The 57,671-nt window shown below is 68.4% G+C and carries 49 protein-coding genes and 3 pseudogenes (1 of these 52 running past the window's edge); 36 read left to right on the top strand and 16 right to left on the bottom strand.

The window, feature by feature from the left end:
• The 3 genes from ACZ49J_RS17385 to eccE all read right to left on the bottom strand — a co-directional run.
• On the bottom strand, positions 1–342 hold the beginning of the coding sequence (locus ACZ49J_RS17385) for an SCO5717 family growth-regulating ATPase (protein ID WP_467448936.1). It extends 2,529 nt beyond the left edge of the window; the window shows 342 of its 2,871 coding nt (coding positions 1–342); it begins with the start codon at positions 340–342; the stop codon falls past the left edge of the window.
• Positions 343–703: 361 nt separating this feature from the next.
• A complete protein-coding gene (locus ACZ49J_RS17380; RefSeq protein ID WP_467448935.1) occupies positions 704–1,561 on the bottom strand; it encodes a hypothetical protein in 858 nt (285 codons plus the stop codon).
• Positions 1,561–2,895 carry a type VII secretion protein EccE gene (eccE, locus tag ACZ49J_RS17375; protein WP_467448934.1) on the bottom strand — a complete coding sequence of 445 codons (1,335 nt, stop codon included), beginning with the start codon at positions 2,893–2,895 and terminating at the stop codon, positions 1,561–1,563. The genes ACZ49J_RS17380 and eccE overlap by 1 nt, the downstream gene beginning before the upstream one ends.
• 719 nt (positions 2,896–3,614) lie before the next feature.
• Between eccE and eccB the strand changes: the two genes are divergently transcribed.
• From eccB to ACZ49J_RS17310, 13 genes are all read left to right on the top strand, one after another.
• Complete coding sequence (gene eccB, locus ACZ49J_RS17370) at positions 3,615–5,243, top strand: type VII secretion protein EccB (RefSeq protein ID WP_467448933.1); 1,629 nt, start codon at positions 3,615–3,617, stop codon at positions 5,241–5,243.
• Positions 5,244–5,555: 312 nt separating this feature from the next.
• Positions 5,556–5,867 (top strand): WXG100 family type VII secretion target, encoded by a 312-nt coding sequence (locus ACZ49J_RS17365; protein WP_467448932.1) that lies wholly within the window; start codon positions 5,556–5,558, stop codon positions 5,865–5,867.
• A gap of 212 nt (positions 5,868–6,079) precedes the next feature.
• The gene (locus ACZ49J_RS17360; protein WP_467448931.1) at positions 6,080–6,364 is read left to right on the top strand and encodes a WXG100 family type VII secretion target; all 285 of its coding nucleotides are present in this window, start codon (positions 6,080–6,082) and stop codon (positions 6,362–6,364) included.
• A 227-nt stretch (positions 6,365–6,591) separates the two neighbouring features.
• Complete coding sequence (mycP, locus tag ACZ49J_RS17355) at positions 6,592–7,902, top strand: type VII secretion-associated serine protease mycosin (protein WP_467448929.1); 1,311 nt, start codon at positions 6,592–6,594, stop codon at positions 7,900–7,902.
• A 98-nt stretch (positions 7,903–8,000) separates the two neighbouring features.
• Complete coding sequence (locus ACZ49J_RS17350) at positions 8,001–8,348, top strand: hypothetical protein (protein ID WP_467448927.1); 348 nt, start codon at positions 8,001–8,003, stop codon at positions 8,346–8,348.
• Between the two features lie 40 nt (positions 8,349–8,388).
• Complete coding sequence (locus tag ACZ49J_RS17345) at positions 8,389–9,924, top strand: WXG100 family type VII secretion target (protein WP_467448926.1); 1,536 nt, start codon at positions 8,389–8,391, stop codon at positions 9,922–9,924.
• 87 nt (positions 9,925–10,011) lie between these two features.
• The gene (locus ACZ49J_RS17340) at positions 10,012–11,355 is read left to right on the top strand and encodes a S8 family serine peptidase (protein WP_467448923.1); all 1,344 of its coding nucleotides are present in this window, start codon (positions 10,012–10,014) and stop codon (positions 11,353–11,355) included.
• 218 nt (positions 11,356–11,573) lie between these two features.
• On the top strand, positions 11,574–12,926 hold the full coding sequence (mycP, locus tag ACZ49J_RS17335) for a type VII secretion-associated serine protease mycosin (RefSeq protein WP_467448922.1): 1,353 nt from the start codon (positions 11,574–11,576) through the stop codon (positions 12,924–12,926).
• Between the two features lie 376 nt (positions 12,927–13,302).
• The gene (locus tag ACZ49J_RS17330; protein WP_467448920.1) at positions 13,303–13,632 is read left to right on the top strand and encodes a hypothetical protein; all 330 of its coding nucleotides are present in this window, start codon (positions 13,303–13,305) and stop codon (positions 13,630–13,632) included.
• Positions 13,632–14,894: a zinc ribbon domain-containing protein gene (locus ACZ49J_RS17325; protein WP_467448919.1), complete on the top strand. Its 1,263-nt coding sequence runs from the start codon at positions 13,632–13,634 to the stop codon at positions 14,892–14,894. Before ACZ49J_RS17330 ends, ACZ49J_RS17325 begins: the two co-directional genes overlap by 1 nt.
• Before the next feature lie 23 nt (positions 14,895–14,917).
• On the top strand, positions 14,918–15,628 hold the full coding sequence (locus ACZ49J_RS17320) for a hypothetical protein (protein WP_467448917.1): 711 nt from the start codon (positions 14,918–14,920) through the stop codon (positions 15,626–15,628).
• Positions 15,629–15,659: 31 nt separating this feature from the next.
• Positions 15,660–16,271, top strand: coding sequence for a hypothetical protein (locus ACZ49J_RS17315; protein WP_467448916.1), 612 nt, complete (start codon positions 15,660–15,662; stop codon positions 16,269–16,271).
• Positions 16,268–16,804 (top strand): hypothetical protein, encoded by a 537-nt coding sequence (locus ACZ49J_RS17310; RefSeq protein ID WP_467448914.1) that lies wholly within the window; start codon positions 16,268–16,270, stop codon positions 16,802–16,804. Before ACZ49J_RS17315 ends, ACZ49J_RS17310 begins: the two co-directional genes overlap by 4 nt.
• 191 nt (positions 16,805–16,995) lie before the next feature.
• Here the strand turns inward: ACZ49J_RS17310 and ACZ49J_RS17305 are convergent, their stop codons facing one another.
• Complete coding sequence (locus tag ACZ49J_RS17305; protein ID WP_467448913.1) at positions 16,996–17,619, bottom strand: ATP-binding protein; 624 nt, start codon at positions 17,617–17,619, stop codon at positions 16,996–16,998.
• A gap of 201 nt (positions 17,620–17,820) precedes the next feature.
• Between ACZ49J_RS17305 and ACZ49J_RS17300 the strand changes: the two genes are divergently transcribed.
• The 10 genes from ACZ49J_RS17300 to ACZ49J_RS17255 all read left to right on the top strand — a co-directional run bounded on the left by ACZ49J_RS17300 (position 17,821) and on the right by ACZ49J_RS17255 (position 26,164).
• Positions 17,821–18,705, top strand: coding sequence for a helix-turn-helix domain-containing protein (locus ACZ49J_RS17300; RefSeq protein ID WP_467448911.1), 885 nt, complete (start codon positions 17,821–17,823; stop codon positions 18,703–18,705).
• On the top strand, positions 18,702–18,914 hold the full coding sequence (locus ACZ49J_RS17295; protein WP_467448910.1) for a DUF397 domain-containing protein: 213 nt from the start codon (positions 18,702–18,704) through the stop codon (positions 18,912–18,914). The genes ACZ49J_RS17300 and ACZ49J_RS17295 overlap by 4 nt, the downstream gene beginning before the upstream one ends.
• A gap of 52 nt (positions 18,915–18,966) precedes the next feature.
• Entirely contained in the window at positions 18,967–19,266 is a 300-nt protein-coding gene (locus tag ACZ49J_RS17290) for a hypothetical protein (RefSeq protein ID WP_467448909.1), read from the top strand.
• A gap of 632 nt (positions 19,267–19,898) precedes the next feature.
• Positions 19,899–21,227 carry a hypothetical protein gene (locus ACZ49J_RS17285; RefSeq protein ID WP_467448908.1) on the top strand — a complete coding sequence of 443 codons (1,329 nt, stop codon included), beginning with the start codon at positions 19,899–19,901 and terminating at the stop codon, positions 21,225–21,227.
• 44 nt (positions 21,228–21,271) lie between these two features.
• The gene (locus ACZ49J_RS17280) at positions 21,272–21,769 is read left to right on the top strand and encodes a hypothetical protein (protein WP_467448907.1); all 498 of its coding nucleotides are present in this window, start codon (positions 21,272–21,274) and stop codon (positions 21,767–21,769) included.
• A gap of 60 nt (positions 21,770–21,829) precedes the next feature.
• Entirely contained in the window at positions 21,830–22,342 is a 513-nt protein-coding gene (locus ACZ49J_RS17275; RefSeq protein ID WP_467448905.1) for a hypothetical protein, read from the top strand.
• Between the two features lie 843 nt (positions 22,343–23,185).
• On the top strand, positions 23,186–23,491 hold the full coding sequence (locus ACZ49J_RS17270) for a hypothetical protein (protein ID WP_467448904.1): 306 nt from the start codon (positions 23,186–23,188) through the stop codon (positions 23,489–23,491).
• Positions 23,492–23,514: 23 nt separating this feature from the next.
• Positions 23,515–24,798, top strand: coding sequence for a hypothetical protein (locus ACZ49J_RS17265; RefSeq protein WP_467448902.1), 1,284 nt, complete (start codon positions 23,515–23,517; stop codon positions 24,796–24,798).
• Positions 24,795–25,535, top strand: a complete 741-nt coding sequence (locus tag ACZ49J_RS17260; RefSeq protein ID WP_467448901.1) for a hypothetical protein — start codon at positions 24,795–24,797, stop codon at positions 25,533–25,535. The genes ACZ49J_RS17265 and ACZ49J_RS17260 overlap by 4 nt, the downstream gene beginning before the upstream one ends.
• A gap of 20 nt (positions 25,536–25,555) precedes the next feature.
• Positions 25,556–26,164 (top strand): hypothetical protein, encoded by a 609-nt coding sequence (locus tag ACZ49J_RS17255; protein WP_467448899.1) that lies wholly within the window; start codon positions 25,556–25,558, stop codon positions 26,162–26,164.
• Between the two features lie 40 nt (positions 26,165–26,204).
• Here the strand turns inward: ACZ49J_RS17255 and ACZ49J_RS17250 are convergent, their stop codons facing one another.
• Positions 26,205–26,396: a hypothetical protein gene (locus ACZ49J_RS17250; protein WP_467448898.1), complete on the bottom strand. Its 192-nt coding sequence runs from the start codon at positions 26,394–26,396 to the stop codon at positions 26,205–26,207.
• Positions 26,397–26,603: 207 nt separating this feature from the next.
• Positions 26,604–27,248, bottom strand: coding sequence for a hypothetical protein (locus ACZ49J_RS17245; protein WP_467448897.1), 645 nt, complete (start codon positions 27,246–27,248; stop codon positions 26,604–26,606).
• A 204-nt stretch (positions 27,249–27,452) separates the two neighbouring features.
• Between ACZ49J_RS17245 and ACZ49J_RS17240 the strand changes: the two genes are divergently transcribed.
• On the top strand, positions 27,453–27,896 hold the full coding sequence (locus ACZ49J_RS17240; protein ID WP_467448896.1) for a hypothetical protein: 444 nt from the start codon (positions 27,453–27,455) through the stop codon (positions 27,894–27,896).
• A gap of 33 nt (positions 27,897–27,929) precedes the next feature.
• Here the strand turns inward: ACZ49J_RS17240 and ACZ49J_RS17235 are convergent, their stop codons facing one another.
• The 5 genes from ACZ49J_RS17235 to ACZ49J_RS17215 all read right to left on the bottom strand — a co-directional run bounded on the left by ACZ49J_RS17235 (position 27,930) and on the right by ACZ49J_RS17215 (position 33,767).
• Positions 27,930–28,457 carry a hypothetical protein gene (locus tag ACZ49J_RS17235; protein ID WP_467448895.1) on the bottom strand — a complete coding sequence of 176 codons (528 nt, stop codon included), beginning with the start codon at positions 28,455–28,457 and terminating at the stop codon, positions 27,930–27,932.
• A gap of 392 nt (positions 28,458–28,849) precedes the next feature.
• On the bottom strand, positions 28,850–30,193 hold the full coding sequence (locus tag ACZ49J_RS17230; protein ID WP_467448893.1) for an SUKH-4 family immunity protein: 1,344 nt from the start codon (positions 30,191–30,193) through the stop codon (positions 28,850–28,852).
• A gap of 139 nt (positions 30,194–30,332) precedes the next feature.
• Positions 30,333–32,375, bottom strand: coding sequence for an ATP-binding protein (locus tag ACZ49J_RS17225; protein ID WP_467448892.1), 2,043 nt, complete (start codon positions 32,373–32,375; stop codon positions 30,333–30,335).
• A 181-nt stretch (positions 32,376–32,556) separates the two neighbouring features.
• Complete coding sequence (locus tag ACZ49J_RS17220) at positions 32,557–32,895, bottom strand: hypothetical protein (RefSeq protein ID WP_467448891.1); 339 nt, start codon at positions 32,893–32,895, stop codon at positions 32,557–32,559.
• 131 nt (positions 32,896–33,026) lie between these two features.
• Positions 33,027–33,767: a hypothetical protein gene (locus ACZ49J_RS17215; RefSeq protein ID WP_467448890.1), complete on the bottom strand. Its 741-nt coding sequence runs from the start codon at positions 33,765–33,767 to the stop codon at positions 33,027–33,029.
• A 21-nt stretch (positions 33,768–33,788) separates the two neighbouring features.
• Here ACZ49J_RS17215 and ACZ49J_RS17210 point away from each other — a divergent pair, with 21 nt between their 5' ends.
• Complete coding sequence (locus ACZ49J_RS17210) at positions 33,789–34,076, top strand: hypothetical protein (RefSeq protein ID WP_467448888.1); 288 nt, start codon at positions 33,789–33,791, stop codon at positions 34,074–34,076.
• Positions 34,077–34,087: 11 nt separating this feature from the next.
• Here ACZ49J_RS17210 and ACZ49J_RS17205 read toward each other — a convergent pair whose 3' ends face one another.
• From ACZ49J_RS17205 to eccCa, 3 genes are all read right to left on the bottom strand, one after another.
• Positions 34,088–39,394: a toxin glutamine deamidase domain-containing protein gene (locus ACZ49J_RS17205; protein WP_467448887.1), complete on the bottom strand. Its 5,307-nt coding sequence runs from the start codon at positions 39,392–39,394 to the stop codon at positions 34,088–34,090.
• 200 nt (positions 39,395–39,594) lie between these two features.
• A complete protein-coding gene (locus ACZ49J_RS17200; RefSeq protein ID WP_467448886.1) occupies positions 39,595–40,005 on the bottom strand; it encodes a hypothetical protein in 411 nt (136 codons plus the stop codon).
• A 129-nt stretch (positions 40,006–40,134) separates the two neighbouring features.
• Positions 40,135–44,079: a type VII secretion protein EccCa gene (gene eccCa / locus ACZ49J_RS17195; protein ID WP_467448884.1), complete on the bottom strand. Its 3,945-nt coding sequence runs from the start codon at positions 44,077–44,079 to the stop codon at positions 40,135–40,137.
• 259 nt (positions 44,080–44,338) lie between these two features.
• On the opposite strand from eccCa, the gene eccD reads away from it, so the two are divergent.
• The 6 genes from eccD to ACZ49J_RS17165 all read left to right on the top strand — a co-directional run bounded on the left by eccD (position 44,339) and on the right by ACZ49J_RS17165 (position 51,534).
• Positions 44,339–45,805: a type VII secretion integral membrane protein EccD gene (gene eccD, locus ACZ49J_RS17190; RefSeq protein ID WP_467448883.1), complete on the top strand. Its 1,467-nt coding sequence runs from the start codon at positions 44,339–44,341 to the stop codon at positions 45,803–45,805.
• 191 nt (positions 45,806–45,996) lie between these two features.
• Positions 45,997–46,284, top strand: a complete 288-nt coding sequence (gene rpsO, locus ACZ49J_RS17185; RefSeq protein WP_131566354.1) for a 30S ribosomal protein S15 — start codon at positions 45,997–45,999, stop codon at positions 46,282–46,284.
• A gap of 354 nt (positions 46,285–46,638) precedes the next feature.
• Positions 46,639–48,858 carry a polyribonucleotide nucleotidyltransferase gene (locus ACZ49J_RS17180; RefSeq protein WP_467448882.1) on the top strand — a complete coding sequence of 740 codons (2,220 nt, stop codon included), beginning with the start codon at positions 46,639–46,641 and terminating at the stop codon, positions 48,856–48,858.
• Entirely contained in the window at positions 48,855–50,234 is a 1,380-nt protein-coding gene (locus ACZ49J_RS17175; protein ID WP_467448881.1) for a M16 family metallopeptidase, read from the top strand. Before ACZ49J_RS17180 ends, ACZ49J_RS17175 begins: the two co-directional genes overlap by 4 nt.
• Before the next feature lie 74 nt (positions 50,235–50,308).
• The gene (dapB, locus tag ACZ49J_RS17170) at positions 50,309–51,061 is read left to right on the top strand and encodes a 4-hydroxy-tetrahydrodipicolinate reductase (RefSeq protein ID WP_467448880.1); all 753 of its coding nucleotides are present in this window, start codon (positions 50,309–50,311) and stop codon (positions 51,059–51,061) included.
• 17 nt (positions 51,062–51,078) lie between these two features.
• Entirely contained in the window at positions 51,079–51,534 is a 456-nt protein-coding gene (locus ACZ49J_RS17165) for a hypothetical protein (RefSeq protein WP_467448878.1), read from the top strand.
• Between the two features lie 61 nt (positions 51,535–51,595).
• Here ACZ49J_RS17165 and ACZ49J_RS17160 read toward each other — a convergent pair whose 3' ends face one another.
• On the bottom strand, positions 51,596–52,156 hold the full coding sequence (locus ACZ49J_RS17160) for a hypothetical protein (protein ID WP_467448877.1): 561 nt from the start codon (positions 52,154–52,156) through the stop codon (positions 51,596–51,598).
• Between the two features lie 152 nt (positions 52,157–52,308).
• The gene (locus ACZ49J_RS17155; protein WP_467448876.1) at positions 52,309–52,542 is read right to left on the bottom strand and encodes a hypothetical protein; all 234 of its coding nucleotides are present in this window, start codon (positions 52,540–52,542) and stop codon (positions 52,309–52,311) included.
• Between the two features lie 237 nt (positions 52,543–52,779).
• Between ACZ49J_RS17155 and ACZ49J_RS17150 the strand changes: the two are divergent.
• From ACZ49J_RS17150 to ACZ49J_RS17130, 5 genes and pseudogenes are all read left to right on the top strand, one after another.
• Positions 52,780–53,070: pseudogene (locus ACZ49J_RS17150) on the top strand (FAD-dependent thymidylate synthase); the annotation flags it as partial.
• Positions 53,050–53,976 (top strand): annotated as a pseudogene (locus tag ACZ49J_RS17145) (HNH endonuclease); the annotation flags it as partial. The pseudogenes ACZ49J_RS17150 and ACZ49J_RS17145, both read left to right, overlap by 21 nt.
• Positions 53,977–53,979: 3 nt before the next feature.
• Positions 53,980–54,429, top strand: a pseudogene (gene thyX / locus ACZ49J_RS17140) (FAD-dependent thymidylate synthase); the annotation flags it as partial.
• Between the two features lie 227 nt (positions 54,430–54,656).
• Positions 54,657–55,556: a 4-hydroxy-tetrahydrodipicolinate synthase gene (gene dapA, locus ACZ49J_RS17135; protein WP_467448875.1), complete on the top strand. Its 900-nt coding sequence runs from the start codon at positions 54,657–54,659 to the stop codon at positions 55,554–55,556.
• Positions 55,557–55,685: 129 nt separating this feature from the next.
• Positions 55,686–57,371, top strand: a complete 1,686-nt coding sequence (locus ACZ49J_RS17130; protein WP_467448874.1) for a ribonuclease J — start codon at positions 55,686–55,688, stop codon at positions 57,369–57,371.
• Positions 57,372–57,671: the final 300 nt, after the last annotated feature.

Here is a 57,671-nt window from a genome sequence, read left to right as displayed (position 1 = left end):
GTCGTGCTCACCCTGCGAGGGCTGCGCGTGCTGCGGTGGCTGCGTGGACTGTGCGGACTGCGGGGGCTGTTGGGGGGCGCTCTGGGCGTGGGGCTGTGCGGGCGCAACCCCTGGGGGCCCGTTGGGCGGTCCGGGGGGTGATCCGACGGGCGGCCCGGTCGGCGGTGGTGGTGACGACTGCCCGGCGTCCTGCTGTCCGCCGGAGGTCGAACCACCCGTACTTTGTGCGTACCAGGCGGGCGGCGTGTAGACGATCTCGAACTCGCCTGTCAGATCCACCTCGGGCTCGTCCCCGTCCGAGGACGGGCTGCCGCCGTTGTACTCGGACCGATCCCTGTTCACTGCATGCCTCCTGGTCAGCCACTGTTGCTGAGTTGGTCGTCGTCGCGGCCGGGCGGACCGGGTGGCAAGTCCCACGCGGCTGCGATCGTCACCGCCTCACCAGAAGACTAATCACTCGCATCGCGGTACGGAAAAGCACCCATGGGCACAGCCGGTCCGCCCTCCCCGGTCTTCTCCCCGGCCTTCCCCCCGGCCCTCTTCCTGGCTCCCACCGTGTTCCCACCGTGCTCCCGGAGGGCTTTCGCAGGGCTTCTGGCGGGCTCCGGGAGGGTTCCTGGAGCAGACGACGCGTCAGTCCCCGGCGCGCCAGTCCGGACGTGCCAGTCCGGAGCGCCAGTTCAGACGCGTCAGCGTAGACGCGTCAGTCCATTCGACGGGCCACGCCGAGCAGGCCCGTCTCCGCGTCCGTGGGTTCGGTCATGACGAACTTGCGGTGCTTGCGGGTGCACCACAGGGCGACGCCGTCATGCAGGGTCGGCAGATGCTGGAGATTGTCGTCCGGAATGCCCAGGGTGTCGCGTACGACCTCGGTCTCCTGGGGCGAGATGCGCTGGATCCCGACCAGATCGGCCTGGGCCAGCCAACGCGGCGCGTGCTCACTGACGAAGGGCAGCAACGTCACCACGGCCTGCCACGGCACGGAACTCACCCGCCCGCGCGGCGGGCGGATGCCGCAGTCGCGGATCAGCACCACCGGACTCGACACGGAGGGTCCCTGCGCGGGCACCCGTCCCACCGGATAGACCGTCACACACTGCTGGCCGCCGCCCGCCGCCTGGGCGAGCTGCTGCCAGGCCTGCGGACGACCGGTCTCCACACCCACGCGCGCGCCCGTCGCGGCGGCGCGCAGCGCCAGCACCTGGGCGAGCCAGAGGCCGCCCACGATCACCACGTCGAAGGAGGTCGGACGCGACAGGCCGAGCACGGCCGGGTGCGACTCCGGGTCGGTGCCGATGATCACGCCGTCGTCACCGAGCGGCATGCTGATCGCCGCGAGCTCGTCGGCGGTGACGACATGACGGTTCCGGCGCGGCCCGCGCAGCCCGAAACCCGGGCTGAAGATGCGCCGTTGCTGCTGCCCCGGCTGCGGCTGCCGGATGATGGGGATCATGCCGGTGTCGGTGGGCGAGGCCACGTGCGCGGGCGTACGCCCGGAGGCGTTCCGGCCCTGCTGTCCCTGCCCCTGTCCCGGGGGCATGGTCGAAGCGGGGAAAGACATCAGTACGTACCTCCGAGCGGCAGAGTGGCGAGGGCTCCGGGGACCTGCTCCCGGTCGAGGCGTACCAGACCGGCCTTCGCGGCACTCGCGGCCCGCTCCAACTCACGTCCCACCTGGCCGAGTTCACTGTCACCGCGGGCGGTGACGCGGATGTGCCCGGTGAGGGCGACGCCCCGGCTGCCGGCCTTGCTCAGGGTCACGCTGAACGTCGTGGCGAGCACCGGCAGCGAGGTGAACCGCGTGATCAGCTCGGGAAGCGACACCCCGCCCTGCCCCAACTGCGGCCAGCGGGACAGCCAGTACGTGGTGTGGTACCGGTCGTCGACCCGCCAGGTGCGCACCGACTCGACCGTACGGCGCTGGGGCTGGCGGCCGTCCTGCGCGTGCTGCGCGTTGGCGCGCGGGTTCAGGCAACTGGACGTCGCGAGCGCCTGCACCAGTTCGTTCTCGTCCAGGATGGTCGCCTTGAAGCCGGCTCCGGCCAGCCGGCTCGCCAACTGGTCCGCCACGCGCAGCAGTGCGCGCTGCGTACCGGGAACGCCGTCCCCGCGGGCCTTGACCGCCTCCGGGCACAGCTCCGGGTCGAGCTTGAGGGCGACCCACGTGAGCCGGAGCGCGGGAGAGCCGGCCCGCGCCTGCAGGGGGCCGTACGACCGGGCGGCGATCGACTGCTCGGGCAGGTGCGGCGCGGGCGCCGGCTGGGTGTGCTGTACGACCTGTGCGGACGCCAGACGGATCCCGTCGACCTCCAGGGCGTCCTGGACCAGCTGGAGCGGCAACTGCCGCCCCGCGGCGTCGGGACGCAGCGGATGGTCCGCCGGCTGCACGAACAGCACGGCGGTCAGGAAGGTCCCGTCACCGATCATGCCGATCGCGCGGTCGTCACGCGACACGAAGCTGTACGTCCGCAGGGCCGGGTCGCACTCCACGACAGGGGCCAGCATCGCGTCGGTGCCGGGCGGCACGGGCTGCTTGGCGTCACGCCGGCGCTGCCTCAGCGCGCGCGTCGTCTCGTACCACTCGGGCAGCGGCCGGCGTCCCCGGCGCAGCACCGCCAGAAGCAGCAGCAGCGCCGCCACGGCACCGGCCGGGGCCAGCAGCCAGGACACGTCGGTGACCCAGGCCGCCAGCATGACGGCGGCCGCGAGTTCGACCAGGATCAGCTGCTGCAGCCGTACCGGACCCAGACCGCCCGGCCGCGGCAGCGTGCGCGGCGACGCGGCGGTGGGAGCGGGAGCCGGCGGGCGCGAGGAGCGCGACGAGCGTCTGCGGTCCGGACCCCCCTGTTGCTGCTGTGCGCGGCGATCGCGCCGAGTGCTCGTAGCGCTGCTCATCCCCCGAGACATCCCTTTCGCGAAGTGGTGGCCGTGCGCCGTCCGGGGATACCGAGGTGCGGATCCCGGCGACGGGGCCAGGGGCGCCGATGGCCCGACGTCATCCATGCGAGTGGCTCACGGTACCCGCTGCTGCTCGTGGGGCGACACAGGGGACACCGAAACCCCAGGTGGCCAGCCTTTCACGGAGCGAGCCCGCGTGGTGGTGCGCTGTGGTGAAGCTCTGTGAAGATGCGGGGGCGGCCGGACACCTGATGGTCCGTGGCCATGCGGCGCAGTGCATAGTAGGTGCCTGCGCCTGCGCGTGCGTGCTCACCGAGTGGCGCGCGTGCTCATCAACTGTCGGGCAGCAGCGACGACATGGAGCACCGGCGACGGTGGGGCGCGACCGGCGAACCAGTACCGGCGACGGTGGGGCGCCAGCGGTGATCCGGTACCGGTAACGGTCGGGCGGCCACTGGCGATCCAGTACCGGCGACGGTCGGGCGTCACGGGCGATTCCGCACCGGTAACGGTCGGGCGCCACCGGCGATCCTGCACCGGTAACGGTCGGGCGTCACGGGCGATCCTGCACCGGTAACGGTCGGGCGCCACCGGCGATCCTGCACCGGTAACGGTCGGGCATCGCAGCCGATCGAGCACCAGCAACGGTCAGGCATCGCGGACGATCGAGCACCACAGACACGATCGAGCACCACTCAACGGGAGACACGGGGACCATGGCACAGCAGCGTCGGGACGAGCTCGCCGCCTACACGTTCGCTCGCAAGCGCACCGTCGCGGCGTTCCTGGCGCCGTCGCCGGGAGGCTCCGAGGAGGGCGCGCCGCGTCCTGTCCGCACGGTGATGCCCAGCCTCGCGGTGGGGGTGGTGCTGGTGATCGGCTTCATCGCCTGGGGCGTGATCAAGCCGGCGGCGCCCAAGGGCTGGGACACCCCGGGTGAGTACATCATCGTGGACAGCGACTCCACGACGCGCTACGTCGTCCTCCCCGACAAGGAGACGAAGAGCAAGACGCTGCACCCCGTCCTCAACTACGCCTCCGCCAAGCTCCTTCTGGACAAGGGCAAGGGCAGCGTCATCGAGGTTCCGGGCAAGGAGATCGACAAGAGCGGCATCCCGCACGGCGCGACGCTCGGCATCCCGTACGCCCCCGACCGCCTGCCGTCCAAGGACGACGCGGAGAAGGCCAAGACCTGGGCGGTGTGCGAGCGTCCGGCCCCCGGATCCGCCGGCTCCTCCGGATCGGAGGGCTCCATCGACCGAGCCGTCTTCGTCCTCGACTCCGACGACGCCAAGGTGCTGGACGACGACAGGAAGGTCGACGCCCGCGAGGCCCTGTACGTCATGGACTCCGAGACCAAGCAGGAGTACCTGGTCGACGGCAAGGGCAACAAGTTCCTGCTGGGCGGCGAGTCGGGCCTCGACACCACCACCATGGACCAGCTGCGCTCCGCCGTCATCGGCAGTTCGGCAAGGCCGCAGCCGGTGAGCGAGGAGTGGCTGGCGACGCTGAATCCGCGCGGCGTCATCACCTTCCCGACGGTTCCGGACATCGGTGCCACGACGTCGGTCGAGGGGCTCCCCGAGGACGCCCGGACGGTGGGCCGGGTGCTCAAGGCGAAGGACGCGCAGGGCGAGCAGTACTACGTCGTCCTCAAGGACGAGATCGCCGCCGTCACACCCTTCGTGGCCAACCTCCTCAAGAGCTCGCCCGAGGCTGAACAGGCGTACGGCACGGACGAGATCGAGGACATCGACGTCGGCACCGCCTCCTCCATCATCGCCGCCAACAACGGCCAGCCGGACGCCTTCTACGGTGACAAGGGCTGGCCCCAGGACCTTCCGCGGCAGGCCAACCCCGCGGCGACGGGCACCGACGAGGCACGCACCACCTCGTGCAGCGTGTACGACGGCAAGTTCGGCGCCGACAGGAAGCCGCAGCTCGCCGCCTGGGCGGGCGCGACCTACCCCAAGAAGGTCATCGCCGACTCGCTGAGCGCGTACGTCTCGTCGGGCTCGGGCCTGCTGTTCAAGGAGGTCACGGGCGCCGCGGCAGGCGGCGGCAGGACGTATCTGCTGACGGACACGGGCCTGCGGTACTCGCTGCCGTCGAACAACGACAGCGAGGCGCAGGGGAGGGAAGGCGGTTCGTCCTCGTCCGGGGACGGCTCGTCGGGAGACGGCTCCTCGTCGAGCGGTGAGGCGAGCGAGACGGACAAGGCGCGTACGAGGCTCGGGTACGAGAAGCTTTCGAACCCGGCGATCGTGCCGCAGACGTGGGCGACGTTCATCCCGAAGGGCCCGATGCTGGACACGGGAAGCGCTTCGCAGCCGCAGAGCCAGTGAGGCGCTGCCGCGGGCCGGCCGGCCCGCGGGGCGCGGTGGTTGAGCCGCCGGGCCGGTCATGAGCTCATGGGTGACCGGCCAACAGGCTCCTGAGCGACCGGCCAACGGGCTTGCGGCGGAACGCACTTGACTGTAAGACGGCAGCTGGGTCACAGGATGATCGCTCAAGTGTGTGAGCCGTGTAACTGATTGCTCTTGCCTGTAGATGTGCGACAGGCGGACGATAGAGTGTTTGCAGCGCTCTAGGGTGCGAAGCTTCTCCGGGCACCAGTGCGGTTTCCCGGATCAACGACGACATGGGGGAAGGTTCACATGGCCGGCCAGTTCCGGGTAACAGAGGACGAACTCACCAAGCTCTCCAATGACATCAACACCGTGAACGGTCAGCTGCAGGGCGAGATCCGCCGCCTCAACGGAGTGATCGACCAGATCGCGGGCGGCTGGAAGGGCCAGGCGGCCACGTCCTACCACCAGCTGCAGGAGCGCTGGAACGCGGACGCGAAGAAGATGAGCGACATCCTCAACGACATCAAGGAAGCCGTGGACTCCACGCGGAGCAACTACTCCGCTTCGGAAGAGCAGCAGAACTCCGAGATCAGCAAGATCATGTCGGACTTCGGCTGATCGAGCCAGGCAGGGCTGACACCTCGTCAGCTCCTCAACTGAGCTCCGCAACCGGGCTCTTCGCCTGATCCCACCGATGTCCGACGGTGCTCACTGGCTGACACGGATGCTCACGGAGTCCCGCCCGGTTCCATCGATTCCGTTGGTCCATCGGTTCATCGGCTCCATAGGCAACCACTCACTTCCTTGACTCTTCCTGAAAGGGAACGACGATGTCGATCCTCGTCAATTACGCAACCATCACCAACGCCTCCACCGACGTGAAGACGACCGCCGGGCGGATCAAGCAGCAGCTCGACGACCTCGAGGCCGCGGTCAAGCGCGTCGCCAGCACCTGGGAAGGCGAGGCGCAGGAGGGCTACCAGAACAAGCAGCGCCAGTGGGACCAGACCGCTCAGGACCTGCACTCGACCCTGCTGAAGATCTCCACGGCCCTGCAGAGCGCCGCCGAGAACTACCAGGCCACTGAGAAGAGCAACGCCGCGACCTGGGGCTGAGCCCGTCGGCGACCCGAGGCGCATGACGTGAACCCGAGTCCGAGGGACATGCCATGAAGAGGATCGGCCCAGCGAACGCCACGGCGTCCGCTGGGCCGACCCTGTGTCAGGGGTCGCACACGACGGCACCGGGGAATGCGCGCATTCTCCGTCACGTCTTCACAGCACCTTTTCAAAGACAGATGACCCAGCTTCGAAGGAAGCAAGGAAGCCCTGGGGGCCTGAACATGGGGGGCCTGACAGCCCGTTCACGTCGGCACGTGAGTGGAACCCGCGCACTGCAGCGGGCTTTTGGCGTGCTCGCGGTCACCGGTATCTGCCTCGCGTCGACCCCGTCGGCACTCGCCGACTCCGGCGGGTCCGGCAGCTCTCGAGCGTGGGACACCCGGGGCACGGTCGACTTCGGCCTGGCGGCCAGCTCGGAGTGCGAGTTCGGCGGCGACGTCATCGCCTCCACGCCCTGGTCGCTCCAGCGGATCCTCCTGGACCAGCTGCACGCGCAGGCGGAGGGCAAGGGCGTCACGGTCGCGGTGATCGACACCGGCGTGGACGACTCGAACCCACAGCTGCGCGACGCGATGGCTTCCGGCGGCAAGGACTACGTCGGCTCCACCGACGGCACCCAGGACCTCGAAGGCCACGGCACCCGGGTCGCGGGCATCATCGCCGCCCGCCCGATGAAGGGCACGGGTTTCGAGGGCATCGCGCCGAAGGCCAAGATCCTCTCCTTCCGCTACACCGGTGGCGAAGGGGAGAAGGGACAGGGCAACTCGGCCACGATGTCCGAGGCGATCCGCGCGGCGGTCGCCAAGGGCGCGAAGATCATCAACATCTCCTCGGACACCGCGAACAAGCAGGACAACGCGGGCCTGGCGAGCGCCGTGGCGGACGCCGTGAACGCGGGCGCCCTGATCGTGGCGGCGGCGGGCAACGACGGAGCCGACGGCAACCAGGCGGACACCTACCCCGCCTCCTACCCGGGCGTCCTGGCGGTGGCCGCCTCCGACCGCAACGACGAGCGCGCCTTCTTCTCCCAGTCCGGCGACTTCGTGGACGTCGCGGCTCCGGGCGTCGGCATGGTCTCCACGGTCCCCAAGGGCGGCCAGTGCACCGCGGACGGCACGAGCTTCGCGGCCCCGTACGTCGCGGGCGTCGCGGCCCTGCTGAAGGAAAAGAACCCGGGCTGGACCGCGGACCAGATCGCCACCCGCATCGAGGAAACGGCCCAACGCCCCGGCCGCGGCCCGGACCCCTTCATCGGCTGGGGCGTGGTCGACCCGGTCGCCGCGCTGTCGGACGACTCCGAGCCGGCCAGCTCCCCGCGACCGGACCCGCCTGCGGCGGTGCGGTCGAGCGGCGTCGTCCCCATGGCGGTGACGATCGGCGAGAGCGAGGCCGAGAAGGAGCGCCGGACCGCGATGTACGTACTGGGCGCGGGACTTGTGATGGTCCTCGTGGTTGCGGGGAGCGGGGTGGCTGTGCGGGACTGGCGTAGTAGGCGGGTTGGCGGAGCTCGGCGGGTTGGGCGGACGGACTAGGCGATGCGAGCAGGGTGGTCGGGTTCAGCTCGGCTCGACGTGACTTGGCACCGGGCTGGTGCTGACAACTTGAGAAATAGGGGAGAGGACAACGGGGTATGAGCAACGGAATGCGGGTCGATCTGAGTGCGCTGGATGAGGTCATCCGGAAGCTCAACGGCCTTCTCTCGGACATGGACAAGGCCAACACGAAGGCCAAGTACGAGACGGACATCCCGAGCACGGCGTTCGGCAGCATGAAGTTCTTGGAGTCCAATGAGCTTCACAGCGCCCACCAGAAGCAGAAGACCAGGATCGAGAACATGATCAGGGATCTTCACAAGCTGATCGACGACTTCGGCACGAGCACCTCGAAGGTCAGGGACAAGTACAGCAACCAGGAGCAGGCGAACTCGCAGGGTGTGAGTGCGGCTCCCAAGGGCGGGTCCACAGGGTCGGCCTACTAAGCGATTCAGCGACCGGTCACTGACAGAGGGGACGTTCCAAATGTATGGCTACGGCTACCAGAGCCCGGAGCAAATCAAGGCCGCACAAGAGGCGCGAGAGCAGCGGATCCAGGACAAGCACGACGAGAGGCTCCAGGAGCTCCCCAACGGAGGTATGGGGGGCCCGGACCGCAGCCAGCTCAGCACGCCCTTCATGAAGATGAGCATCCCTGAGCTGCGCTCCATGATCCTTGATGCGGATCCCGACCGCATCTACGAGGTCAGCCAGCACTGGAAGTCGATCCACAACATTCTGTCCGGCGGCGATGGCGACGGCAAGAGCGGTGGTGTGGACTCGGTCTCCGCGAAGGACAGCGTCGCGGGCCTGATGCAGAGCGCGGTCGAAAACGTCCTCGAGCACTGGGAGGGCGACGCGGCTGAGGCTTTCCGTAAGAAGGCCAATGAGATCATGCAGAACATCCGGAACGGAGCTGCGTGGGCCAACCACTACGGGGCAGCCATGGAGGCCGTCCAAAACGACCTGCGGAACTCCATGGCCAAGATGCGGGAGGTCGAAGAGCCTTCCGGTTGGGACAGGGCCTGGGACAAACTCACTGATGATGAGCGCAGTGATGAGCAGCTGCTGGAAGACATCAACAGGGGCGTGAGTACGGACGCCGCTCGCCAGGCGAACGCCGACTCCCTGTCTGCGGGGAAGGAAGCACAGCTGCAAGGGGTGGCGATCATGGAGCAGCTGGGGGTCAATTACAAGGCTTACTCGAAGGGCGGTGGCGGTTACGACGACACGAGAGACCCCTTCTCGCCCCCAAATCCTGACACGCCAATGCCTACCCCCATCTCCATGCCGTCTTCGGGTAGTACGAGGCCAGGTACGGGAAGCGGCGCTGCCAAGCCGTGGAGCGCAGGGCCGACAACCAGCGTCAAACCAGCCCCTGCGGTGCCCCGTGACCCTGGCATCACTGGGGGCTCCCAGCTTCCGACGGCAAAGACGAAGGTGGACAGCATCTCCCCTGGTTTGACCGGGACTGGTCCCAGCACGGGTATTGGCGTACCCAGCGGCGGTGGTGGCGGCGTCGGGACCGGCGGCGCTCAAAGCCCGGGATTCATTGCGCCTGGCGGAGCGTCTGGTCTCGCGGGCGGCGCTGCCGCGCGCGGCAGCATTGGAGCCGCGGGCGGTCGTGGCGGTCTGGCTGGTAGTGGCGCGGCGGCAGGCCGCAGTGCCGGAGGTCGAGCTGGCATGGGCGGTATGGGCGGCGCCGGAGCCGGCGCAGCTGGCCGAGGCGGTGCTGGTGCTGGAGGCCGTGGCGCCCTAGCAAGGTCTCGTGGCGGTGTGGTCGGTGCGGCCAAGGGCGTCGCTGGCACGGGCGCCGGTGGTGGTGCGGGCCTGCACGGCAGCCGCGGTGGAAGCCAGCGGGGCGCCATGGCGGGCGGAGCTGGCGGTATGGGCGGCCGCAACGGTCGACGGTCCGAGGATGAGAACAGCAGGGGCGACCGTCCCGACTACCTGGTCGAGGACGAAGAGACCTGGATCTCGGAAGAGGACCGCAACCGCAACGTGCCGCGGACGATCGAGTAATCACGCAAGCGGGCCGGACGGGGCGTCGTCGTCCGGCCCACTCATGAAGGCTGGTGCACCAGCCATGGCTGAGTGAGGAGCAAGGATTTGGGTTTCAAGGGAGTCTGGTCCACGACAGGCGTCGTGGCGTTGACGGGAGCCTTGCTCCTCACTTCAACCCCCACTGCATCGGCGGACCAAGTTCGAGATGCACAGTGGCCGCTGACCGTCTATGACGCCGAAAAGGTATGGAATACCTCCCAGGGAGCAGGTGTAACCGTTGCTGTAGTCGATTCAGGTGTAGATGCCAGTCAACCTGATCTCACTGGGCAGGTCTTGGCAGGCAAGGACTTCACTGGCGCGCGCAATCCTCATGAGGACAATGACGGGCATGGCACTGGGATGGCTAGCCTCATCGCTGGTCATGGACATGGAGCAAATGGTTCTGCTGGCGTAATGGGTCTCGCGCCGAAGGCAAAAATTCTTCCAGTGCGAGTAGACACGACTGAGGACAAGGTTGATACGGCAGGCTTGGCGGCTGGGGTTCGCTACGCCGTTGACCAGGGTGCTTCAGTTATTAACCTCTCACTTGGTGACCCCAGTGCTTACCCCGGATCGAAAGCTGCAAAGGCTATTACCTACGCGCAAGAGCATGATGCCGTCGTCGTAGCGGCTACAGGAAACGATTCAGGCACCCTTAGCTACCCGGCGGCACTCCCAGGAGTCGTTGCTGTTTCTGCTGTAGACAAGGGTCTCAACTTCTGGTCGAAGTCAAACACGGGGAATGTCACCGTTGCAGCGCCCGGCGTGGAAACGGTCCAGGCTGACCCGACGAGCAACAGCGGTTATGCGGTGGCAAGTGGAACTTCCGGCTCTGCCGCCTACGTCTCAGCCATCGTCGCCCTCCTCCGCTCCAAGTACCCCGACCTGACCGCAGGTCAGATCATCAACCGCTTGGTCAAGTCAGCATCCTTCCTGAACAACAAGGGCAAGACGGCCCCAGACAAGGAACTCGGCTACGGTATCGCCCGCCCGGGTTCGGCACTCACGATGGACATCCCCAAGGGCCCCAAGGAGGGCCCCCTGGCCAAGGCCTCGTCGTCCACGTCCGCGAATTCCGGCACCGGTTCGGACGACAGCGACAGCACGAGCCAGGCCAAGAAAAAGAAGAAGTCGTCCTCCGGAGGCATTCTCTTCATCGCCGGCATCGCAGCTGCCGTGGTCGTCATCGCCATCCTCTTCGCGGTAATCCGCAGCCGCCGCAACGGCCGTAACGGCGGCTCCGGCCCCAGCGGCGGAGTCCCGCCTCAGGGCACCGGCTACCCGCCCCAGCCCCCCATGGGCCACCAGCCGTACCCCAACTCGACTCCCAACCAGGGGTACCCCACTCCTCCGGGCCAGCCCTCGCAGCACAATCCCTATGCCCAACAGCCTCCGCACCAAGGGCAGTAGGACTACTCACCATCCGTGATGGCGAGGCGCTGCGCCGCTGCTCGCCTCCGTGCGTTCCTCACGCACCGCAACGACGGTTGTTGGTGCACACCCGCGTCCGCGACTCCCGTGAGTGCGAGCAAATTTCTCAAGAAACCGGTAGCGACCCGAACGGAAGGCATCCCTGGTTCGCATCTGGAGGCATGCGTAGCCCGACCGGGCCGCCGAGGAGTAAAGAATTGAAGATCAAGCGAGTCTGGTCCACGACAGGTGTTGTGGCGTTGACGGGAGCCTTGCTCCTCGCTTCAGCACCAACTGCCTCGGCGGACTATGTCAGAGACCAGCAGTGGGTCTTGGACGTGTTCTCTATGAAAAAAACGTGGGCAGAGACCCAGGGGGAAGGCGTGATTGTCGCCGTCGTTGATAGCGGCGTGGATGCAAATCACCCTGATCTAACTGGGCGGGTTCTTGCAGGGAAAGACTATACCGGCGGTGGGAACGCCCGCGAAGACATCGTCGGGCATGGAACCGGCATGGCGAGTCTGATAGCTGGGCACGGTCACGGATCGGGCAACTCATCCGGCATGGTGGGACTCGCGCCAAAGGCGAAAATCTTGCCACTGCGCACCATGAAGTCGGATGATGACGAGATTCCAGAGGATTCGTGGGCCGACGCAGTCCGCTATGCAGTGGACCACGGTGCGAAGGTGGTCAACCTTTCCTTTGCTGATGACTATGCACAAACCGGCCCGGACGGTCGGCAGGCAATTGCATACGCGCAGGCGAACGACGTAGTCGTTGTTGCGGGGACCGGAAACAGTGGTGGTGATGTAGCGTACCCTGCAGCGTTGCCAGGCGTTGTTGCTGTCGGAGCAGTTGATAAAAAAGCCAACCTCTGGAGTGGCTCTAACACCGGGAAACAGGTAGCCCTTACGGCCCCGGGCGTGGATATTCTTTCAGCAGATCCAGACCGGTCGCCTGGGTATCGTCTGGCTACGGGTACCTCGGATGCCACAGCCCTTGTCTCGGCTACTGCCGCCCTAGTTCGTGCAAAGTACCCTAAACTCACTGCTGGCCAAGTTGTCAATCGCCTCATCAAATCGGCCTCGTTCCTCGGGCACAAGGACCTGAAGGCGCCCAATGAGGAATACGGCTACGGGATCATCCGCCCCTACCAGGCGGTCACGATGGACATTCCCGAAGGGCCCGAGGCGAATCCGCTAGGACGGATCCAAATTGCCGATGATGCATCCGTGGGCAACGACAGCACAGCGATTCAGTCCGAGAACGAGAAGGGATCTTCCTCAATGGGCTTCATCGCCCTTGCCGTCGGCGTCATTGGCCTCGGAGCCGTAGTCGCCGCCGTAACCGTCTTCGCGGTTATCCGCAGCCGCCGCAATTCCAGTAACGGCGGCCCTGGCAACGGAATTTACTCGCAGAACATGGGCTACCCGCCCCAGCAGCTGATGTACCCAACCGCCCAACAGTCGTACCCCACCGCATCTCCTAATCAGGGGTACCCCACTCCTCCCGGTCAGCCCCAACAGAACCCCAATCCCTACACCCAACAACCGCCGTACCAGGGACAGTAGGGGCCGGAGTCGCCTGTTCATCAGAGGAGTGGGTGGAGGCGCATTACGTGTTTTCCGCCGAACAAGTTCCTGCTGGCGGCTGAATCTAGAGTGTGGCTGATCACAAGATCGCGTGAACAGCTTTGGCGTGAAGTGCGGCATGGCCTCGGGGGTACAAGCCCGGCCAGCAAGACGCATTGACGGCGGTCTCCCGTGCCTGGCCCCAGTCACACGCAGGCGACGGTCGCGTGGCGCTCGTGTGGCGGTTTTCCGCAAGGCCACGGGGACTCGGTGAGGAACACCCAGTCATTGCATGTATGGTGCCAAGCAGGCCTAGGTGATCAGTTGAGTCGCCTGGGCCTGACGTATCCAGAGCCGAACGGGGAGGAACTGTCCCATGGGGGACCACTTCAAGACGGACATCGGGCAGCTCGAACAGTTCCTGGCAAATCTGGAGAGATGCGTCGACGAGTTGAACGAGGCGCGGTCCGCCCTCGATCACGTGCGCGCCGACCAGATCGGAACCGCCCGACTCGACGAGGCCTGTGACAAGTTCCAGGAGGAGTGGAAGTACGGGTCCGACAAGACCAAGGAAATGATCGACGCGATCAAAGAGGGCGTGAAGTCCAACAAGAAGGGCTATGAAGAGGTCGAGGAAGCCTTGGAGAAGGCTCTCAAGCAGATCGCGGATCAGAGCACCTCGGGCGGCAACGGGGGTGGTAGGTAATGGCAGCCAACCCGTACCCCAACATTGGCTGGAACCCCGTACCGGGTATCCCCGCTGAGGTCACGAAGCTGCAGCAGAAGGTGTCTGCGGCCGCGACGGCTCTGGAAAACACGCACCGACAGCTGACTAAGCTCACCAGCGAGAGCAGCTACTGGGAGGGCGACGCGGCGGAGAAGTTCCGCGAGGCCCTGGATGGCGATCTGCCGAAATACATCAAGGACGCTGCGGCCTCCCTGCGCACCGCGGCGACTCAACTACACAAGTGGGACGGTCACCTGACCTCCAACCGTGAGTTGGCGCAGAAGTACGACGCCGCGATGGCCGAGAAGAAGTCCGCGGCCGACAAGGCCAAGAACGCGTACGACCAGGCCGCCCAGCATCCGGACCTGAAGCTCGCGGGCCAGACCTTCCCCTCGCAGGAGGAGGCCGACGCCGCTACCGCTCGGTTGCGCGCCGCCGAGCGGGGGTTGAACGATGCGAACACGGCCCTCACCAAGGCCAACAACGAGTACGAGTCACTCAACGGCAAGATCAAGGAACTGGAGACAGAGCACACCAACGAGGCCGAACTCGTCGCCAAGGCCCTGGATGGTTCAACCAAGAAGGCTCCTGATGAGCCGGGCTTTTGGGACAAGGTCGGCGACGTCCTCAAGTCGGTCGGCGAGTTCCTGCTGGAACACGCGGGCACTATCGGTGCCATTGCCGGTCTACTCGCTCTCTTTCCGACCCCGCTTGCCCCGCTGTTCGCGGGTATCGCCATTGTTGCCAGCGCGGCGTCTATGGCCAAGAACTTTTCGGACCCGGAGTTCCGGGACGCCTTCTTGCCCTGGGGCGACAAGTTCGGCTGGAACATGGACACCTTTTCCGCATGGGCCTCCGTCGGCAGCGACGCCGTCGGCATGGTGCCCGGAGGCAGGGCGCTGAGCTCGGCGGCCGGCAGCATCCGCGGTGGGCTCACCGAGGCCGCGGAGATGGGCGTCAGCGTCACAAGCCGCGAGGTCGGCACGGAGTTCGTACGGGAAGTTGGGCACGTGCTGCGCACGGCTCCGAGAACCGCCGCGGAGGATGCGTGGCAGGCCGCAGGGGAGAGCGCTGCAGGCTCGGCCAAACTCATGACCGACATCAGCGTGAACGGCCTCAACGTCGCCGCGAACCTCATGCCCGAGGAGGGCGCGGCGGGCAATGCCGCGGAAATCACCAAGGCCGGAGCCGGAGCCTGGGCCGGGCAGGACATCGTTCGGTCCCTCCTGGCGGCAAGTTAGCCGAACTGAGAGGTGAACGAAGTATGACTACAACCGCCGCCCCCTCGGGCTCCGACGCACGAGGCGCTACCAAACCCGTCTTTTGGTACGGCATTCCTCACGGCTACGCGAAGCTGGACCTCGATCCGCCGCGCGAGCGCATCGAGGAACTGGTCCGGGAGCTGAACGCGCTGCCCGCAGAGCAGCGGGCGCAGGCCTCGCAGGTCCTCCAGTTCTATGCGGGCCTGATCACTACGCTCAATGCACAGAACGTGCATATGTGCGCGGTCGGTTATCACCCGGACGACGACGGCACCATCGTGACGTCCACCCTCACTATCTCCACTGTCTCGACGTCTGGTCACAGTGCGAAGCTTGTGATTGCCGGTCTCGCGGGAACAGCGGCCGACGACCCAGACTCCGGGTTGCGCCCAATTGAACTGCCGTGCGGCCTCGGATACCTCGCGGAGGAGAAGAAGCGCACGGTCGCGCCGGGCAGGGACCCCGACAGCTCCGAAGGCCCCCTGTGGGGGGACGTGTGGCAGGGCACGGTCGCGGTCGCTGGTTCGGGCACCCCCGACATCATCGTTGTCCAGCTGGTGACGCCCGCTCTCCATCTCGCGGACGTGTACCGGGACATCCTGCTCGGGGTTGCTCGTACGCTGACGTTCACCGACCCGACGAAGCCGGCGCCGTCATGGAACGAGCCGCGGGCGGGCTCGGCCGAGGCGGCCATGCGCAATGATTTTGGATAAGGACGGAAGCCGCATCATGGACAATCGACCCGTGGCGCCTGACGTTGCGCAGGTACTCAAGCACAACCGCACGCTGCTGTACCGGCACATCGCCACGCGCCTCGCGCTCGCCGTGGTCCTGTGCGCGGTGCCGTACGTGGCATACCTGGTCGGCTATAACGCTGCCCTGCCCGCGTTCGGTATCCCAGCCGCTCTGTTCGTGTTGATTTTCCTGATGCTCCGGCTGCGCCACGGGTCCCGTCTCAAGGTATGTGAGAAGGTGCTTCGCACCTATCCCCTGGAGTACCGCACCCGGGTGTCCAAGAAGGGCACGGAGTGGAAGTACATCGGCAATGTGCACACCGTCCGGCTCTCGGTGCGTGGGCAGCACGGCGCCCCTTCTCTGCGTGCGCTCAACGCCTCGACGGTGCGCCGTTGGCCGAAGGGTGCCGAAGAAGGCGGCGCGTGGTTCGCCGGTGACCTGGCCTTCGGCGGTGTCATGATTTTGCCGGGGAGTAACGACATGCTCTTCCTGCAGCCCGCGGACTGGGAAAAGTTCGAGCAGGAGCGCACCCAAGCTGACGCGCAGCGCAGGGCCCTCGCAGAACAGGCCGGTATCTCCCGACGGTTGGAGAGGGAGCCGCGCATCTTGGTGGGTGGGTGAAGCGCGTACTCGGCTGGGTATGCGGCGGCATCCTGGCCCTCGTGACCGCCTTCTGGTGTGTCACGGCGACCGCCGACCTCGCCCTGTCCGCAGGACTCTATGGCACCCCTGGTACGTACAAGGTGGATACCTGCTACGACACCGGCAACAGCCGGAAGTACTCCAATTACGACTGCTATGGGGACTTCATGCCGGACGGCGGCACCGTCGCCGACGCCGTCTACGTGCATCTCAAGGACACCGGGCACGATTACCCGGACGGCACGAAGTTCGACGCGCGACAGGGGATCGAGTCGCAGACGCTTCAGCGAGTCGGCTTCTGGGGTGTCGTCGGCGAACTCTGGCAGGTTGCAGTCAGCGTGGCCATTCTCGCGAGCCTCGGGTACCAAGCGATCAAGCCGAGGCAAGAGTCGCGCCGCCGAGAGCCCTCGCGGCGCCAGAAGGTGGCCGATCGTGTGGGTTACTCCGTTGTAGTCGCCATTCCCGTTTGCATCCTGAGCTTCATCGCCATGCTCGCGGAGCCGAACCGGTAGGCGGGATGCCGGTGATCGAGGTGGTCTTCCAGCGGATCAGTCTGCGCTTCGTCGCTTCAATCAGCTTCACGCGGGGATGCGTCCGCCCGGACCGGGCTGCCGTGCTCGGCGGGAGGACCATGGTGTTCAACCTGGTCTGCTCAAGTAGTCGAGCCTTGCTCGTCACGTTTCCCTACCTGCGGCGACGCCACTCAGCCCTCGCGCCCAGTGATCCGTACAGTCACCGGTGCCCCTGCGTCCACCCGCACCGGGAGACCGTCATCCAATACCAACACCATCACGAACCCACCGGAGGGACACCGCTCGCCCCGGACACGGCGGATTGTCTGCCACACTCCCGACAGCTTGACTTGGTTTCCCGGCTGAAGCGTTACAGCCGCGATCTCTCTTTCAAGGGGGACAGCTGTGATGTGCGGGGCCTTGAACTCCGCCCACACCGTCTTCCCGATGCCGCCCTCCCGTTCCTGCACCCCCCAACGGAGGGCGAGGGCCTCCACGAGTAGTAGCCCGCGCCCGCCGGTCTCGTCCTCACCTGGGGTCCGTACCTCGGGCCGGCCTTCCCCGGCGTCGCTCACCTCCAGCCGCAGCAGCCCGTCGTCCTCCGTGTGCGCGATGCGGACGCCGACCTGGCGGCCACGCGGCGCCCTTGCCCGCAGGGCGTTGGTGACCAGATCCGACAGGACCAACTCCGCCGTGTCGAGGGTTTCTTGATCGATACACCAGCCTTCGAGCACAGCGTGCAGCACCGCTCGCGCTCTGGGAACGCTGCTGCGATGGCGTGAGAGTCGAAAAGCTACTTGGTTCACAACGGGCATGGCAGTCCCCAGAGTTGTCGAGGTGTGACCGGCATCCCGCATACCGAGAGGGAGTTGAGCGGCGGGACAAGGCTCATTGGGCAGCAGGATGGATGCGCATCACGCGAATCTGCAACGTTTCCAGTTGAAATGGGCGTGATATTCCCTCTTTCGAATTAGGGCCGTTTCACGCCCACTCCTGCTCTGCTAAAAGGTGTTGGCATGCCTGCCAAGAGCGCGACCTCGAGCCCGTCGACCGTCCTCGGACGCCAACTCGGAGACGACCTCCGCCGGCTGCGGGAAGAGGCTGGAATGACGACCGTTCAGGCAGCCGATGCACTCGACTGCACCAAGGGCAAGATCAGCCGTATTGAGAACGGGCGAGTCGCGGTTCGTCTCCCCGACCTGATGGCCATGCTGCGGGCATACCAGGTGTCGGACGCCGAACTGCAGGAGCGCCTGACCGCCTTGGCCCGCAAGGCCAACCGGCGCCGCAGGCAGGGGTGGTGGAATCAGTACGGCTCCGTCCTTGCCGACACCTATCGCGACTACATCGCCCTGGAGATGATGGCGGAGTCCATCCGTACTTTCCAGGCGCAGCTGGTCCCAGGCCTTCTCCAGATCCCGGAGTACATCCGGGCCGTGACGGTGGCATCACGGCAGTGGGAGACGGGGGACGAGATCGAGAAGTTCGTGCAAGTGCGCCTGGCGCGTCAGCAGAGGCTGGCCGGTGACTCACCGCTGCGTCTCTGGGCGGTTCTGTCGGAGGCCGTACTCCTCCAGCAAGTAGGCGGGCATCAAGTGATGAAGGCGCAGTTGCAGCATCTTGTGAACGCCTCGGAACTTCCCAACGTCACCGTTCAGGTACTGCCGTTCTCCCGCGGCGCCCATGCGAGTATGTTCGGCCCGTACGTGGTGCTGGGCTTTCCTGAAGAGGGAGCGCTGGACGTGGTGTTGGCGGACAACCCGACTGGCTCCACGTGGCTCGAGCGAGAGGCAGATGTCGCCCGCTACAGGGACCTGTTCGACGCCGCGCGCACGTCCGCGCTCTCCCCGGTGGAGTCTCGCGCCCTCATCCACCGCAGGGCCAAGGAGAATGGACCATGATGAACGCCCGCCACAGCACGCCCGATCTGTCAGGCGCGAGGTGGCGCCGCAGCACGTACAGCGGCGGCAACAACGAGTGCGTTGAGGTCGCCGACGACCGTCCCGGCATAGTGCCCGTACGTGACAGCAAGAGCCCGACCGGCCCGGTGCTCGTCTTCAGTCACCAGGCGTGGAGCGCCTTCCTCGGCCGCCTTCAAGGCCGACCGTAAGCCGTATGCCCGCTACCGGTGGTTCATAGCGGCGCGGCTAGGGTTGCGCCCCATGGACCCAACCGCGTACCTGATCATCTTCCTCGTGTCTATTGGCTTGTGGGGCACCCTCGAGTACAAAGTCCGTTGCATCGACCGGAGAACTGCTCGGATGGAACAGAAAGTCGATCTTCTCCTTGAGTCGTTGGGTGTCGAGTATGCCGACCCGGTGCTGGGCGAGGTCGGCACTCTTGTCAGAAAAGGGAAGAAGATCCAGGCGATCAAGCGCTATCGGACCATCACTGGGGCAGACCTGGCCACGGCCAAGGACGCGGTCGAGCGAATCGAAGGGGAGCTGGCCGGGTCGACATGACGGGCCGACTGACCGACGCGTAACCAGGCGCGCGCATGCGGTCGTCGCGCTGCCGCGGTGCCTGCCTCCCAGTGTGGCAAGCTCAAGGGCAGAGCCAGTAGCACGCGTCACAGAGGGTGCTCACTCAACTCTGTTAGCAGGCGGGCCAACTCACGCGCCGCCGATGTGTTCGCGTCCAAATCCGATACCTTTCGCTCCACAAGGAACCCAAACAACACGGGGGATATGGCATGTCAGCCGGGACGGAAATCGAGGATCCGGCAGCACTCAATCGCGCAGGCAACGGCGCACGCGCGATCGAGGGGCAGACGCGAACCGCCGGTGCTCATCCGGTGGGCGAGACGCGCTCTGCATCCCGGGACTTCAGGGCGGGCGACTGGGACGGTGGGCTGGGCGGGGCGCTTACCGGGCTGGCGGAGACCTGGACGGCTCAGGTCGCTGCACTCGCGGCCGACTGCGACAGTCTCGCCAGCCAGTGCGGCGCATCAGGAGTGCTATATCAGCGCACTGAAACGGCGAACACGCAGACCATGCACTCTCTGGCGAGTGACTTCGGCTAGAGCAGGCCCTCCACTCACCGCCTAGTTCCACCCTGACAAGACACACGACTCGACGGGGGACTCGCCGAGCTCATGCCGACGTACGAGCAGCTGTACCACCTCAACCTCAGCAATCTCAAAGCGGCCGCCGACCGTTGGGAGGAGACAGCCGCCAAGTTCAAGGGGCTGCACACCGCGTACGGCGACCAGGTCGCTCGCCCCTTCAGACAGGCGGGCTGGACCCAGCCGGTCCTGATCGTGGCCAAGGCCAGCAACGACATTAGCGCCGCCCAGCAGCAATTCGAGAGCGCCTACAAGGAAGCGAATGGCATCGCCGGCGTTCTCACGTCACTGCACGCCGAGTTGAAGAAGGCCAGGGACGACCTCCACCGCCTCGCTGGCGTCGAGGCCAAGGAACAGGACCTCCACGTCAGCGCCACCGGCACCGTCACTCCGCGCCATGACCTCTCCCAGGACATCGGCGCTCGCCATGACCCCGATGGCCAGGCGGCCATCCGTGAACAGCAGAAAGCCTGCGAGGCGTTCGCCCGCCGACTTGAGGCTGTCCTGGGTCGCGCTGCCGAGGCCGACGAGACGGCATGCTGGGCCCTGCGCCGCGATCTCGGCAACAGCCGGAGCGACTTCAACTCAAGGGTCGTCACTTCCCTCGACGACGCGAACACCACTCGCGCGGCCGAGTCGAAGAAGAAGGACGCCCGAACGAAGACTGAAGGGTGGGTCGCCGAAGGCGAGGCCGAAGCCTCCGGTCTCGGGGCCGGGACATCGGTCACTGGGTCAGACACCGGGGCCGGCAAGCTGGGCGAGGCCGAGGCGCATGCCGATCTCGGCCGCACGAGCACGGAGGGTACGCTCACCAACGGCCCGATGCAGCTCGCCGGGGCGTCTGAAGCCTATGCGGGTGCCAAGGTCTCCGCGGCTGGCGGTATCACCAACGAGGGCATCAGGGGCGAGGTTGGCGCCTTCGCAGGGGGCGAGGCCTCGGCCAACGGCCGCGCCGATGCTGGCCCCGTCGGGCTGTACGGACGGGCCGAGGCCAAGGCGGGCGCTGAGGCCGGCGCCAGCGCCGGGGTCGACCTCGAGGGGTTGCAGTTGGGCGCCGAGGCCTTCGCGGGTGCGAAAGGCGGCGTCTCCGGGGGCGCTGACATTGGGGGAATCGGGGTGGGCGCCACAGCCGAGGGATGGGCGGGGCCTGGAGCAGAGGCAAGCTTGAACTTCGGCCAGGATGCCAACGGTGCATGGCACTTCGCCCCCAAAGTGGGTGTCTCTCCCATCCTGGGCGGAGCCGTGGGCCTCGAGGTCACCGTCGACCCTGGGAAGATCGCAGATACCGCGAGCGATGCGGCCGATGCTGTGGGGGACGCGGCCGGGTGGGTCGCCGACGGTGTCGGCAGCCTGCTCTGATGAATGCCCCCGCAGGCCCGTTGCCGTAGTAAGGATGGTCCGAGATGCCCACGACTTTGCCCGTACCGATCCAGTTTGAACTGCCCGAAGGCTGGCGCGCCGAACCGCCGGATGCAGTCGGTGCCCCGGGTGCGGCCTTCGTCGCACGGTACCCGCAACCGGACGCCGGTTTCACCGCGAACATCACGATCGACGGAGAGTATCGCCCGGACGCGGCGACGCTGCCCGAGATCGCCCACGAGTCCGTGGAGCGCTTGCGCCAGGCCGGCACCTCGGTCGGGGCCGTTGGGCACCGTGAGATCGGCTCCGCCGAAGCGCCCGGCCTCACGCAGACGCTGGCTGTCTCGGCCGTAGTCGGCGGTGTGCACCGCGACCTCGTCCAGTCGCAGGTGTACCTCTCCATGCTGGACGTCGCCGATCCGCGCAAGCGGGCAGTGATCCGCCTGATTCTGACGGCCACCGCCGCCCAACACTCCTCTGTCCTACGTGACTTCCAAGACTTTGTGCGCACGGTCCGCCCTGACACTGGCGCTGCTTCGTAGCACGTCTCGGACAAGCGGCAACTTTGAACCTGCACCCCGACACTCTCAGAGGTTGACTTCATGGGACTCTTCGACAAGCTGACCGGAACAAAGCACCCCGACGACGGCGTCGCCCCGCGATCGGCCGCCGAGGTACACGCGGCCCTGCTGGGCGTCAACCGGCCCGATGCCCCGTACGTCATCCGCGACGGAGCCGCGGAAGACGCCGACCTGGTGGCGGAGTGGCGGGTGGCGGAGCCCGCGTGGCAGACCTTCTTCGTCGCGTCGCAGCTGACTCGCGCAGTCCGGATCCGGATGCGCCTGGTCCCGGAGGACCATGAGGTCCGGGTCCTCGAGGAAAGCTGGGAGGTCACCCGGGTCGGGGATCCGCCGCAGATCAAGATCTCAGGGGCGTACTCGCGCGGGCCCGACAGGACCGTCTCCAGCCGCTACAGGGTCGAGCGCGGAGACAGCGGTGGCTTTGAAGCGACGGAGACCTTCCGCTTCGACAGTTCGGAGCTGCGCGACCCCCTCCAGAGCGCCGTCCTCAAGTCGGGCTGGACCTGGCGCAGCGTGATCTTGGGCAAGCTGTGAGATGGGCGGGACCACACCACCTGCCTGGGGGTGTCTGATTTCTGGCCGCTACTGCGGGTGAGTGACGCAGGGATGTCAACTCCATCGTAGAAAGGAACGGTGCACGGCCTGGATGTGGTCGCTCCGGAAGCCGCGCTCGCTGGTTCGATGGGGTGGCCGTACCGCAAGCAGGTCAAGGTGCTGGTGCGGTGCCCCAGGTTGCGCGGCACTCGATGCGTGGCCTCAGTACGTGCGCCTACGTCGAACGCGTGGTTGTCGCCACGCCTACGGAGGCCGAGCGGGCGGAGCGAACGGCCCGGGGTGTCGCGTACGTCCAGGCCGACCGTGTGAGGACTTCACCGAGGCTGACGTGCGCGAGGCGCAGGAATGGCGTGCCGCGATCGCCTCCAGGCAACTGGGGGAGCGCCGGTGATCATCGTGGACCACACGGCGGTAGTCCGCCCTGTGTCGTGGTCATCGGCTGTTGTCCGGTCTGGCTGTCGTCGAGGTCGACGAACCGGACCGGCGTGCGCAGATTCCAGGCTGTGTCTGGTGGCTGCGAGTCTTCAACTCCCTGGTGCAGCCGCACATGTCGGAGCGCTGCCCGGCCTCGAATCCCTGCAGCTCGACTTCGTCGGTACACTGACGGCTCAGCCCCCTGGTACGGCTTGGTCGGGCTCGCTCACCGCACGCATGTACGTTGCGTGGGCGACGAGGGGCGGGGGTGTCGGGCGGAGGCCAGTGCGTGTGGATTCTGTGCCCCCGGCACGGTCTGTTCGCCGCTTCATGGCATGATCTGCCCATTCGACCGCCGGTTGTCGTTTGCCGATGCGACCGTCGAAGCGCGTGAACGGGGAGGCCTGCGTGGGAGACCACTTCAAGACCGACATTGATCAGCTCGCCACATTCACCAAGGATCTCAAGGACGCCAAAGACTGCCTTGAGCAGGTGCGGACGGCTCTGCAGCACGTCCGCTCCGACGAGATCGGGACGCCGGAGCTGGACGAGGCGTGTGACGAGTTCCAGGAGCGGTGGAAGTACGGCAACGAGCAGATCAAGGAGCGTATCGACAAGCTCACCGAAGGTCTCCAGAAGAACACGGACAACTACCGCGAAGTGGAGACCTCCCTGGAGGAGAGCTTCAAGCGCGCCGCGGCTGCGGGGAAGTGATCACGGTGGCACAGAATCCGTACATGCACCTCGGGTGGAACCCGGTGCCGGGGCAGCCGGGCGAAGTCGAGAAGCTCCGTACCCAGCTCGTCAAATCGGCGAGCGCGCTGCAGACCGCGTACCAGAAGATCGACAAACTGCTCGGTGAGTCGAGCTTCTGGGAGGGTGACGCCGCTGTCGGCTTCCGTGAGGCGCTCGACGGTGATCTGCCGAAGTACATGAAGGACGCCCACAAGTCGCTGACTCTGGCCGCCGGTCATCTGGGGACGTGGCACGGCGGGCTGACCAGTCGCAGGGAGCTGGCGCACAAGTACGACCTCGAGGCGGCCGACCGGAAGGGCGACCTGAGGACCGCCAACTCCCGGCACGACGCGGCTGAGAAGGACCCCGACCTGAAGCTCGCGGGGCAGACGTTCGCCGAGGGTCCCGAGCTGGAGTCCGCTCAGGCCCGTCTCAACGCGGCCAACGACCGGCTCAGCGACGCCGTCACCGCCGTCAACAACGCGCAGGGCGCCTTGGACGAGGTGATGCGCAAGGCGCGGGAGCTGGAGAGCACGCACGAGGCGGAGGCCCGGGACCTCGCCAAGAAGCTGAAGGACTCCACGAAGGATCTGGCGCCCGAGGAGCCGGGGTGGCTGAGCCAGGCGCTCAGCTGGATCGGGGACAACCTCACCAACATTCTGAGTGTGCTGGCGGCGGTGGCGGGATTGCTCGCGCTGTTGTGCACGGGGCCGTTCGGGATTGCCATGCTGCTGGCAGCGGGTGCGCTGAGCCTGGCCACGATGGCGTCCAGGCTTTCCGACCCCAAGGTGCGGGCTTCTCTCGCGGACGGGTTCACGAAGGGTGAGTTCGACGCGGACTTCTGGGAGAACTCGGTGGGACTCGTCGGTGACGCACTGGGGGCGGTGCCGGGCGTCGGGGCCGCGTCACGCGGTCTCAACGGTGCGATCCAGTCGACGCGCTACGCATCCGAGGCGGTGAGCGCGGGGCAGTTCCTGGGCCGGTTCGCCGACGACACCGTCACGGCCGCGAACAGGATCGCGACTGCGGGTTCCTACAACCCCGTCGGAGACTGGGTGGCGCAAGCAGCGGGGGGTAGCCAGGCGGTCAGAGTGGGCATGGACTATGTCTCGCCGGTCGCAGGTGTGCTCACCTCCGGCTACGGACTGGCCGCCGAGAACATCGACGCCTTGGACAGCGACAGTGGCAAGAACACCGCCACGGGGGTCGACGCGGCCCGCGCCGGCCTGTTCGACGGTCCTGCGGCCTTTTCCATCCTCGGGAGCACCATGGCGGCTCTGCGATGACACAAGAAGCCGCTGAAAATCCGATCCGTCTGGTGATCGACGACACGGCCAGAGACCCCAGCTCGAAGATCTGGTACGCGCTGCCGGCCGGGTTCATCGGCGTTCCGATCGACGCTCTCAACCCCGAACCGGGGTCGGAGCAGGAAACGCACCTTGAGCATGCACTGGCACTGGTCCTCGAGCTTGCGCCCGAGGGCCAGCGTGACCGGTACACCGGCGCGCTGCGGGACGTTCGGTTCATGGCTTCCCAAATGCGGAGCGAAGGTGTCATCGCCTGCTCGCTCGGAATGCACTACGCGGACGACGGGTCCTCCGCATCGTCCGTGTTCACAGTGGCGCTCCGCGACATGGAGTGGGCCCCCGCCAAGATCACCGCGGTGCGCGCGGTTTCCCTGCGTGAATGCGCTGAGAACGTCGGGCTGTTGACGCTTCCTGGTGGTCGTCCGGCGTCGATCTCCGACACCGTGATCACCATGCCCGCTCTGGAGGGGGTTCCCACCCAGGAGCTCTACCAGTGCAATCTCTATATCCCGGCCCCCTCGGGTACTCAACTGGGCGTCCTCACCTTGAGCAGCACGGCCGTGGGTTCCAGGAGGCATTACCGCGCCATGATGGAAGGCATCGCGCACACGGTGTCCTTCCACGATCCGCTGCCGGAAATCGAGCGCGCCGCACGTCGCGACACGGCTGACAGCGCGGGCAGCGTCGCGGACGACATCGCCTCCGACTTCGGCTGACCTGGGATGTGCGAGTGGTCATGAACTTGAACAAGCAGGGCTTCGACGGTCCGGTGGCGTGGGGCACGCCGGGCACCCGACGTGCTCTCCTCCGCTACACGGCGCGGAACGCGGTCAAGTCGCTGGGCTGGGTGGCGCTGTGGTGGGGGGCGGTGTACCTCACCCTCCTGTTGCCCGTAGCGGCAGTCGTGCCCATGGTGCTGGTCCTTGCGGTGATCGCAATGCTGACGGTCCTGGCATTCGGCCGGCTTCGGGCGGGATGGAGGATGCGACGCATCCTCACCGTCTACCCATGGCGTCAGCAGTCGGGTGCCGTCCGGATCACCCAGGGCAAGGATGCGCTTTTCGTGCTGCCCGACCCTGACAACCCCGGGACGACGGTGTCGCTGAAGGCAGCCGCCGGGCTTTTCCGGACCTACAGTCGCGAGGCCCTGAAAGAATACGACGAAGAACTCTGGTACGCGGGTGACCCCCGCTTCGCCTGTGTGGTAGCCAAGCCCGGCCTACGCGGACTGGGCTGCCTGGCCCAGCCCACCGCGTTCAACCCCCGCACCTCCCCCCGCCGCAAAGGCCTCACCCCCGAAGCACGCCGCCGCGCCCGGGCCATCGGTGCTCGAGTCGCCGATTAACGCACCGTGAGCCCAACCGACTCCAGGGCTGGAAGCTCAGCTACCCGAAGTCGGCCCTGACCTGCTGGGCGATAGGCCCCTTCTCCTCGCCGCCCCCTCTGTCCGCAACGGCCCCCGCCCCCGCTCCGCCGGTCACCACCAGCTCGTGAGCGGACCTCGACAGCAGCGAGACGTAGAAGGGCAGGTCAGGCAGGGACGGCGTGGTGAGGCTCAGGAAGAGCAGCCGTCCCATCCGCGGCAGCGGCAGGTAGACGTCGGCCCGGGCGAGGGGCAGGGACGGGGCCGTGTCGTCCTTTGGGGCCGATTGGCTCCAGCATGAGCGGGCAGGAGAGCGCCGGGGTCGGCGTAGCCGAAACGAGAAGTCGCCCTCGCCGAGCCGCCGTTCGCGGTCTTCCGGGGACTCGACTTCGTACCCCCGGCGCAGCTGTCGGACGCAACGTCAGACGAAGTAACTGACCAGGAACGACACCCCCGCCCCCACGATCCCCACCCCGATCATCCCGAGCACCACCAGGCGCGTCACCCCACGCCCCGACGCCTCCCACGCCACGTCGTACGAGATGCGGCTCTGACCGAACGGGGCGTAACCCGTGGCGAGGCAGAAGACGCCGAGGCCCGTGAGGACCCAGCCGCCGAAGAAGGCGCCGAAGAAGCGCCAGGCTCGGTCCGTGCCGCTCTGGACGTAGTCCCCGTCGCCGGCGGCAGCCGACGTCGGCGGGTCCGTCCGCTGCACCGACAGCGCGGTGCCCTGCGCGTACCGGCGCCTGAGCTGCACCCCGGCGCTGGTGTCCTTGCCCTTGCCGTTCTCGGAGACGAAGGTGCCGGTGCAGCGGATGGGGCGGCGGTTCTTGCGGCTGCTCCGGGAGGCGTTGTTCGGGTAGCTCACCTCGCACCGCTTCACCGTCAGGGTGCCGTGGGTGCCCGCCCAACCCGCCGCGTACGCCCCCTCGTACGCGCCCCAACCGCTCAGGGCGAGGCCTGCGATGAGGAAGACCAGGCCACCCGCGCGCCCGAGGCGGCCGAAGGCTCTTCCGACGAGGTTGGCTGCTGAGCTGTCTTTTCGCGTGCCTTGCGTTCGGGTCATGACAATGCCGTCCTTCTCCTCCGCGGCTGCGACTACCTCTGGGGCTACCTCTGCGGTTTCCTGTTCGGCCGGTCGGGGCAGTGCGCAGTCAGCATGGCACCCATGCCTGTGGGCGCCGAGGGGAGGGTGCGCCACCGTGTCGGTCGCGGAGGCGGGGGATACTGCGGGGGGACGCGCTATCGCGGAGAGACGAGGAGAAGCGAGATGACCAGGCAGCCCGACAACTCCCCGAACCCGCAAGGCTCTTCGCCGGAGCGCGGCGTGCTGGACGAAGCTCTGGAACCGGGACAGATACGTTCCCTGAACTCCGCCCTGCGCAGGCTGTCCGAAGCCGACGGCGGCGCGAGCAAGGAGATGCAGGAGGCGGCGAAGAGGCTGCTCTCCGGCCGGCTCGCCCTGCGCGACGCCCTGGACGACCCCGCGGTGGCACGCGCCCTGGGCGGCGGGGGCATGGCGTCCCTGCGCGGCCAGTGGGAGTCGCTCTCCGAGGAGGAGCGGGAGCGGATCAGGAGCGGTGAGGTGCCGCCGAGCGGTGACGGTGGCCCGGCCCCCGGGGCCTCCGAGCCGAGGCGCTCGGAGGGGGAGTCCTCGTCGCAGTCCGGCAAGAAGAGCCCGGGGCGGCACAGTGGTGGGTTCTCGCTGTACTGAGCGAAACCCGGACCGCGGAGCAACGCGGTCGAGTCAGGCCCGGCGGCCCCTGTTCCCGACGACGTAGGCGAGACCCCACGCGGCGGCCGCGGCGACCACGAGGCCGAGCAGGGAGATCCATGTGCTGTCGTTCGAGCTGCCCCACCAGGCCTCGGCCGGGAAGAACGGGTCGTTCTCCAGCATGTCCCCGATGACGGAGGGAGCCTGGCTCTCGGCGATGACGAGAGGCACGGCGTTGGTGTAGCCGAAGAACGCGCCGAGCGGGGCGATGATGGCCGCGCCGACCCGGGCGCCGTTGCTGCGACGGCCCACCAGGCCGGCCAAGGCGCCGACGACCACTCCGTTGAGGAGCGCGTGGCCCACGTAGAGGGTGTGGGCCGTGGTCTCCGACTGGTCCTTGTACGTGGCCACGATGGTGACGCTGTAGAACAGGGAGATGAGGACCGAGGCGCAGAACCCGAGGAGGACCGCGCCGACCGGACTCCCGCCGCCGGTGTTCGGCTGCTGTCCGAAGTGCGGTGCCTGGTACGGCGGTACGGGGTGCGCCGGGTGGGGCTGCATGGGCGGCTGCCCCGGCACAGGTGGCTGCCCCGGAACGGGAGCGGGGCCGGACTGCATCGGTGGCTGTCCCTGGACGGGCGCCGGGCCGAACCCCGGCTGCGGCTGCGGCTGCGGCTGCTGCGGAGGCGCGGGCTGGCTGTACGGGTTATAGGGATTCTGCGGCGCTTGAGGTGGCTGCTGAGGCGGCTGAGGCGGCTGCGGTGGCGGCTGGAACGGCGGCTGGCTCATCGGGTCCCCACGTTGTGAACTGACTGGAGCAGCAAGCTATCAGTGAGATCAGGAGGGGCCCGTCGGAGCCCGAGCGGGCTCCGTGAAGGGCACCCCGGCACCCTGCGGCACGTAGGGAACGGGCCGGACCAGGAAAGTACTCTCCGGCCCCGCCCCCAACGCGCTCAGAACAACCCGTGCCACATCTGCTCGACGATCAGCGACCACCACGTCTCCGCGTTCCCCAGCGCGGACGCGTCGACCGCCGCCAACTGCTCCTGCAGCGCCGCCACTTCGCTCCCCGCCGCGACCGGGTCCAAGCCCCGCATGCGCTGTCGTGCCGTGGCGAGCAGGGCCAGGGAGCGGGCGAAGGCGGCGGCGGAGATGTTGACGTACCGGGCGGCGGCGGTGACCGGATCGACCGCCCAGACCGCGCCGAGGCCGTCCGGTTCCGTCGTACCGGGCAGGCACTGCACCGCGATCACCGCGACGCCGTCGAAACCGATCCGCGACAGGTGTGCCAGGACGCCGATCTTCTCCTCGCCGGCCGGACTGCGGCGCTCCCGCAGATTCGTGGAGACGTCGGTGAACAGGCCGCCGGCCGGAGGGGCGTCGGGCCGGTCGGCGGTGAAGAAGAGAGGCAGATGGGCGGGGAGCCCCGCCCAGGTGAGCGTGGCCTTGGTGGTCTCGGGAAGCGGGCTGCCGGAGACGTCATCGGCGTCGTAGCGGCGTACTCGGTCCTCACCGAAGACGTCGACGAGGTGGCGGCCGAGGACCACGTCGGGCATCGGCTCCGCGGGCGTCACCTGGGCCGGAACGGGGACGCGGTGCGGGCGGGGCGGCGGCTCCTGGCCGGCGATCCGGTGCGTCGTCTCGACCTGCTCCACCAGCGCCGCGACGCCCTCGGCACGCGCCCGCGGAGCGGCACCGTAGTTCTGCGAGCAGGAGAGCTGGGCGTGGGGGAAGGTGTTGAGGAGTTCGGCGGTGTAGCCGCCGGGGAGCAGGCTGGGACGCAGGTCGGTGTGGATGGCCAGGACGTTGTCGACGGGTACGTTCATCTGCCGAAGGTCGGCCCATGCCTGGTGCTCGGCGGGGGGCAGGCCCGGGCCGGAGTTGCGGAAGAGGGTGGTCTCCTCGCCGTTGGCCGGGTCGACGAAGGTGAAGACGGCGGTGTTGCCGGGGCCGGTGACCGGACGGGCCGCGCCTTCCGACCCGCCTGCGCCCTGTGCGTCACCGCCGTGCGCGCCCCCGTGCTTCTGCCGGTACATCCGCACCACCTCGTCCACCGGCACCGACGGCCAGACCGTCAGCTCGCCGGTACGGCGGTCCACGACCCCGCACGCGTCGCCGATCTCGGCGGGCGGCCGGCGCTCCCCGGTCTCCGGGTCACGCTCGGGCGCCGCGGGCGGGCTCCACACGACCCAGCCCAGGTCGAACTCCTGCATCCTGACCTCGCGGCGCGGCTCCGCCGAACCTTCCGGGTTGAGCCAACGGTCGGCGACGGCGAGCGCCTGCTCCTGGCTGGTCACGGGGAGGCTCCTTCGAGAGTTCGGAGGTGTCGGCATCGCGGTTGATCGAGGGGGAGAAGCGATGTGGGAGGGGGAGAAGCGATGTGGGGGGAGAAGCGATGTGCGTGTGTGGGAATCCGTGTGTCATGCGTCTACGAGGCTATCGCTGGGCCGCCGGGCGGATGCGGAGGGCCTTGGCGCCGCGCTCGGTGGCGAGGAGGAGGATGCCGTCGGGGGAGAGGTCGGCGGCGGTGAAGGGGACGTCGGAGATCAACGCGGCCACGACATCCTGACTCTTCCGGTCCCACACGCGCACGTAGTCGGCGCCCCGGCTCAGCCCGAGCGGGGCGGCGGTCCGTTCGTCCTCGGAGGGGCGAACGATCTGCCTGGGGTCAAGGCCGGCGCCGCTGAGATCGTCCGGTCGTACGAGGCCGAGGACGAGCACCGCGGAACGGCCCGCCTCGATCTCCTCGCCCATCTCGCCGAGGGGGCGCGCGCCAGGCGTGTCCGCGGGCACGACGAGAACGGCGACGGGGGCGGCCTGCCCTTGTGGCTGCGGCAGGCTGCCGACGGTCACGCCGATGACCCCGGAAACGGGCCGGCTCCACAGGGTCTGCCACGGCAGTTCGAGACCGAGGCGACTGCGTACGGCATCGGCGTACTCGAGCAGACCGTCCTCGACGAACGCGGTCTCGAGCAGCGCGGCGCGCAGCGTCGCGGACGCCTGGGTACGGGTCAGCAGGGGCGCCGTACGCAGATACGTACGGGCCGCTGCGCCGAGCTCCTCGGTCGGTACGGTCTCGATGGCGGCGCGCAGCGGCACTGGGTCGGCGTGCACGAACAGGCCGGGGTCCGTGAGGAGTTGGGGCAGCAGGCCCGCCTCCAGGGTGTGGCCCGCGATGTGGTCGCGTACGTAGGGATCGGCCTTGCCCCAGTCCTGCTCCGGCACGGCCTCCAGTAGCGCCATCGCGATCTGTGTCTGAGCGGCGCGGACGTTCGGCAGGCCGGCGCGGATCTCGTCGGCGATGGCCGGGTGCCGCAGGCGGAGCAGCATGCGGCCGCCGTTTTCCCGCCCGCCGTCCCGCCCGCTGTCCTGCCTGTCGTCCTGCCCGCCGTCCCGCCCACCCGCCTGCGTGTCCTCTGCGCCCGCCACCTCCGCGGGCTCTACGAAGGGCGCGGCGAGCAGCATCCCGTCGGCCATGGCCCGGCCCATGTCCTGTCCGGCGACCGCGTTCGCCAGTCGCGCCCACATGTGGGTGGGGATGCCGTCGGCCTCGGCGAGGGCGAGTGGCGCCAGCATCAGGCGCAGCGTCCGAGGGTCGGCTCCGAGTCGTCGGGCGTGCAGGTCGAGGGCCTCGCCGACGGAGGTCGGCAACAGGCTCTCGTCGGCGGGGTCGAAGCCCTCCGGGGCCATGAGGAGGCAGTGGACGGCGAGCTGTACGACCAGCGGACTCGTCCCGGCCCGGCGGCCGATGGCGGCCCCCAGGGCGAGCCGGGCGGCGGGGTCGACGGTGAACGGCAGCTCGGGGGCCCCGAACTCGGGGCTGAGCGCCGCCTGGGCGTGCAGCACCAGGCCCTCGGGATCGGCCCATTCCGGTTCGTCGAGGTCGATCACCTGCACGGTGCCGGGCGGCAGGACGGAGGCCGACCCGGAGGCCAGTTCGACGGCCAGCGGACGCGGCACCTCGGCCAGGAGCCGGACGTTCTCGGTGGCGGCGAGAGGTGTGAGCACCTCCCGTACGAGCCGTGCGGGCTCACCCGCGGCCCGCACTGGACCGGCCCGGTCGACGTCCGGCACGACGACGGTCACCGGCTCGCCGAGCGCGGCGAACTCCGCGTACACCTCCGCGGCACTGGTGGCGTTCAGCTCGAAGTGGTCGGCGAGCAGCCACAGCACCTGTGCGGCGGTCAGTCCGGCGGCGGTGGGCACGGCCGGGGCGGGCAACTCCGGCGGCACCGTGGACGGGTCCATCTGCTCCAGCGGCAGCTGCTTGCGGTACTCCGGCTCGCACAGCATCAGAAACCCGGTGAGCAGCCGCGAACGCCCGCTGCCCGAGTCGCCGGTGAGCACGACCACGCGCGGTGCGCCGGGCGCGGCCCCGCGCCACGCCGCGAGCGCGCGCAACGCGGCGGTGCGGCCGCCTATGTGGGGGTGCGGTGCGTAGTCCTCGGTGTCCGAGGCGTCCTCGGTCGAGCCGGTCATGGGTCCCCGTCCTCCGCCATGTCCTTCGCCGTTGCGGGCTCGTTCGTGTACGGCGCCGATCTTAGGCGCCGATCGGTCGATCGTAGGGTGGCCGGGTGGCCGGGTGGCCGGGTGGCCGGGTGGCCGGGTGGCCGGGTGGGCGAGGGCGGTGCCCTGTGACCCGCGCGCCCTTTCGGTTCCGCTACGCGTTCGGCCGTCGCGTCTCGCGCTGCTTGCGGTACAGGGCGATGGCCGTGTCTGTCGGGTAGTTGGGGACCGTGACGGTCTCCCCCGTGTCCTTGGCGACCACGATCTTGCTACCGCCCGGGGCCGAGGGGCGCGGCTGGCCCGTGGCGTCCGTGGTGGGCGGGAAGGTCGCGTACACCAGGTAGCCGATGTCGAATTCATGGACGTGCAGGGGGGCCGGGGTCCCGTCGGGCAGCTTGGGCTGGGCGTAGCGGCTGCGGACGATGGCGAGGGCTTGCTCGGGGGTGCTCGGGGGAGCCGGGTTCTCCGGAGGAGCCGGGTTGTCCGGGGTCATGGAGCTGGTCTCCTTGTTGTGGCGGTCCGGCGTTGTGGCGGTCCGAGACCGTGGCGGTCCGAGATCGTGGCGGTCCGAGATCGTGGCGGTCCGGCGGATGCCGGACGCCGCCTGATCCCGGCGATGAGAGGTCAGATGGGCAAGGCGCCCCTGAAGTGCGAGTTGGGCGCTTCGGGGTGTGTGGTGGCAAGCCAACCGTGCTCGTGTGTCTCGCTCTCGGGCATGAAGCCCACGTCGACGGACAGATGACGGGCTGCGACGTTCGCGTCGGTCACACCATGCGTGCCGATCTGCGACGGATCGATCCAGACCCTGCCTTCGAGGTAGTCGACTTCGAAGGGCAACGGGTCCCCCTCCCACTCCGGTTCACCCCAGGTGGCATGGCGGCGCACCACGTGGCCCTTTCGGGCGACGCACCACGCTTGGGTGTCGTGGTACGTGTCGATGGAATAGAAGTGGGCTTCACCGCACTGCCCGCTGGCCTTCTCGGCGAGGTACTCACCTCCGAACGCATCCAGGAACGCGTTGCCGTACAGAAGACGCCAGTCACCGAATCGGGGCGTGATGAAGACACGGTAGGCCGTCTCCCTCCTGCCCTGTGACGTTTCGAACTCCCATGAGTCGTGGGCCCCGGAGGCCTCCGTGGCAGCCAGTCCCATGACCGTGGTGGCGGGCCGGAGGTCATGCAGTCCCAGCGCGGTCACGACGGCCTCGAACTGGTCCGCCGGGAAGGCCATCCAACGGCTTTCCGGCGGCAGTGTCACCGGGCGCTCGGACCGCAATTTGATCCGCACCAGCCGTTCGACGACTCGACGGTCGGGCAGGTCGAGTCCTTGCTCGCCGCTCAGGTCGGCGATGAGCCGCAGAGCCACTCGCCGCAGAGGTCCAGGCCCGTGACGTCGGATCTCCCTCAGGCGCGCAACGGCCTCGTCGCCCAGGCGCCCGAGTACGGACTCGGCGCGCAGAGCGTGACTGCGCGGCCTGCCGGCGCGGACGACGGACAGCAGGGGCTCGACGACTTCGGCTCCCAGCGCCACCAAGCCGTCCTCCGCGGCGGCCCGCCGACGGCGGTCCCGATCACCGAGGTCGTGTACGAGGGATTCGATGGTGTCTGGCATGTGGCCCAGCCTAGTTGTGTTCCTGGAGCGGCGATCAGCGAGTGCCGTTCATCTTTCCGTTGACCGTCAATTTTTCAGTTGACCATTTGGGGGCGCAATTTGTCCCAAATGCCTTGGAGGGCTTCCATGTGCCGAGTCATCTCGGCGATCATTGCGCGCTCTTCGTCGGTCTTGGTTGCTTTACGGTTCGCGTCGTGTTCGTTGGCGATTTCGTTCTTCAGGCGCTGCCTGGCTGCTTCGGGCGTCAAATCCTCAACTTGTTTGAGATTCTTCGGGAGGGCCGGTGAATTCGGAACGAGCCGTTGACGCGTTCGCTGCTCCAGCGCTTCCTTGACTTCCTGATCCGACAAGCCGTCGACCGCGGCCACCGCTTTCGCCTTCTCAGGGAGCATCGCGTCCCTGATTTTCACGCCTTCCGGGTCCTGTCGGTAGGTGGTGCTGTAATGAATGGGGACGTCCTCGAGCCGCTCGTCGAGGAGCACCTCCGAGCATTTCGCGTGCCCTCTGCCCTCTCCGCAGGGCTCGCGTTCGGTGTAGAGGCCGAGTGGCGTGTACCGGTCGGCATCCGGGTCGATGCGCTCAAGCCAGTCCATCAGGTGCCGCTCTGAATGACGTGGGCTGACCCCTGGCGTGTTGGCCGGAACGGAGGAATCGACGATGTACGAAACCTCGCCGTCCGGTCCTTGGACCTCGAGTACGGCGAAGTTCTTGTCGGTGAAGTCGGGGCCGTTTTTCTTGAGTGCCTTCGCGTCGTCCTCCGGCAGTTTCTTGAACTCTGCCGCCTTGAACAATTTGTTGATCGCCATACGGTGCAGGCGCACACCGAGAGACTGTTTCGACCGCTTGGCGCTCCGGTCCTTCGTGCCGGGCTCGGGGTCCGGCTCTCCCGGCTGACGGTAGGGGTGGGTGACCGGTTCGGGACTGCGGCCGACACCGTGCTGCTCGTGGAAGGAGAGACTGAGCCTTGCCACGGATGCGACGACAGCCTGCTGTTCACCAGGCGAGAGATCGTTGAATCCGTCCAGGTTGTCGCCGAGTTGGGACCTGGTGAAGCGGCGCATGCCAGGGGGAGCGTCAGGATGCGGCGCATTTCCGGACGTCACCTGGAGAACACGGGCGAGTTCACCTGATTCCGTCCACCTCTCGAGCTGGTGATGGACGCGGTCCAGCTCGACCCTGTACACCTCCCTTTCCGCTCGGAGGTTCTGCTGCAGTTGGTCGGGCTCGATGCCGTATTCCCTGGAAAGCTCGTCCTCGGGATGCTCATGAGTCCGTGACGTGTCGCTTTCCGGGCCGTCCTGGGTGACCGAGCGGCTCTGTTCCGAGGTGTCGCTCGTGCCCCGGTCGTGGGGGTCGCTGTACGGCTGCTTCTGAGAGTCCTTCTCGTTGCTGGTGCCGTCTGCGGGGCTTTCCCCGTCGTTGGTCTTCCCCGCGGGGTTCTCGGGAGAACGGCGGTCGGGGCTGCCGGCTGACGTCCGTGGCGTCTCGTTGGCCGTGGTGGGCCGGCCCGAGGGGCGCTGGCCAGTCGTGTTCGACTGCTCCGGGTTCCCATGGGTCGGAAGGTCGGTCGGCACCGATGGCGTGCGCTGCTCCGGGGCAGCGGTTCGCCCGGGACCACTCGAAGCACCGGTCGACTCGCTCGACGCCGCATGCGGGGCCGGCGAGCCCGCGTCGTTCGTTGCGGTGCGGGTGTCCGCGTCGCTGGCCTCGGTCGGAGACGGCGGGGTCTGCCGGGGGTCCGGGTCGGTGGTCTCAGGGCCGAGGGTGTTGGCTTCGCCCGTTCGTACGATGCTGTCCGGCGCCGACGCGTCGCCCACCGCCGGGGGCGCTTCTCGCTTGCTTCCGTTCTCGGCCCTGCTCTCACCGTCGGAGTCCGAGGGGGCGTCCGACGTGTCACCCGAGGTGTCGCCCGACGGAGCGGTCGCGGTGGAGTCCTGGCCGTCGCTGCTCTCAGGCGAGTTGTCCGCCTCTGCTGGGGAGGTGTCGGACCCTTCTTGAGGCGTCTCCGCCGTCTGCTCCGAGCCGCCTTCGGAGTTCTCGGCGCCTTCGGAGTTCTCGGCGGCCTCGGAATCCCCTGCGCCTTCGGAGTTCTCGGCGGCCTCGGAATCCCCTGCGCCCTCGGAGTTCTCGGCGTCCTCGGAGTCCTGCCCTTCGGACTGGGTGGTGTCTATCGGGTTCCGGTCGGCGTCCAGCGGGATGTGCCAGACGTGTTCGGCGTTGTCGATGTGGAGGGGCTCGTTGCTGACCGCTCCGCTCTGGGTGTCGATCCAGACGATGTTGCCGTTGTGGTTGACGACGTTGAAGGCGTGGCCGCCCCCGCCGTTCGGCCAGTCGACCTGGACGATGGCTGCTGAGCCGTGGCCGGCCTGCTGGAGGACCGACGCGATGTTGTTGGCGGTCTCTGGGTCGCCGCCCGGTCCGGCGTAGGTGTGTGCGGCGCCCGACCAGCGGATCTGGTTGTCGTTGGCGTTGTCCTCGGGGGTGAACGGGTCGTGGTTGCCGTTCTCGTCGTAGTCGGGGGTTCGGGCGGCTGAGACCTGGGGGTTTCCGTACCAGGTCTCCAGGAAGGAACGGGAGCAGTCCGCGCAGTTGTTGCTGCGTCCGGGGACTTGGACGCCGCCGTCGTTCTGGAGCTGGGACCAGGGGCCGAAGGGGTCCGGGAAACGTTCCGGGGTGCCGTCTTCGTTGTGCGGGACGGCGTCGACCAGTGCCTGCTGGTCGGCGGGGTCGGGTTCGGACAGGCCCCCCGGGTAGTGGTCCAGATCGGCGCGGATGTTCTCCAGGCTGTCCTGCTGGGGCTGCTGCTGGTGGTTCGGGTCGCCAGAGTTGGCCTGGGGCGAGCCCGGCGCGTGTGGCGTGGCCGGGCCCGCGTGTGACGGTGACGCCGAGGAGCTCGGGGTGGTGACGACCGTGTGGATCGGTACCGCCGTCACCTGCTGTTGCTGTTGCAGGTTGGGCGGTGTGTTCTGCGGCGTCTGGGGCTGCGCGGCCGGCTGCTGCGGCGCGTTGGGGGTGTGGGGCGGGTGGGGGCTACTGCCCGCGGGCTGCTGGGGCGGCCTGGTGGGGGTGGCGGGCGCACCGGTGCCTGGCTGGTGGTGGGTGCCCGGGGTGCCTGGCGTGCTGGACGTGCTCGGAGCGCTGGAGGTGCTCGGCGTGCCGGACGTGCTCGGCGTCTGAGCCGGGCCCGGCCGTGTCGAGGAGTTCGGGGTGCTGCTGCTCGGCGTGGAGGTCCGGTCGCTGCCGGTGCCCGTGCCCGTGCCGGTCGACGTGGAAGGCGTCGCCGTGGGGGTGCTCGTGCCCGTGCCGGTCGACGTGGAAGGCGTCGCCGTGGGGGTGCTCGTGCCCGGGTTCTGCCCTGGCGCGGGCGTCCGCGTGCCGGTCGGGTCGGGGCTGGTGCGCGGCGGCGTGCGGTCGCCGGGGGTGCGGTCGCCGGGGGAACGGTCGCCGGGGGTGCCGGCGGGTGTGTTCCGGGGCGCGGTCCCGTCGCCCGGGGCCGTACCAGGGGTCCGCTGGGTCGGTATGCGGCCGTCGGGTGTGCTGGGAGTGCCGGGCGTACGACCGTCCGCCGTACCGGGTACTCGGCTGTCCGGCGCCGGAGTCGTGACCGGAGTCGTCCGCGGCGTCGACGCCGGGGACGTGGGACTCGGAGTGGATGCGGGCCCCGTCCCCGTGGGAGACGGCGCACCGGGCGTACCGGCGGACGGATTCCTCGCCGCGCCGGAGTTGGGCGCCGGGCCGGCCGGGCCCGTGCCCGAGGGCGTACTGCCCGCCGTACCTCCCCCATGGTGGGTGCCGGGCACGGCTCCACCCGCCGTGGAGGGCGCCACCGGTGACGACGGTATGGACGAGCCGCCGTCCGCCCGGCCCCCGGCCCCGGTACCCGCGGGCGACGGGTCGCTGGTCGTCGGCGTGGGCGCCGCGTTCGACTGGGTGGGGACGCCGGCCGCCAGGCTGTCGATCGAGGTCCCGATCGCGCCGCCGCTCGGTGGCGACGACGTACTGCCCGCCGACGCCGCAGCCGGCGCGGAGTGCGGGGTCGGCGACGCGATGCCGGAAGCCGGCGAACCGCCGCCGGTGGGGGACGGGCCGGACGTGCTCGGAGTACCTGACGAACCGTTCGAGTCCGCGCCACCGGGCGGCGTTCCGCCGGGCGAGGGGTCGTCGAAGTCCGCCAGCGACGGCCCGGACAGGTTGGGCGTCGGCCTTGGAGCCGGCGCGTCCGAGGAAGTGCTCTGGCCGGCCCCGGAGTCGGAACCGCCGCCCGAGTCCGAGCTCGGGCCCGCGCCCAGGTCCGGCGCGGCTATGCCGCCACCGCCCGTGTCGGCGGATATCCCGCTGCCTATGTTGACGCCCGAGCCGTTACCGGAACGCGTCGACGTGGAGGAGTCCGACGAGCCGGGGCCGTTGGAGCCGGAGTTCGAGCTGGAGGACGAAGAAGGGGACGAAGAGGAATCGGAAGGCGATCCCGACGACGGACTGGACGACGAATCCGAAGAGGAGGAACTGGACGACGAATCCGAACCCCCGTCACTCCCCGAGCCCCCCGAAACCCCGGAGCCCGCGTCATAGCCGTCGATCCGGCTGTCGATCGCGTGGTGCGCCCTGCTTCCCGCCTTCGACCCCAGGCTGTCCCGCACACCCTCCGCCAGCGTCTGCGGAGTCTGCTTGATGGCCTCCCAGCCGCCCTGGGCACCTGCCTTGGCGGTCTGGCCGAGGTCGTAGCCCTCCTGGGCGCCGAAGCTGACGTTCACCGTCTGCCGCACGAGGTCGGTGATGATCGCCTCGATCGCCGAGACGGCCGGCTCCTTCATCGCCTCGACGATCGCCTCCATGAGGGCCTCTTTGAGCTCGTCGAGGAGGCGGCGCACGATCAGCCGGGTGGCCTGGGTGGCGCCGAGCGCGGCGACCTCGGACAGGCCGAAGGTGAAGGGCGCGGCGGCCTGGGCGGCGAAGATCTCGATGGCCAGCGCGATCAGCTGGGCGATCACAGCCCATTTGGCGAACACGACGAGGTTCGCGCAGGCATTCATCACGTTCGCGATGATGTACGCCGCCTCGGCCGCGTTCGCGAGGTAGCCGTCGCCGCCGCTGTCGAACTTGTCGTACACCTTGGTGAACGCGTCGATCGACTCGCCGCCGTTGTGCGCGGTCACGTTCCTGGCGGCGGAGTTCGCCGACTCGTGCAGCGTGACGACGTCGTCGCCGAACTTCCGCCACAGCTCCGCGGAACTTCTCAGCTTGTCCTCGTCCGCTGTCGGCCAGCGGTAGCCGAGCATTTCGAGGACCCACTCGAGCTCGTCCGGCAGCATCATCGACACAGCAAAAGCACCCCCGTCAGCCGACACGGCCGTACAACTGTCCCCGTTCGCAAGGGAGAACACACAGATGTACAGCCGTGCACAGAGTTTACGGACACACCCGCAGGCAGGTTCACGGGATCGCTGTCACAAATCTGTTGCAGCACAGACCTCTTGGGGACCCACCACGAGGCCGGGGCCCTGACACAGGCTCAGTGGTCCTGGTGCGGCTTCAATGGTCCTGATGCGGGCTCAGACGCCCTGCCACCGGCCCGGGCGCGGGCTCAGAGCAGGTCCTGGTGCGGGCGAAGCCTGGCGTGGACGGTTCCCGACGGCACCTTCACCTGACCGTCGTACTCGGCTGTCGTCGACCGCCAGATCTCTTCCTCCCTGGCCTCGTTCTTCTCCTGGGCCACGCCCATCTTGGTGAAGGCGACGCCCATCCCGGCGATGCGCGTCGCCAGGCTGCCCATCGACTCGTACATGCCGTCACGCAGGCCCTCGTAGACGACGCCGAACTTCTCGCCGATGTCGTCGTCGCCCCACGGCGGGGTGTCACCGTTGCCGCCCTCGAGACGGGTCAGTCCGTCCTTCAGCGCATTCACGGCCTGGGCGAAGTTCTGGCCGACCGTGAACATGTTGAAGCCCTCGTCCTTGAGGACCTTGAAATCGGAGATCGTGTAGTCCGACGGCACAACTGCCCCCCGTGGCTCGTCTTTTCTGTCGCAACGCCAGACTAGCGGCCGCACCGGACCCAACCCACCCCGCACACGTAACAGAGGGGCGGCACCCACCCGGGTGCCGCCCCTCTCACCACCTGCCGATCAGAACCGCGCCGGCAGCCACCCCGTCTGGATCAGCTGCCCGCCCCGTCGGCGCGTGTGGAAGTACCCACGCCCGGGCGGCAGTTGCGACGCCGTGATGTTGCCCAGCAGCGCACCTTCCGACCGATCGCCGGAGAGCACGACGCCCTGGGCGCCGAGCTCGCGCAGGCGCTGCATCACCGGCTCGTACAGTGACCGGCTGGCACCGCCGGAGGCACGCGCGATGATGACGCGCAGGCCGATGTCGCGGGCGAACGGCAGGTATTCCTGCAGCGGGGACAGCGGGTTCATGCCCGTCGCCACCAGGTCGTAGTCGTCGATGATGACGAACGCGTCCGGGCTGCTGTACCAGCTGCGGTTGCGCAGCTGCTCCGGCGTGACGTCGGGACCCGGCATACGGCGGCTGAGCGAACCGGCCAGCCCCTCCAGCGTCTCGGAGAGCGCGGGAGCCGACGCGCAGTACCGCGACAGGTGTGTCTCCGGCACGCCCTCCAGGTGGGCGCGGCGGTAGTCACCCATGACGATCTTCGCCTGCTCCGGCGTGTAGCGCTCGCAGATCTGCTTGATGAGCAGCCGCAGCACCGAGGACTTCCCCGACTCGCTCTCACCGAACACGATGAAGTGCGGGTCCGTCTCGAAGTCGACGAAGACCGGCGCGAGCGACGACTCGTCGATGCCGATGGCGACACCGCGGTCCGGGTGCTCGAAGCCCTTGGGCAGCCGGTCCGACGGCAGGAGCGTGGGCAACAGCCGTACGGACGGGGCGTGGTTGCCCTGCCAGTTGTCGTTGATCCCGCGGATGAGGATCGACGTGGCCTCCGACAGGTCGTCCGTCTCCGAGGAGCCGTCGACCCGGGGCAGAGCCGTCATGAAGTGGAGCTTGTCCGGGCTCAGACCGCGGCCGGGCACGGTCGCCGGCACGTTCTGCGCGACCTTGCGGTCGATCTCCGACTCCGTCGGGTCACCGAGCCTGAGCTCGATGCGGTTCTGCAGCATGTCCTTGAGCGCGGGCCGCACCTCGGTGTAGCGGCTCGCGGTCAGGATCACGTGCACACCGAAGCCGAGACCGCGGGTGGCGATGTCGGTGACGGTGGACTCGAGCATCTCGTAGTCCGTCTTGAACGTGGCCCAGCCGTCGACGATGAGGAAGACGTCTCCCCAGGGCTGGTCCGGCAGCTGGCCCGCGGCCCGGCGCTGACGGTACGTCTGGACCGAGTCGACGTTGTTCGCGCGGAAGTACTCCTCGCGCGCGTTGAGGATGCCCTCGACCTCGCTGACCGTACGGCGCACCTTCTCGGCGTCGAGCCGGTTGGCGACCCCGCCGACGTGGGCCAGCTCCTCCATCGCGATCAGACCGCCACCACCGAAGTCCAGGCAGTAGAACTGCACTTCGGACGGCGTGTGGGTGAGCGCGAACGACGAGATGAGCGAACGCAGCAGCGTCGACTTGCCGGACTGCGGACCACCGACGAACAGACCGTGACCCGCGCCGCCCGAGAAGTCCCGGTACAGCACGTCACGCCGCTGCTCGAACGGCTTGTCCACCAGGCCGACCGGCACGTTGAGCCGGCCGAGCGCCGTGTAGTCGGGCGCGGTGAGGCCGCGCTCCTGGGTGACGGCGAGCTGGGGGAGGAGCTGCTCCAGCGAGGGAGCCTCGTCCAGCGGGGGCAGCCACACCTGGTGGGCGGGCGGCCCCTGGTTGACCATCTTGCCCACGATGACGTCCAGGACGGTGTCGGCGAGCGCGTCGTCCACCCTGTTGTCGGCCTCGGGCTCCTCGATCACCGGCTGCGGCGGCAGCGCCACGTGGTTCGCCGTGAACAGCGCGGGCCGCAGCTGCGTCGAACGGCTCACCCGGGACGGGCCCTCGCCGTGGTACGGCCCCGACACGTACGCGGCCTTGAAGCGGACCATGGTGTCGGTGTCGTACCGCAGGTAGCCGGAGCCGGGGATCGACGGCAGGTGGTAGGCGTCCGGGACACCGATCGCCGTACGGGACTCGGCGGCGGAGAAGGTCCGCAGACCGATCCGGTACGACAGGTAGGTGTCCAGGCCGCGCAGCCTGCCCTCCTCCAGACGCTGCGAGGCAAGCAGCAGGTGCACCCCCAGCGAACGGCCGATACGGCCGATCTGGATGAACATGTCGATGAAGTCCGGCTTGGCGGTGAGGAGTTCGGAGAACTCGTCGAGCACGATCACCAGCGAGGCCATCGGCTCCAGAGCGGCGCCGGCCGCCCGCGCCTTCTCGTAGTCGTGCAGGTTGGCGTAGTTGCCCGCCGTGCGCAGCAGCTCCTGCCGGCGCTGCATCTCACCCGTGATCGCGTCCCGCATACGGTCCACGAGCGTGAGGTCGTCCGAGAGGTTGGTGATGACCGCCGCGGTGTGCGGCATGTCCGCCATACCGGCGAAGGTGGCACCACCCTTGAAGTCCGCGAGGATGAAGTTCAGCGTCTCCGAGGAGTGCGTCACCGCGAGACCGAGCACCAGCGTCCGCAGCAGCTCCGACTTACCGGAACCGGTGGCGCCGACGCACAGGCCGTGCGGGCCCATGCCCTCCTGCGAGGCCTCCTTGAGGTCCAGCATGACCGGCTCGCCGTTCTCGCCGACACCGATCGGCACCCGCAGCCGCTCGTGCAGTGTGCGCGGACGCCAGGTGCGCGAGACGTCCACGGAACCGGCGTCGCCGATGCCCATGAGATCCGTGAAGTCCAGGTTGGACAGCAGCGGTTCGCCCTCCTCCGCGGAGCCGACCCGGAAGGGGGCGAGCTGCCGCGCCAGGGACTCGGCCTGCGCCGGGTTCAGCAGGTCCGGCTTGCCGGAGTACGCGGACTCGTGGCCGACGAACAGCCGCATCCGGTCCGGCTTCACATAGGCCGTCAGACCCGCGCGCAGCTCCTCCTCCAGTTCACCGGGCGCGATCTCCAGGAAGGTGACGCCCTGCAGGCCCTCGGCGCTGGCGAGTTCGGAGTCCGGCGGCACGGTGCCGCCGTCGAGCACCACGATCAGGTGCGGCTGGTCGTAGACCGGGTTCGCCTCACGGTTCCAGCGGGGCCGGTCGTCCAGCTGGTCCGCCAGCGCCTCCTCCAGCTCGCCGAGGTCGTCGAACAGCAGCCGGGACGAGCCCGCGCCGTCCTTGGCCTTCGGGTGCTGGCTGTGCGGCAGCCACTTGATCCAGTCCCAGTCCGCCGCCGCCGAGGGGTGCGCCACCACCGCGATCATCAGGTCCTCGGGCGAGTGCAGCGTCGCCAACTGGCACAGCGACGCACGGGCGTTGCCGTAGACCGTGTCGGTCTCCCCGCAGATCGTCACGTGGTAGAAGGCGCGCAGCGAGACGGACACGGGCAGGTCGTTCAGACTGCCGTGCGCGTCGAGGAAGGCCTTCATGGCCGCCGCCGTCAGCGGCTCCAGCTCGTCCTTGGGCGCCGTCTCCGGCGCGACGAGCGGCGTGTTCAGCTGCTGGATGCCACGGCCGATCCGTACGGAGGCGAAGTCCGCGTCGGTCGGGCGGCGCTCCCACAGACGCTTGCCGTCGGCCGCCACCGCCCACAGCTGCTCCGGGTCCGGATGCTGGAACAGCTGGCTGCGCCGCTGAAGTTCGGCGGTCTTGTGCACGTCCTTGCGGACCTGTTCGAGGTAGCGGAAGTAGTCACGCCGGTCCTGGGCCATCCCCGCGCCGCCGCCCTGCCGGGACTTGGCGAACTGGGCGATGGCCATGGCCAGCGTCGAGGCCAGCATCAACCCGCCGACCACCCTCATGTAGGAGGGCAGGTTGGGCATGAAGAAGAAACCGACGGAACCCAGCATGCCCATCATGGGCAGCAGGTTCATCAGCATGCTCTCGTCGCCCTCGCGCGGGATCTCGGGCGGCGTTTCCAGCTTGACCTCGCCGTCCGGTACCACCGGGGGCGCTATCCGCGGTGGCCGTTTGATGATGACGACGCTCACCGATGCACTCATCCTTCGCGATTGATACGTCTTGGCATGACGCCCCCGTGTACCGCGACGTCTTGTCGTCCGCGTTAGGCGCCGTCCGCGTAGGCGACGATCCTACTGATGCGGCCAACGCGCCAGGGAGCCAGGAGGATGGAGATGCCGAGGGGGTCCGGGGAGAATTGTTGGAGGCCGCCTCTGTGCCGCACGCCGCAGCAGATATGGTGGCGCTCCGCGTCGTAGGAACGGCGCGAAGAAGCCTTTCCACAGGGGGATGTACCAGGTGAGCACGGGGACTTCGACAGGTTTCTGCCGAATCACCATCGCGGCGCCGGACAGCCGGGTCGATGTGGCACTGCCGGAGGACCTGCCGATCCAGGACCTCTTTCCTGAGATCGTCAGACTCTCCGGACTGACGCAGCCGGACACCAGCCCCGCGGGCTACCACTTGGTACGCCGCGAGGGTGAAGTCCTCGACGCGAGCCGATCGTTGCTCGAGCACAGGGTCAGGGACGGCGAGGTGCTGCTGCTGCGCACCTTCGCGGACTCGCTGCCGCCGGCCGTCCACGACGACGTCGTGGACGCGATCGCCGCCGCGGTCAAGCAGGACATCCGCAGCTGGAACGACAACCTGATGCGGATCGCCGGTCTCGTCTCCGGCGCCCTGCTGCTGGTCATGCTCGGCTTCGTCTTCTGGTTCGCGGACCCGGTCCGGCACGACATGCACGGCCTGCAGGGCATCCTCGCCGGCGTCGCCGCGGTGGCCCTGACGGCACTGGCCGGTGTACGGGCCCGGGTGTACGACGACCGCGGCAGCGCCGTCGCGCTCGGTATCTCCGCGCTGCCGCACGCGCTCATCGCCGGCTCCGGCATCATCGCCCAGGACCCGGGGGAGGGCCCCGGCAGGATCCAGTTCCTCGTCGGCTGTGTCGCCGTCCTCCTCTTCTCCGTCGTACTGATCATGCTGCTGCCACAGGGCGACGCCCCGTTCGTGGCCGCCGCGCTGGCCGCCGCGATCGGCACGCTCGCCGTGTTCTGCGGTGTGCTCACCGAGGCCGAGCCGCGCGAGATCGCCGCCGGCACCGCGGTCGTCGCCCTGGCGGTCGTCGGCTTCCTGCCCGGCTGGTCGGCCCGCTTCGCCAAGCTGCCGATCGGTTTCCGCAATCCGGAGGACCTCGCCAGGGCCCGTCGCGAGGGCCAGGAGGGCGACCTGGAGGCCGTCGACGTCCAGCGCATCGTCGCCCAGACCAGCCGCGGCCACGAACTGCTGCTCGGCCTGGTGGGCGGCTGTGCCGCGGTCATCATCGGCGCGGGCGGCGCGGTACTCGGCTTCAGCGACAGCGGCTGGGCCCAGCTGCTCGCCCTGTGCACCGGCCTCGCCGCGATGCTCCGGGCACGCCTGTTCCGGTACACCGCCCAGGTCACGTGCCTGTTCGTGGCCGGTGTCGTCACCCTCGGCCTGCTGGTCCTCGGCCTCGCGATCTCGCCGCCGGCCGACATCATCGTCGAGCTGCTCCAGGGCAACTCCGGTCCCGTCGACGTACGCACCCTGTGGCTCGGCGCCTCGGTCGCGGCCGGAGTGCTGCTGCTGATCGCGATCGCCCTGATCGTTCCCCAGAAGGGGCTCTCCCCCTTCTGGGGCCGCATGCTCGACCTCGCGGACTCGCTGGTGCTGCTGTCCCTGATCCCGGTCTGCCTCGCCGTCCTCGACGTCTACAGCAAGGTCCGCGGCGGCGTCTGAGCACCGCGGGCCACGTGGGAATCCGGCCACGTCCGGGCTGGTACCCTGTGTGACGGACGTTTGTGTACGCGCTCCTGGTTCTGCCGGAGACCGCGCCGGACGGATCCCCGCCTCCCGAGTTCGTGGAAGCCCCCCTGAGAAGAAGACCAGGGGGCACTCGGTGGCAACAAGACGACCCACGAGGAGTACGAGTGTCGCTCGACACCGCCACCAAGAAGCAGATCATGGCCGAGTTCGGTACCAAGGAGGGCGACACCGGCTCCCCCGAGGTCCAGGTCGCCATGCTGTCGCGTCGGATCTCCGACCTGACCGAGCACCTGAAGACCCACAAGCACGACCACCACTCCCGCCGCGGTCTGCTGATCCTGGTCGGCCAGCGCCGCCGCCTGCTGCAGTACCTCGCCAAGAAGGACATCCAGCGCTTCCGTACGCTGGTCGACCGCCTCGGCATCCGCCGCGGTGCGGCGGGCGCCAAGTAAGACGCCGTGAAGGGAGCGGTTCCCGGGAGTTGGGGGACCGCTCCCTTTGCCGTACGTAGGGAAACGTGCGGAGTGTCACCACGGCTTTGTAGGGTGGTAGCACAACGCAAGACGAACAACACAGCGTGACTGAACCCGGGACGCAACGGACACCCGGTCGACGTCACGCCCACTGAACGAGGAGAAGCGCACCTCGCCGCCGCCGGTCCTCGGTAGTGGCCCCCGGGGGGAAGCGAGCCCCGGGTGCTTCGATCGAAGACCGGCCCGCACCAGACGGAGCGCTTCTCCACCACCGTCCCCCTGCCACACGGGCGGGATAAGGACGAAAGACGATACGTAACGGAGAAAACGCTAGTGGAGAACGAGACCCACTACGCCGAGGCCGTCATCGACAACGGCTCCTTCGGCACCCGCACCATCCGCTTCGAGACGGGCCGCCTGGCCAAGCAGGCCGCCGGCTCCGCCGTCGCGTACCTGGACGACGACACCATGGTGCTGTCGGCCACCACCGCATCCAAGAACCCCAAGGACCAGCTCGACTTCTTCCCGCTGACGGTCGACGTCGAGGAGCGGATGTACGCGGCCGGGAAGATCCCCGGCTCCTTCTTCCGCCGTGAGGGCCGCCCCTCCGAGGACGCCATCCTCACCTGTCGTCTCATCGACCGCCCGCTGCGCCCGTCCTTCAAGAAGGGCCTGCGCAACGAGATCCAGGTCGTCGCCACGATCATGGCGCTCAACCCCGACCACCTGTACGACGTCGTCGCGATCAACGCCGCGTCCGCGTCCACGCAGCTGGCCGGCCTGCCCTTCTCCGGCCCGATCGGCGGCGTCCGCGTCGCGCTGATCCGCGGCCAGTGGGTGGCCTTCCCGACGCACACCGAGCTCGAGGACGCCGTCTTCGACATGGTCGTCGCGGGCCGCACCCTGGAGGACGGCGACGTCGCGATCATGATGGTCGAGGCCGAGGCCACCGAGGAGACCATCAAGCTGGTCAAGGGCGGCGCCGAGGCCCCCACCGAGGAGGTCGTCGCCGCCGGTCTGGAGGCCGCGAAGCCCTTCATCAAGGTCCTGTGCAAGGCCCAGGCCGACCTCGCCGCGAAGGCCGCCAAGCCGACCGGCGAGTTCCCGATCTTCCTGGACTACCAGGACGACGTGCTCGAGGCTCTCACGGCCGCCGTCCGCACCGAGCTCGCCCAGGCGCTCACCATCGCCGGCAAGCAGGAGCGCGAGGCCGAGCTCGACCGCGTCAAGGGGCTGGCCGCCGAGAAGCTGCTCCCCGACTTCGAGGGGCGCGAGAAGGAGATCTCCGCCGCGTACCGCTCGCTCACCAAGCAGCTGGTCCGCGAGCGCGTGATCAAGGAGAAGAAGCGCATCGACGGCCGCGGTGTCACCGACATCCGCACGCTGGCCGCCGAGGTCGAGGCCATCCCGCGGGTGCACGGTTCCGCCGTGTTCGAGCGTGGCGAGACCCAGATCCTGGGCGTCACCACCCTCAACATGCTCCGCATGGAGCAGCAGCTGGACACCCTCTCCCCGGTGACCCGCAAGCGCTACATGCACAACTACAACTTCCCGCCGTACTCCACCGGCGAGACGGGCCGCGTCGGCTCCCCCAAGCGCCGCGAGATCGGCCACGGCGCCCTCGCCGAGCGCGCCCTGATCCCGGTCCTGCCGACGCGCGAGGAGTTCCCCTACGCGATCCGCCAGGTGTCCGAGGCGCTCAGCTCGAACGGCTCGACCTCCATGGGATCGGTCTGCGCCTCCACCATGTCGCTGCTGAACGCCGGTGTGCCGCTGAAGGCCCCGGTCGCCGGTATCGCCATGGGCCTGATCTCCCAGGAGATCGACGGCGAGACGCACTACGTCACCCTCACCGACATCCTCGGTGCGGAGGACGCCTTCGGCGACATGGACTTCAAGGTCGCCGGCACCAAGGAGTTCGTGACCGCCCTCCAGCTCGACACCAAGCTGGACGGCATCCCCGCCTCCGTCCTGGCCGCGGCCCTGAAGCAGGCCCGTGACGCCCGCCTCCACATCCTCGACGTGATGATGGAAGCGATCGACACCCCGGACGAGATGTCCCCGAACGCACCGCGGATCATCACCGTGAAGATCCCGGTCGACAAGATCGGCGAGGTCATCGGCCCCAAGGGCAAGATGATCAACCAGATCCAGGAGGACACCGGCGCCGAGATCACGATCGAGGACGACGGCACCATCTACATCGGTGCCGCCGACGGCCCGGCCGCCGAGGCCGCCCGCACCACGATCAACGGCATCGCCAACCCGACCATGCCGGAGGTCGGCGAGCGCTACCTGGGCACCGTCGTGAAGACGACGACGTTCGGTGCGTTCGTGTCGCTGCTGCCGGGCAAGGACGGTCTGCTGCACATCTCGCAGATCCGCAAGCTCGCCGGCGGCAAGCGCGTGGAGAACGTCGAGGACGTCGTCGGCGTGGGCGCCAAGGTCCAGGTCGAGATCGCCGAGATCGACTCCCGCGGCAAGCTCTCCCTCATCCCCGTGATCGAGGGCGAAGAAGGTACTGACGACAAGAAGGACGACGCCGACAAGTGACGTCGCGTAGCTCCACGGCGACGGCCCGCACCTCCTCGGAGGCGCGGGCCGTCGCCCGTACCCAAACCCTCATCAAGGGCAGCAACGGCATCGGTACGGTCCGTAAGACCACCCTCCCGGGCGGCCTGCGCATCGTCACCGAGACCCTGCCCTCCGTACGCTCGGCCACCTTCGGCATCTGGGCGCACGTCGGCTCCCGCGACGAGACGCCCGCGCTGAACGGCGCGACGCACTATCTGGAGCACCTGCTCTTCAAGGGCACCGCGCGACGCAGCGCGCTGGACATCTCCGCCGCCATCGACGCGGTCGGCGGCGAGATGAACGCGTTCACGGCGAAGGAGTACACCTGCTACTACGCACGCGTACTCGACACCGACCTCCCGCTCGCCATAGACGTCGTCTGCGACATGCTGACGGGCTCGCTGATCCTCGAAGAGGACGTCAACGTCGAGCGCGGCGCCATCCTCGAAGAGATCGCCATGACGGAGGACGATCCGGGCGACTGCGTGCACGACCTGTTCGCGCACACGATGTTCGGCGACAACCCCCTCGGCCGCCCCGTTCTCGGCACGGTCGACACGGTCAACGCCCTCACCGCCGACCGCATCCGCCGCTTCTACAAGAAGCACTACGACCCGACACACCTCGTCGTCGCCTGCGCGGGCAACGTCGACCACAACAAGGTCGTCCAGCAGGTCCGGGCCGCCTTCGAACAGGCGGGCGCACTCACCCGGTCCGACGCCACCCCGGTCGCCCCGCGCGACGGCAGCCGCACCATCCGCACGGCGGGCCGCGTCGAGCTCCTCGCCCGCAAGACCGAGCAGGCCCACGTCGTCCTCGGCATGCCCGGCCTCGCCCGCACCGACGAGCGCCGCTGGGCCCTCGGCGTGCTCAACACCGCGCTCGGCGGCGGCATGTCCTCCCGGCTGTTCCAGGAGGTCCGCGAGAAGCGCGGCCTGGCCTACAGCGTGTACTCGTACACCTCGGGCTTCGCCGACTGCGGCCTCTTCGGGGTGTACGCGGGCTGCCGGCCCTCACAGGTCCACGACGTACTCAAGATCTGCCGCGACGAGCTCGACCAGGTAGCCGAGCACGGCCTGCCGGACGAGGAGATCGACCGTGCCGTCGGCCAGCTCCGCGGCTCCACGGTCCTCGGCCTGGAGGACACCGGCGCGCTGATGAACCGCATCGGCAAGAGCGAGCTGTGCTGGGGCGAGCAGATGTCCGTCGACGACATGCTGACCCGTATCGCGGCGGTCACCCCGGACGACGTCCGGTCCGTGGCCCGCGACATCCTGGGACAGCGCCCCTCGCTGTCGGTCATCGGCCCGCTCAAGGACAAGCAGGCCTCCCGGCTGAACGACGCGGTCGCGTGAGTCGCGGCGGCGAGCATCGGCGGTAGGTTCACGTACGTCCTCGACAACCCGCATTCCCGTAAGGAAGCAACAACATGAGCAAGCTGCGCGTGGCGGTCCTCGGAGCCAAGGGCCGTATCGGATCCGAGGCGGTACGGGCCGTCGAGGCCGCCGAGGACATGGAGCTGGTGGCCGCCCTCGGCAGCGGCGACAAACTGGAGACGCTCGCCGAGACGGGAGCCCAGGTCGCGGTCGAGCTCACCACCCCCGCCTCGGTCATGGGCAACCTCGACTTCTGCGTCCGCCACGGCATCCACGCGGTTGTCGGGACCACGGGCTGGACCGACGAGCGCCTCGCGCAGCTGCGGAGCTGGCTGGACAGGTCCCCGGAGACGGGCGTGCTCATCGCCCCCAACTTCTCCATCGGTGCCGTGCTGACCATGAAGTTCGCCGAGAAGGCCGCGCCCTACTTCGAGTCCGTCGAGGTCGTCGAGCTGCACCACCCGAACAAGGTGGACGCCCCGAGCGGCACCGCCACGCGCACCGCCCAGCTCATCGCCGCCGCTCGCGAGCGCGCCGGCAGCGCCCCGCAGCCCGACGCCACGGTGACCGCCCTGGACGGAGCCCGCGGCGCGGACGTCGACGGCGTGCCCGTCCACGCCGTACGCCTCCGGGGCCTCCTCGCCCACCAAGAGGTCATGCTCGGAGGCGAGGGCGAGACCCTCACCATCCGCCACGACTCCCTCCACCACAGCAGCTTCATGCCGGGCATCCTGCTGGGCGCCCGGCGCGTGGTCACCACCCCGGGCCTCACCTTCGGCCTCGAACACTTCCTCGACCTGGACTGAACGGCCGGCCCGAACCCATGCGCGCGAAGATCACGTACGCCGTCACGGCCGCCGTCCTGGTCGTCTACTTCGTCCTGGTCGGCAGCCGGGGCGTCCTCCTGATCGAGACCGGTGCACCCGTCACGATCGCCTTCGGGGTGGCGGTGCTGGTGCTGCCGGGGATCGGCCTGTGGTTCCTGTGGAAGAACACCCAGTTCGTCCGCAGGGCCAACCAGCTCGCCGCCGAGCTCGACGCCGAAGGCGGCCTGCCCGTGGACGAGTTGAGGCGCACCCCGGGTGGCCGCATCGACCGGGACTCCGCCGACGAGGTCTTCGCCCGGCGCAAGGCCGAGACCGAGGACGCCCCCGACGACTGGCGCAGCTGGTTCCGCCTCGCCGTCGCCTACCACGACGCCCGGGACACGCCCCGGGCACGCAAGGCGATGCAGCGGGCGATCGCGCTGCATGACGGAAAACCCGTCCAGGCCGCCTGAGAGCGCCACACACGAAGGGGCCGGTCCGCGCACGCGGACCGGCCCCTTCGCTGTCTGCTCGCTATCGGCCCCGCGCGTACTCCGCGGCCCACGCCTCCACCGCGTCCGCCGCCCGCTCGAAGGCGTCCGGGCGCGCCAGGAAGTCGGCGTTGTGCGAGGTCATCAGCGCCGGCACGGCCTCGGGCCCCCGGTCCCCGCGCACGAGAACGACGGCCTGACCCTGCACCGTGCGCGGCAGCCCGAGCCAGCGCACCGGCTGCTGAACGGTCCGCGCCGACACGACCTGCTCCCAGGGCGCCGTGCGCGTACCGAAGAAGCCCACCCTGCGCAGCCCCCGCGCGCTCACCCAGATCCCCACGCGCAGCAGCCGCAGGGCGCAGGCGATCACGAGGAGTGCCACCGAGAAGCAGACCGCGCCCCCCGACAGGGTCCCGGCCACCGCGATGATGACCGCCGCGACGAGCACGTACGAGGCGAGCAGCAGCAGGATCGCGGCCGCGCCCACCCGCCACGGGCCGGGACGGTAGGGCCGCCGCCAGCGGTCACGATCGGCGAACGGCAGCGCCTGGTCGTCCACCGCCTCGTCGAAAGCGCGGTCGGCGGTCAGGAAGGGCAGGGGCACGGTTGATCCTCACTCGATCCGAACTCAATCGGAACTGAATCCATGCAGGGACATCGCCGAGGAGGCTATCGAGCCGGATGCCCGCCCACCACCCGCGGGGGGCCAGGGGGGTGCGGACCGCGCCGTTCGGCGGTCGACGCGAGCCGCAGCCCTCAGCGGTTCTGGGATGCCTGGGACTGCTGCTGGGGCGACTGGTCGAGCGACATCGCGGGCAACCCGAGGACCAGGGAGCCCACGAGCCCCGCGACCACGGTGAGACCTATCAGCCACTGCCCGGCCACCTCGCGTGCGGAGGCCCGCGCGCGCGGCGGGGGAGTGACATTGCTGCGGAACTTGTCGGCTTCGGCGACAAAGGCGAACGGTACGGGCTCGCGCCGACGGAACATGGGTGGTGCTTCTCCTTCTAGGAACGCGTGTCTGTCTGGGACGCGTGACGAAACAGCCGACTCGAACGGTCGCTGTCATCTACACAGACGCGCGAGTGCCCCAAATGGTGCCCGCTATCGCCGAATTCACAGAAGTTCGCCGGCGAATGTCGCGGACCGCCACCGAACGCCCGTTGTCAGTGCCGGGCCGTAGAGTGGGCGCCGCCCCAGAGATGTGATGGAAGGACCTGTCGAGCCGTGACCGACACACCCGACGACGACCTCAAGCCCAGCTTCCGCAGCGACGTCACCGTCGAGCTGGTCAAGCACAGCGCGGCCGACTCCGACGTCCTGTGGGCCGCCCGCGTCTCCACCGCCGGCGAGCAGTCCCTGGACGAGCTGAAGAAGGACCCGGAGCGCTCCAAGGGCCTGATCAACTACCTGATGCGCGACCGGCACGGCAGCCCCTTCGAGCACAACTCGATGACCTTCTTCATCAGCGCCCCGATCTTCGTCTTCCGCGAGTTCATGCGGCACCGCGTGGGCTGGTGCCTCGCGGGCGACACCGAGATCACGCTGGAGAGCGAAGCGGGCAACCTGCGACGACGTACGATCGCGGAGCTCTACAGGCTCTGGCACCTGGGCGTCGAGGACCAGCTGCCGCACTCCGCCGGGGGAGTGACCTGGCACAGCCGGGCCGGCAAGTGGATGGCTCAGGTCAGGCGCCGTGAGACCAACCATTACCTCGGCCTCTACGAGAGCCGTGAAGCCGCCGAGTCCGCCGTCGCGGAATTTCGCGAGCAGCACCCGAGCACCCGCCTTCGCAAGCTCGAATCGGTGCGTCGTAACCACGTGCGCTGCTATGACGAGGAGACTCTGCTCGCCCAGCGGGCCAGGATCGTCGATGTGATCGAGTCCGGTGTGAAGCCCTTGATCAAGATCACCACGGCTTCCGGGAAGGTGTTGCGCTCCACCGTCGATCACGCCGTGTTCACCCCCGAGGGCTGGCGCAAGGCGGGAGAACTGGCTGTCGGTGACGCCGTCATGGCGGCCGGCACCGTCCCACGCCCCTCGCAGGCCCTCATCCCGCCGAGTCTGCGCCGTGGCATCGGCGTATGGACCTCGATGCAGCGGCAGCGCCTGATCAAGGAGGCCGACACCTGCCATCTCTGCGGGCAGGACTTCCCGCGCGACCAGCTCGCGTTGGACCACGTCGTCCCTGTAGCCGGTGACCTGACGCGAGCGCTGGACGAGAAGAACCTCGCGCCTGCCTGTGAGCCCTGCCATACCGCCAAGAGTGCCGGGGAGCAGGCACAGGCCCAGCGCGGCGGCAAGATCGCAATGGCCGTGCCGGACGTGATCGTCGCCATTGAGGATGATGGCGAGGAGATGACCTACGACCTGTCCGTCGAGGGCCCCTGGCACAACTTCCTGGCCAACGGGGTCGTCGTACACAATTCGTACAATGAGGAATCCGGCCGCTACCGGGAACTCCAGCCGGTCTTCTACGTCCCCGACGAGTCCCGCAAGCTCGTCCAGGAGGGCCGCCCTGGGAAGTACGTCTTCGTCGAGGGCACCCAGGCGCAGCAAGAGCTGGTCGGCCGGGTCATGGACGACTCGTACGTCCATGCGTACGAGGCGTACCGGGAGATGCTCGCCGCCGGCGTCGCCCGGGAAGTCGCCCGGGCGGTCCTCCCCGTCGGCCTGTACTCCTCGATGTACGCCACCTGCAACGCCCGGTCGCTGATGCACTTCCTCGGCCTGCGGACCCAGCACGAGCTCGCCAAGGTGCCGTCCTTCCCGCAGCGGGAGATCGAGATGGTCGGCGAGAAGATGGAGGCGGAGTGGGCCCGGCTCATGCCGCTCACGTACGCCGCTTTCAACGCCAACGGCAGGGTCGCCCCCTAACGGCGCCCCGACCGTGTGCGTGGCTCTCGTCGCCGAGGGCACACAGGTACGGGTCAGCCGAGTGAAGTGTCCGTATTGCGGCATTTCGCGAAGTTCATCTAGCCTGATCGAACGGACCCGGCACTGCTTGAACCCCCGAGCAGGCAGTGCCGGGTTCCACCTTTGTCCGGACTTTTACCGCCCCCCGAGGGCAGACCGCGCCCTGAGCACCGAGTAGCGTGGTACCCATGGCTCCGACCTCCACTCCGCAGACCCCCTTCGGGCGGGTCCTCACCGCCATGGTCACGCCCTTCACGGCGGACGGCGCACTCGACCTCGACGGCGCACAGCGGCTCGCCACCCACTTGGTGGACGCAGGCAACGACGGCCTGATCATCAACGGCACCACCGGCGAGTCGCCCACCACCAGCGACGCGGAGAAATCGGACCTCGTACGAGCCGTCCTGGAGGCCGTCGGCGACCGCGCCCACGTTGTCGCCGGCGTGGGTACGAACGACACCCACCACAGCATCGAGCTGGCCCGCGCCGCCGAGAACGTGGGCGCGCACGGCCTGCTCGTCGTCACGCCGTACTACAACAAGCCCCCGCAGGAGGGCCTCTACCGGCACTTCAAGGCCATCGCCGACGCCGCAGAGCTGCCGGTCATGCTGTACGACATCCCCGGCCGCAGCGGTGTCCCGATCAACACCGAGACGCTCGTCCGCCTCGCCGAGCACCCGAGAATCGTCGCCAACAAGGACGCCAAGGGCGACCTCGGACGCGCCAGCTGGGCCATCGCCCAGTCCGGCCTCGCCTGGTACTCCGGCGACGACATGCTGAACCTGCCGCTCCTCTCCGTGGGCGCGGTCGGCTTCGTCTCGGTCGTCGGTCACGTCGTCACCCCCGAGCTGCGCGCCCTGGTCGACGCGTACGTCTCCGGAGACGTCCAGAAGGCCACTGAGATCCACCAGAAGCTGCTCCCGGTCTTCACCGGCATGTTCCGCACCCAGGGCGTCATGACCAGCAAGGCGGCGCTCGCGCTCCAGGGCCTGCCGGCCGGGCCCCTGCGCGCCCCCATGGTCGAGCTCACGCCGGAGGAGACCGTCCAGCTCAAGATCGATCTTGCCGCCGGCGGGGTACAGCTCTGACAACGGACTTCACAACTGAATAAGCAGGACGACAGTGCCTGCATCCCATACAAGACAACTGCTTCTGCACGAACGTCACGCGCGCCACGTGCCCCACAGGTACGTGGCGTGTGTGGTGAGGAGAGTCTTTTGAGTCATCCGCATCCTGAACTGGGCCCGCCGCCGAAGCTCCCCAAGGGCGGCCTGCGCGTCACCCCCCTCGGCGGCCTGGGCGAAATCGGCCGGAACATGACCGTCTTCGAGTACGGCGGCCGCCTGCTGATCGTCGACTGCGGAGTGCTCTTCCCCGAGGAGGAGCAGCCAGGAATCGACCTGATCCTGCCGGACTTCTCGTCCGTCAGGGACCGCCTCGACGACATCGACGGCATCGTCCTCACACACGGCCACGAGGACCACATCGGTGGCGTCCCGTTCCTGCTCCGCGAGAAGCCGGACATCCCGCTGATCGGCTCCAAGCTGACCCTCGCCCTCATCGAGGCCAAGCTCCAGGAGCACCGCATCCGCCCGTACACCCTCGAGGTGGCCGAGGGGAACCGTGAGCGCATCGGCCCCTTCGACTGCGAGTTCATCGCGGTCAACCACTCCATCCCCGACGCCCTGGCCGTCGCGATCCGCACCCCCGCGGGCATGGTGGTCCACACGGGCGACTTCAAGATGGACCAGCTTCCGCTGGACAACCGCCTCACGGACCTCCACGCGTTCGCCCGGCTGAGCGAGGAGGGCATCGACCTCCTCCTCACCGACTCCACGAACGCCGAGGTCCCCGGCTTCACCCCGCACGAGCGCGACATCTCCAACGTCCTGCGCCAGGTCTTCGCGGGCGCCCGCAAGCGGATCATCGTGGCGAGCTTCGCCAGTCACGTCCACCGCATCCAGCAGATCCTGGACGCCGCCCACGAGTACGGCCGACGCGTGGCCTTCGTCGGCCGCTCGATGGTGCGCAACATGGGCATCGCGCGCGATCTGGGCTACCTGAAGGTTCCGCCGGGCCTCGTGGTGGACGTCAAGACACTCGACGACCTCCCGGACGGCGAGGTCGTCCTGGTCTGCACGGGCTCCCAGGGCGAACCGATGGCGGCCCTGTCCCGCATGGCCAACCGGGACCACCAGATCCGCATCGTCCAGGGCGACACGGTGATCCTGGCGTCGTCGCTGATCCCCGGCAACGAGAACGCGGTCTACCGCGTCATCAACGGCCTGACCCGCTGGGGCGCGAACGTCGTCCACAAGGGCAACGCCAAGGTGCACGTCTCGGGCCACGCGTCGGCGGGCGAGCTCCTGTACTTCTACAACATCTGCCGCCCGAAGAACCTGATGCCGGTCCACGGCGAATGGCGCCACCTGCGAGCGAACGCCGAGCTCGGTGCCATGACAGGCGTCCCGCACGACCGGATCGTCATCGCCGAGGACGGCGTCGTCGTCGACCTCGTCGAGGGCAAGGCCAAGATCTCCGGCAAGGTCCAGGCCGGTTACGTGTACGTCGACGGCCTCTCGGTCGGCGATGTCGGCGAGCCCGCCCTCAAGGACCGCAAGATCCTCGGAGACGAGGGCATCATCTCGGTCTTCGTCGTCATCGACTCGTCGACCGGCAAGATCACGGGCGGCCCGCATGTCCAGGCCCGCGGCTCGGGCATCGAGGACTCGGCCTTCAACGAGGTGATCCCGAGGATCACGGAGGTACTGGAGAGGTCGGCCCAGGACGGTGTCGTGGAACCCCACCAGCTGCAGCAACTCGTACGCCGCACGCTGGGCAAGTGGGTCTCGGACAACTACCGGCGCCGACCGATGATCCTCCCGGTCGTCGTCGAGGTCTGACCCACCGTCACGTACGGCCGTCCCACGGCCGTACGGACCCTCATGGGTACGAACTCCGGGCGGGGCCCCTCGATTTGCATCGAGGCGCCCCGCTCCAGTACGTTTACGGCTCCACCGGAAGGGGAACCCGGGTGCTTCAGGCGCCGGGGAGCCAACCCCCAGACCGGGTGGAAATTCCGACTCAGAACTTCTGATAAAGTCGGAGACACCGAAGGGAAGCGCCCGGAGGAAAGCCGCGAGAGAGTCTCTCGGGTGAGTACGAAGGAAGCGTCCGTTCCTTGAGAACTCAACAGCGTGCCA

The organism is Streptomyces sp. NPDC030840, from assembly GCF_055572015.1.
Note: the sequence above shows the minus strand (reverse complement) of the source record. Positions and strands in the feature narration are given on the sequence as shown.

Excerpts from the sequence above, each read along its gene's own strand:
- mycP (WP_467448929.1), top strand. The coding sequence starts at position 6,592 with ATGGGGGGCCTGACAGCCCGTTCACGTCGGCACGTGAGTGGAACCCGC.
- ACZ49J_RS17255 (WP_467448899.1), top strand. The coding sequence starts at position 25,556 with ATGAACTTGAACAAGCAGGGCTTCGACGGTCCGGTGGCGTGGGGCACG.
- ACZ49J_RS17250 (WP_467448898.1), bottom strand. The coding sequence starts at position 26,396 with ATGGGACGGCTGCTCTTCCTGAGCCTCACCACGCCGTCCCTGCCTGAC.
- ACZ49J_RS17350 (WP_467448927.1), top strand. The coding sequence starts at position 8,001 with ATGAGCAACGGAATGCGGGTCGATCTGAGTGCGCTGGATGAGGTCATC.
- ACZ49J_RS17285 (WP_467448908.1), top strand. The coding sequence starts at position 19,899 with ATGCCGACGTACGAGCAGCTGTACCACCTCAACCTCAGCAATCTCAAA.
- ACZ49J_RS17240 (WP_467448896.1), top strand. The coding sequence starts at position 27,453 with ATGACCAGGCAGCCCGACAACTCCCCGAACCCGCAAGGCTCTTCGCCG.
- ACZ49J_RS17265 (WP_467448902.1), top strand. The coding sequence starts at position 23,515 with ATGCACCTCGGGTGGAACCCGGTGCCGGGGCAGCCGGGCGAAGTCGAG.
- ACZ49J_RS17380 (WP_467448935.1), bottom strand. The coding sequence starts at position 1,561 with ATGTCTTTCCCCGCTTCGACCATGCCCCCGGGACAGGGGCAGGGACAG.
- eccB (WP_467448933.1), top strand. The coding sequence starts at position 3,615 with ATGGCACAGCAGCGTCGGGACGAGCTCGCCGCCTACACGTTCGCTCGC.
- ACZ49J_RS17155 (WP_467448876.1), bottom strand. The coding sequence starts at position 52,542 with ATGTTCCGTCGGCGCGAGCCCGTACCGTTCGCCTTTGTCGCCGAAGCC.
- eccE (WP_467448934.1), bottom strand. The coding sequence starts at position 2,895 with ATGAGCAGCGCTACGAGCACTCGGCGCGATCGCCGCGCACAGCAGCAA.
- ACZ49J_RS17260 (WP_467448901.1), top strand. The coding sequence starts at position 24,795 with ATGACACAAGAAGCCGCTGAAAATCCGATCCGTCTGGTGATCGACGAC.
- ACZ49J_RS17320 (WP_467448917.1), top strand. The coding sequence starts at position 14,918 with ATGACTACAACCGCCGCCCCCTCGGGCTCCGACGCACGAGGCGCTACC.
- ACZ49J_RS17325 (WP_467448919.1), top strand. The coding sequence starts at position 13,632 with ATGGCAGCCAACCCGTACCCCAACATTGGCTGGAACCCCGTACCGGGT.
- ACZ49J_RS17295 (WP_467448910.1), top strand. The coding sequence starts at position 18,702 with ATGATGAACGCCCGCCACAGCACGCCCGATCTGTCAGGCGCGAGGTGG.
- ACZ49J_RS17275 (WP_467448905.1), top strand. The coding sequence starts at position 21,830 with ATGGGACTCTTCGACAAGCTGACCGGAACAAAGCACCCCGACGACGGC.
- ACZ49J_RS17300 (WP_467448911.1), top strand. The coding sequence starts at position 17,821 with ATGCCTGCCAAGAGCGCGACCTCGAGCCCGTCGACCGTCCTCGGACGC.
- ACZ49J_RS17365 (WP_467448932.1), top strand. The coding sequence starts at position 5,556 with ATGGCCGGCCAGTTCCGGGTAACAGAGGACGAACTCACCAAGCTCTCC.
- dapA (WP_467448875.1), top strand. The coding sequence starts at position 54,657 with ATGGCTCCGACCTCCACTCCGCAGACCCCCTTCGGGCGGGTCCTCACC.
- ACZ49J_RS17305 (WP_467448913.1), bottom strand. The coding sequence starts at position 17,619 with ATGCCCGTTGTGAACCAAGTAGCTTTTCGACTCTCACGCCATCGCAGC.
- ACZ49J_RS17345 (WP_467448926.1), top strand. The coding sequence starts at position 8,389 with ATGTATGGCTACGGCTACCAGAGCCCGGAGCAAATCAAGGCCGCACAA.
- ACZ49J_RS17330 (WP_467448920.1), top strand. The coding sequence starts at position 13,303 with ATGGGGGACCACTTCAAGACGGACATCGGGCAGCTCGAACAGTTCCTG.
- dapB (WP_467448880.1), top strand. The coding sequence starts at position 50,309 with ATGAGCAAGCTGCGCGTGGCGGTCCTCGGAGCCAAGGGCCGTATCGGA.
- ACZ49J_RS17280 (WP_467448907.1), top strand. The coding sequence starts at position 21,272 with ATGCCCACGACTTTGCCCGTACCGATCCAGTTTGAACTGCCCGAAGGC.
- ACZ49J_RS17225 (WP_467448892.1), bottom strand. The coding sequence starts at position 32,375 with ATGACCGGCTCGACCGAGGACGCCTCGGACACCGAGGACTACGCACCG.
- ACZ49J_RS17235 (WP_467448895.1), bottom strand. The coding sequence starts at position 28,457 with ATGCAGCCCCACCCGGCGCACCCCGTACCGCCGTACCAGGCACCGCAC.
- ACZ49J_RS17290 (WP_467448909.1), top strand. The coding sequence starts at position 18,967 with ATGGACCCAACCGCGTACCTGATCATCTTCCTCGTGTCTATTGGCTTG.
- ACZ49J_RS17220 (WP_467448891.1), bottom strand. The coding sequence starts at position 32,895 with ATGACCCCGGACAACCCGGCTCCTCCGGAGAACCCGGCTCCCCCGAGC.
- eccD (WP_467448883.1), top strand. The coding sequence starts at position 44,339 with ATGTACCAGGTGAGCACGGGGACTTCGACAGGTTTCTGCCGAATCACC.
- ACZ49J_RS17165 (WP_467448878.1), top strand. The coding sequence starts at position 51,079 with ATGCGCGCGAAGATCACGTACGCCGTCACGGCCGCCGTCCTGGTCGTC.
- ACZ49J_RS17360 (WP_467448931.1), top strand. The coding sequence starts at position 6,080 with ATGTCGATCCTCGTCAATTACGCAACCATCACCAACGCCTCCACCGAC.
- ACZ49J_RS17245 (WP_467448897.1), bottom strand. The coding sequence starts at position 27,248 with ATGACCCGAACGCAAGGCACGCGAAAAGACAGCTCAGCAGCCAACCTC.